The organism is Flavobacterium sp., assembly GCF_035456085.1.
Taxonomy (GTDB): Bacteria; Bacteroidota; Bacteroidia; order Flavobacteriales; family Flavobacteriaceae; genus Flavobacterium.
The window spans coordinates 1-57671 of record NZ_DATIDY010000134.1; the positions used below are offsets into that span (position 1 = coordinate 1).

General features: G+C 31.7%; 44 protein-coding genes, 1 tRNA gene and 1 riboswitch (1 of these 46 running past the window's edge). Of the genes, 7 read left to right on the forward strand and 38 right to left on the reverse strand.

What is annotated here, in order from left to right:
* Positions 1 to 27 precede the first annotated feature (27 nt).
* Complete coding sequence (gene rimK / locus VLC96_RS10330) at positions 28 to 1398, reverse strand: 30S ribosomal protein S6--L-glutamate ligase (protein ID WP_325262701.1); 1371 nt, start codon at positions 1396 to 1398, stop codon at positions 28 to 30.
* 138 nt (positions 1399 to 1536) lie between these two features.
* Positions 1537 to 4083: an ATP-dependent Clp protease ATP-binding subunit gene (locus tag VLC96_RS10335; RefSeq protein ID WP_325262702.1), complete on the reverse strand. Its 2547-nt coding sequence runs from the start codon at positions 4081 to 4083 to the stop codon at positions 1537 to 1539.
* Positions 4084 to 4344: 261 nt separating this feature from the next.
* Between VLC96_RS10335 and gyrA the strand changes: the two genes are divergently transcribed.
* The 3 genes from gyrA (at position 4345) to VLC96_RS10350 (ending at position 9934) form a co-directional block, all read left to right on the forward strand.
* A complete protein-coding gene (gene gyrA / locus VLC96_RS10340; protein WP_325262704.1) occupies positions 4345 to 6999 on the forward strand; it encodes a DNA gyrase subunit A in 2655 nt (884 codons plus the stop codon).
* Positions 7000 to 7096: 97 nt separating this feature from the next.
* Positions 7097 to 8365: a tetratricopeptide repeat protein gene (locus VLC96_RS10345; RefSeq protein ID WP_325262792.1), complete on the forward strand. Its 1269-nt coding sequence runs from the start codon at positions 7097 to 7099 to the stop codon at positions 8363 to 8365.
* Positions 8366 to 8869: 504 nt separating this feature from the next.
* The gene (locus VLC96_RS10350) at positions 8870 to 9934 is read left to right on the forward strand and encodes a tetratricopeptide repeat protein (protein ID WP_325262706.1); all 1065 of its coding nucleotides are present in this window, start codon (positions 8870 to 8872) and stop codon (positions 9932 to 9934) included.
* A gap of 84 nt (positions 9935 to 10018) precedes the next feature.
* Here VLC96_RS10350 and VLC96_RS10355 read toward each other — a convergent pair whose 3' ends face one another.
* From VLC96_RS10355 to VLC96_RS10365, 3 genes are all read right to left on the reverse strand, one after another.
* Entirely contained in the window at positions 10019 to 10780 is a 762-nt protein-coding gene (locus VLC96_RS10355; RefSeq protein ID WP_325262708.1) for a C40 family peptidase, read from the reverse strand.
* Between the two features lie 104 nt (positions 10781 to 10884).
* Positions 10885 to 12066, reverse strand: a complete 1182-nt coding sequence (locus tag VLC96_RS10360) for an acetyl-CoA C-acyltransferase (protein ID WP_325262710.1) — start codon at positions 12064 to 12066, stop codon at positions 10885 to 10887.
* Positions 12067 to 12202: 136 nt separating this feature from the next.
* A tRNA-Ser gene (locus VLC96_RS10365) sits at positions 12203 to 12273 on the reverse strand.
* 120 nt (positions 12274 to 12393) lie between these two features.
* Between VLC96_RS10365 and VLC96_RS10370 the strand changes: the two genes are divergently transcribed.
* Positions 12394 to 13638 carry a site-specific integrase gene (locus VLC96_RS10370; protein WP_325262712.1) on the forward strand — a complete coding sequence of 415 codons (1245 nt, stop codon included), beginning with the start codon at positions 12394 to 12396 and terminating at the stop codon, positions 13636 to 13638.
* Between the two features lie 47 nt (positions 13639 to 13685).
* Here the strand turns inward: VLC96_RS10370 and VLC96_RS10375 are convergent, their stop codons facing one another.
* The 12 genes from VLC96_RS10375 to VLC96_RS10430 all read right to left on the reverse strand — a co-directional run bounded on the left by VLC96_RS10375 (position 13686) and on the right by VLC96_RS10430 (position 29490).
* The gene (locus VLC96_RS10375; RefSeq protein ID WP_325262713.1) at positions 13686 to 14786 is read right to left on the reverse strand and encodes a Fic family protein; all 1101 of its coding nucleotides are present in this window, start codon (positions 14784 to 14786) and stop codon (positions 13686 to 13688) included.
* A 230-nt stretch (positions 14787 to 15016) separates the two neighbouring features.
* Complete coding sequence (locus VLC96_RS10380) at positions 15017 to 16429, reverse strand: McrC family protein (RefSeq protein WP_325262715.1); 1413 nt, start codon at positions 16427 to 16429, stop codon at positions 15017 to 15019.
* Positions 16422 to 19172, reverse strand: a complete 2751-nt coding sequence (locus VLC96_RS10385) for a DUF8426 domain-containing protein (protein WP_325262717.1) — start codon at positions 19170 to 19172, stop codon at positions 16422 to 16424. The genes VLC96_RS10380 and VLC96_RS10385 overlap by 8 nt, the downstream gene beginning before the upstream one ends.
* 559 nt (positions 19173 to 19731) lie before the next feature.
* Positions 19732 to 20457 carry a hypothetical protein gene (locus VLC96_RS10390; RefSeq protein WP_325262719.1) on the reverse strand — a complete coding sequence of 242 codons (726 nt, stop codon included), beginning with the start codon at positions 20455 to 20457 and terminating at the stop codon, positions 19732 to 19734.
* 267 nt (positions 20458 to 20724) lie between these two features.
* Entirely contained in the window at positions 20725 to 21123 is a 399-nt protein-coding gene (locus VLC96_RS10395; protein ID WP_325262720.1) for a hypothetical protein, read from the reverse strand.
* A gap of 474 nt (positions 21124 to 21597) precedes the next feature.
* Positions 21598 to 22176 carry a hypothetical protein gene (locus VLC96_RS10400; RefSeq protein ID WP_325262722.1) on the reverse strand — a complete coding sequence of 193 codons (579 nt, stop codon included), beginning with the start codon at positions 22174 to 22176 and terminating at the stop codon, positions 21598 to 21600.
* 91 nt (positions 22177 to 22267) lie between these two features.
* Entirely contained in the window at positions 22268 to 25147 is a 2880-nt protein-coding gene (locus tag VLC96_RS10405; protein WP_325262724.1) for a type I restriction endonuclease subunit R, read from the reverse strand.
* A gap of 33 nt (positions 25148 to 25180) precedes the next feature.
* Positions 25181 to 25606: a hypothetical protein gene (locus VLC96_RS10410; protein WP_325262726.1), complete on the reverse strand. Its 426-nt coding sequence runs from the start codon at positions 25604 to 25606 to the stop codon at positions 25181 to 25183.
* Between the two features lie 5 nt (positions 25607 to 25611).
* Complete coding sequence (locus VLC96_RS10415) at positions 25612 to 26079, reverse strand: helix-turn-helix transcriptional regulator (protein ID WP_325262728.1); 468 nt, start codon at positions 26077 to 26079, stop codon at positions 25612 to 25614.
* Complete coding sequence (locus VLC96_RS10420) at positions 26076 to 26588, reverse strand: hypothetical protein (protein WP_325262730.1); 513 nt, start codon at positions 26586 to 26588, stop codon at positions 26076 to 26078. The genes VLC96_RS10415 and VLC96_RS10420 overlap by 4 nt, the downstream gene beginning before the upstream one ends.
* Positions 26589 to 26635: 47 nt before the next feature.
* Positions 26636 to 27916: a restriction endonuclease subunit S gene (locus tag VLC96_RS10425; RefSeq protein WP_325262732.1), complete on the reverse strand. Its 1281-nt coding sequence runs from the start codon at positions 27914 to 27916 to the stop codon at positions 26636 to 26638.
* Complete coding sequence (locus VLC96_RS10430; protein ID WP_325262735.1) at positions 27916 to 29490, reverse strand: type I restriction-modification system subunit M; 1575 nt, start codon at positions 29488 to 29490, stop codon at positions 27916 to 27918. The genes VLC96_RS10425 and VLC96_RS10430 overlap by 1 nt, the downstream gene beginning before the upstream one ends.
* A 1246-nt stretch (positions 29491 to 30736) precedes the next feature.
* A riboswitch (SAM-I-IV-variant riboswitch) is annotated at positions 30737 to 30833 on the forward strand.
* Between the two features lie 61 nt (positions 30834 to 30894).
* On the opposite strand from VLC96_RS10430, the gene VLC96_RS10435 reads away from it, so the two are divergent.
* The 3 genes from VLC96_RS10435 (at position 30895) to VLC96_RS10445 (ending at position 32068) form a co-directional block, all read left to right on the forward strand.
* Positions 30895 to 31047 (forward strand): hypothetical protein, encoded by a 153-nt coding sequence (locus VLC96_RS10435; RefSeq protein ID WP_325262737.1) that lies wholly within the window; start codon positions 30895 to 30897, stop codon positions 31045 to 31047.
* Positions 31048 to 31153: 106 nt separating this feature from the next.
* Complete coding sequence (locus VLC96_RS10440; RefSeq protein WP_325262739.1) at positions 31154 to 31609, forward strand: hypothetical protein; 456 nt, start codon at positions 31154 to 31156, stop codon at positions 31607 to 31609.
* Positions 31610 to 31636: 27 nt separating this feature from the next.
* The gene (locus VLC96_RS10445) at positions 31637 to 32068 is read left to right on the forward strand and encodes a hypothetical protein (RefSeq protein WP_325262741.1); all 432 of its coding nucleotides are present in this window, start codon (positions 31637 to 31639) and stop codon (positions 32066 to 32068) included.
* 2 nt (positions 32069 to 32070) lie between these two features.
* Here VLC96_RS10445 and VLC96_RS10450 read toward each other — a convergent pair whose 3' ends face one another.
* From VLC96_RS10450 to VLC96_RS10550, 21 genes are all read right to left on the reverse strand, one after another.
* Positions 32071 to 32394: a hypothetical protein gene (locus tag VLC96_RS10450; protein WP_325262742.1), complete on the reverse strand. Its 324-nt coding sequence runs from the start codon at positions 32392 to 32394 to the stop codon at positions 32071 to 32073.
* 309 nt (positions 32395 to 32703) lie between these two features.
* On the reverse strand, positions 32704 to 33213 hold the full coding sequence (locus VLC96_RS10455; protein WP_325262744.1) for a tellurite resistance TerB family protein: 510 nt from the start codon (positions 33211 to 33213) through the stop codon (positions 32704 to 32706).
* Between the two features lie 5 nt (positions 33214 to 33218).
* Positions 33219 to 35021, reverse strand: a complete 1803-nt coding sequence (locus VLC96_RS10460; protein ID WP_325262745.1) for an AAA family ATPase — start codon at positions 35019 to 35021, stop codon at positions 33219 to 33221.
* A gap of 21 nt (positions 35022 to 35042) precedes the next feature.
* Complete coding sequence (locus VLC96_RS10465; RefSeq protein ID WP_325262746.1) at positions 35043 to 37598, reverse strand: Hsp70 family protein; 2556 nt, start codon at positions 37596 to 37598, stop codon at positions 35043 to 35045.
* Between the two features lie 11 nt (positions 37599 to 37609).
* Entirely contained in the window at positions 37610 to 38509 is a 900-nt protein-coding gene (locus tag VLC96_RS10470; RefSeq protein ID WP_325262748.1) for a coiled-coil domain-containing protein, read from the reverse strand.
* 15 nt (positions 38510 to 38524) lie between these two features.
* On the reverse strand, positions 38525 to 40762 hold the full coding sequence (locus tag VLC96_RS10475) for a hypothetical protein (protein ID WP_325262749.1): 2238 nt from the start codon (positions 40760 to 40762) through the stop codon (positions 38525 to 38527).
* Between the two features lie 522 nt (positions 40763 to 41284).
* The gene (locus VLC96_RS10480) at positions 41285 to 42700 is read right to left on the reverse strand and encodes a hypothetical protein (RefSeq protein WP_325262750.1); all 1416 of its coding nucleotides are present in this window, start codon (positions 42698 to 42700) and stop codon (positions 41285 to 41287) included.
* Between the two features lie 229 nt (positions 42701 to 42929).
* Positions 42930 to 46268 carry a CHAT domain-containing protein gene (locus tag VLC96_RS10485; RefSeq protein WP_325262751.1) on the reverse strand — a complete coding sequence of 1113 codons (3339 nt, stop codon included), beginning with the start codon at positions 46266 to 46268 and terminating at the stop codon, positions 42930 to 42932.
* Between the two features lie 108 nt (positions 46269 to 46376).
* Positions 46377 to 47540 carry a hypothetical protein gene (locus VLC96_RS10490; protein ID WP_325262753.1) on the reverse strand — a complete coding sequence of 388 codons (1164 nt, stop codon included), beginning with the start codon at positions 47538 to 47540 and terminating at the stop codon, positions 46377 to 46379.
* Positions 47533 to 48732 carry a hypothetical protein gene (locus VLC96_RS10495; RefSeq protein WP_325262754.1) on the reverse strand — a complete coding sequence of 400 codons (1200 nt, stop codon included), beginning with the start codon at positions 48730 to 48732 and terminating at the stop codon, positions 47533 to 47535. The genes VLC96_RS10490 and VLC96_RS10495 overlap by 8 nt, the downstream gene beginning before the upstream one ends.
* Entirely contained in the window at positions 48729 to 49361 is a 633-nt protein-coding gene (locus tag VLC96_RS10500; RefSeq protein ID WP_325262756.1) for a sigma-70 RNA polymerase sigma factor region 4 domain-containing protein, read from the reverse strand. The genes VLC96_RS10495 and VLC96_RS10500 overlap by 4 nt, the downstream gene beginning before the upstream one ends.
* Before the next feature lie 159 nt (positions 49362 to 49520).
* Entirely contained in the window at positions 49521 to 49940 is a 420-nt protein-coding gene (locus tag VLC96_RS10505) for a hypothetical protein (protein ID WP_325262757.1), read from the reverse strand.
* A 150-nt stretch (positions 49941 to 50090) separates the two neighbouring features.
* Positions 50091 to 50624, reverse strand: coding sequence for a hypothetical protein (locus VLC96_RS10510; protein ID WP_325262759.1), 534 nt, complete (start codon positions 50622 to 50624; stop codon positions 50091 to 50093).
* A gap of 215 nt (positions 50625 to 50839) precedes the next feature.
* A complete protein-coding gene (locus VLC96_RS10515; RefSeq protein WP_325262761.1) occupies positions 50840 to 51379 on the reverse strand; it encodes a hypothetical protein in 540 nt (179 codons plus the stop codon).
* A gap of 30 nt (positions 51380 to 51409) precedes the next feature.
* A complete protein-coding gene (locus tag VLC96_RS10520) occupies positions 51410 to 52261 on the reverse strand; it encodes a hypothetical protein (RefSeq protein ID WP_325262763.1) in 852 nt (283 codons plus the stop codon).
* A gap of 26 nt (positions 52262 to 52287) precedes the next feature.
* Positions 52288 to 53538, reverse strand: a complete 1251-nt coding sequence (locus VLC96_RS10525; RefSeq protein WP_325262764.1) for a coiled-coil domain-containing protein — start codon at positions 53536 to 53538, stop codon at positions 52288 to 52290.
* A 339-nt stretch (positions 53539 to 53877) separates the two neighbouring features.
* Complete coding sequence (locus tag VLC96_RS10530) at positions 53878 to 54384, reverse strand: hypothetical protein (RefSeq protein ID WP_325262766.1); 507 nt, start codon at positions 54382 to 54384, stop codon at positions 53878 to 53880.
* A gap of 3 nt (positions 54385 to 54387) precedes the next feature.
* Positions 54388 to 55275: a relaxase/mobilization nuclease domain-containing protein gene (locus VLC96_RS10535; protein WP_325262767.1), complete on the reverse strand. Its 888-nt coding sequence runs from the start codon at positions 55273 to 55275 to the stop codon at positions 54388 to 54390.
* Between the two features lies 1 nt (position 55276).
* On the reverse strand, positions 55277 to 55576 hold the full coding sequence (locus VLC96_RS10540; RefSeq protein WP_325262768.1) for a plasmid mobilization protein: 300 nt from the start codon (positions 55574 to 55576) through the stop codon (positions 55277 to 55279).
* A 110-nt stretch (positions 55577 to 55686) separates the two neighbouring features.
* Positions 55687 to 56568 carry a DUF8464 domain-containing protein gene (locus VLC96_RS10545; RefSeq protein WP_325262770.1) on the reverse strand — a complete coding sequence of 294 codons (882 nt, stop codon included), beginning with the start codon at positions 56566 to 56568 and terminating at the stop codon, positions 55687 to 55689.
* 230 nt (positions 56569 to 56798) lie between these two features.
* A protein-coding gene (locus VLC96_RS10550) for a primase-helicase family protein (protein ID WP_325262772.1) crosses the window boundary here: on the reverse strand, positions 56799 to 57671 show its 3' portion. Its footprint extends 324 nt past the window's final position; the window shows 873 of its 1197 coding nt (coding positions 325–1197); the start codon falls outside the window, past its right edge; it ends in the stop codon at positions 56799 to 56801.

A 57671-nucleotide genomic window follows, 5' to 3' on the forward strand; every position in this document is an offset into this window, starting at 1 on the left:
ATTGAAATTGATATTACTATTGCCTCTCTATTTTATTTTAAAATTCTTCTCAATTGCTTTAATCATTTCTCCTGCAACATCTTTGTTGGTTGCTCCTTCAATTCCTTCCAGACCAGGCGAAGAGTTTACTTCGAGCAATAATGGCCCTTTTGAAGAACGGATTATGTCAACACCAGCTACTTTCAAATCCATAGCTTTGGCGGCTTTAATTGCGATTCTTTTTTCTTCTGCAGTAACTTTTATTACTGACGCTGTGCCTCCCAAATGGATATTGGCTCTAAATTCACCTGGCATAGCTTCTCTTTGAATAGCAGCGACTACTTTTCCATCAATTACAAAACAGCGTATGTCTTTTCCATTCGCTTCTTTGATGAATTCCTGTACCAATATGTTTGCATTTAAACTTTTGAAAGCATTGATAACACTTTCTGCTGCTTTTTTGGTTTCGGCTAATACAACACCTTTTCCTTGTGTTCCTTCTAATAATTTTACGATAAGTGGTGTGCCTCCAACCATTTTGATTAAATTATCGGTATCCAAAGGAGAGTTTGCAAATCCCGTTGTCGGAATGTCAACTCCATGATTGAGTAATAATTGTAAAGAGTATAATTTATCTCTTGATTGCGTTATAGCAGTTGATGAGTTTAAAGAAAACACTTTTAAAGCTTCAAATTGCCTAGTTAAAGCACAACCATAAAAGGTTATACTAGGGCGAATTCTCGGAATGATGGCGTCAAATTTATTTAGTATTTTTCCGCCACGATAATGAATTTCAGGAGTTTTGGCATCGAGTTTCATATAACATTCCTTAATATTCAGGAAATGCATTTCATGGCCTCGCATTTCGCCTGCTTCCATAATTCTTTTATTGCTGTATAATTCAGGATTACTGGCTAGAAGTCCAATTCTTAAACCGGAACTGGCCTTTTCTGAGTTTACATACAATTCTTGAAGAATTTCAAGAGTTGGTTGTCCCAAAAGATATTTTTGTTCTGGGTCAACAAGAATTCTTCCGCTCATGGCTTCTCTGCCCAAAAGCATTCTGAAACCCATCGAGTCCCGATTGGTCAATGTCATTTCAATAGGCCATTTAGTTTCCCCAATAGAGATACTAGTTTGAATGACATATCGGTGCTCTCTAAAACCGCTAGAGCTTTTTACGATACGTTTCCCAACCAAAGGAGCTTCACAATGAATGACCGTTTTTGTATTATTTTGAATGGGATTAATGTCAAACTTTACCCAATTTGCATCATTTTTTATAAATGGAGCAATATTGATAGCGTGCAAAGCTGATGTTTTTGCGCCTGAATCAACGCGAGCTTTAATAGTTGGAATTCCTAATTCGGGAAATGAACACCATTCTTCGCTGCCCAGTATGACTTTATTTTGTATCATAAATTAATTTTGGATGAACATTTTTAGATATATCAAAAATAGATATTAGTTTTTAAAAAATACGATATTATCCTATAAAGAATAAACCCGTTATGTTATAAAAACGTAACGGGTTTATTAAATGAGTTGTTATTTAAATTATTGATTTGTAGGTTCTTCCGCTTTATGAACTTTAATCGTTAATTCTTGTGAACCTTCCTCAATATCCATGAATATTTCGTCTCCAGATGAGATCTTTGAAGTGATTATTTCTTCTGCAAGAGCATCTTCAATATACTTTTGAATGGCTCTTTTCAGAGGTCTTGCTCCAAATTGCTTATCAAATCCTTTATCCGCGATAAATGCTTTAGCTTCATCGGACAATTTCAATTTATATCCTAATTCATTAATACGAGAATATAATTTTCTAAGTTCGATTTCGATAATCAAATTGATGTGCTCTTTTTCTAAAGTGTTAAATACAATTACATCATCAATTCTGTTTAAGAACTCAGGAGCAAAAGTTTTCTTCAAAGCATTTTCGATAATGCTTTTAGAATTGTCATCAGCTTGCGCTACTCTAGCTGCAGTACCGAATCCAACACCTTGACCAAAATCTTTTAATTGACGAGCTCCAACATTCGACGTCATAATAATTATCGTATTCTTGAAGTCAATTTTACGACCTAAACTATCAGTCAAAAATCCATCGTCAAGTACTTGGAGCATCATATTGAACACATCTGGATGCGCTTTTTCAATCTCATCCAGTAATACAACACAATACGGTTTTCTTCTAACTTTTTCGGTCAATTGTCCACCTTCTTCGTATCCAACATATCCAGGAGGTGCTCCAACTAATCTCGAAATTGCAAATTTCTCCATGTATTCACTCATGTCAATTCGAACTAATGCATCTTCAGAATCGAATAATTCTTTAGCTAGAACTTTGGCCAATTGTGTTTTACCAACTCCAGTTTGACCTAAGAAAATGAATGAACCAATTGGTTTGTTTGGATCTTTCAGTCCGGCACGATTTCTTTGAATAGATCTTGCAATCTTCAAAACAGCATCATTTTGTCCAATTACTTTGTCTTGAATTAATTCAGGTAATTTGGCTAGTTTGTTGCTTTCTGTTTGTGCAATTCTGTTTACAGGAATTCCGGTCATCATCGATACAACATCTGCTACATTATCTTCGGTAACAACAATTCTGTTGCTTTTAGAATCTTCTTCCCATTGTTCTTGTGCGATAGCTAAATCTTTTTCTATCTTTTTCTCATCATCACGAAGTTTGGCTGCTTCTTCATATTTTTGTTTTTTGACAACCAAATTTTTCAATTCACGAACTTCTTCTAACTGACGTTCCAAATCTAAAATTTGTTTAGGAACATCAATATTTGTGATGTGAACACGTGATCCAGCTTCGTCCAATGCATCGATAGCTTTGTCTGGTAAGAAGCGCTCAGACATATATCTGTTTGTTAATTTTACACAGGCTTCGATTGCTTCAGGAGTGTAAATAACGTTATGATGATCTTCGTATTTGTTTTTGATATTATTCAAAATGGCAACTGTTTCCTCAACAGAAGTTGGCTCTACGATTACCTTTTGGAAACGTCTTTCTAAAGCACCGTCTTTCTCGATGTATTGACGGTATTCATCCAAGGTTGTTGCTCCGATACATTGAATTTCACCTCTTGATAAAGCAGGTTTAAACATGTTTGAAGCATCAAGCGAACCAGTTGCACCTCCAGCACCCACAATAGTGTGAATTTCGTCTATGAAAAGAATGATATCGTCATTTTTTTCTAACTCGTTCATCACTGCTTTCATACGTTCTTCAAACTGTCCTCTATATTTAGTGCCAGCAACTAAGCTAGCCAAATCTAAAGTTACAACACGTTTGTTGAATAGTATACGAGAAACTTTCTTTTGAATAATACGCAAAGCAAGACCTTCTGCAATAGCTGATTTACCTACACCAGGTTCACCTATTAATAAGGGGTTGTTTTTTTTGCGACGGCTCAAAATTTGAGAAACACGTTCGATTTCTTTTTCACGTCCAACAACAGGATCTAGTTTTCCTTCCTCAGCCATTTCAGTCAAATCTCTACCAAAATTATCAAGAACTGGAGTTTTTGATTTTTTGTTTGACTTATTGGCGGGATTATTAAAACTACCTTCTTTGAGACTGTCATCTTGTCCTGAATCATCATTGTATGATTCGTTTTTTGGCAAGTTTTCTAAAAATTCTTCTTCGTTTGGAGTCATATTGATGTATTGTTCTTTAGCTATATCATAATCTATTTTAAGTTTATTCAATAGCTTGGTTGTTGGATCATTTTCATTTCTTAAGATACACAACAGTAAATGAGCTGTGCTAATAGATGAACTCTGGAAAACTTTTGCTTCTAAAAAAGTAGTCTTCAAAGCTCGTTCAGCTTGACGCGTCAGATGTAAATTTTTCTTTTCTACACTGACATCAATGCTAGGGCTAGCCGGGCTTAGTATCTCAACCTTTCTTCTCAAATGATCAAGGTCAATTGATAGGTTGTTCAGGATGTGAATAGCTTTACCATTACCATCCCTCAGAATGCCAAGCATCAAATGTTCAGTACCTATAAAGTCATGTCCAAGACGAAGTGCCTCTTCTTTGCTATAAGTAATAACGTCTTTTACTCTAGGTGAAAAATTATCATCCATAATATTAAATATTGTTAATGTAAATTTAGTAAACATGAAGTTTAAAAGCAAAAATCATACCTATTAAATATATTAATGCTAAGTGACAAAAAAAATGGAGAACAAAGTCTTGAAATCAACTTAATTTATTAACCAAAAGACAAAGTTTATTTGTTAATAAATCGAATAAATTTATGTTAATTCATGAGTGAAAAAATATTGAGAAAGCTTATATTAGCGGGATTTTTTAAAACAAAATAATTTTAATTTAAGAATATATTTATGTCTGAAGGAGAAAAGTTAATTCCTATTAACATTGAAGATGAAATGAAATCAGCTTACATCGATTATTCGATGTCGGTAATTGTGTCAAGAGCACTTCCTGATGTAAGAGATGGTTTGAAACCTGTGCATAGAAGAGTACTTTACGGAATGTATGATTTAGGAGTAACTTCAAGATCTGCCCACAAAAAATCTGCAAGAATAGTCGGGGAAGTTTTAGGAAAGTATCACCCTCACGGAGATACCTCGGTTTATGACGCAATGGTGCGTATGGCTCAGGAATGGAGTATGCGTTATTTATTGGTTGATGGTCAAGGTAACTTTGGATCTGTAGATGGTGATAGTCCAGCAGCAATGCGTTATACAGAGGCCAGAATGAAAAGAATTTCGGAAGAAATCATGGCCGATATTGAAAAAGAAACTGTTGATTTTCAATTAAATTTCGACGATACTTTATATGAACCAAAAGTAATGCCTACCAGGGTTCCTACTTTATTAGTAAATGGAGCAACAGGAATTGCTGTTGGTATGGCTACTAATATGCCTCCTCATAATTTGACGGAAGTTATTAATGGTACTTTAGCGTATCTTGATAATAATGATATTGAAGTTGATGAATTAATGAACTATATCAAAGCTCCTGATTTTCCAACAGGTGGTGTAATATATGGTTATGAAGGAGTTCGTGAAGCTTTTAAAACTGGTAGAGGCCGTATTGTCATGCGTGCCAAAGTTGGTTTTGAAGAAGTTGACGGAAGAGAATCTATTATTGTTACCGAAATTCCATATCAAGTCAATAAAGCTGATATGATCAAGCGTACTGCTGATTTGGTAAACGAGAAAAAAATTGAAGGTATTGCCAATATCCGTGATGAATCGGATAGAACTGGTATGCGAATAGTGTATATTTTAAAACGTGATGCAACACCTAATGTGGTTTTGAATACGCTTTATAAATACACACAATTACAATCTTCTTTTAGTGTAAACAATATTGCATTAGTAAATGGTCGCCCACAAATGTTGAATCTAAAAGATATGATTCACTATTTCATTGAGCACCGTCACGATGTTGTGGTTCGTAGAACTCAGTTTGAATTGCGTAAAGCTGAAGAAAGAGCCCATATATTAGAAGGTTTGATTATTGCGTCTGATAACATTGACGAAGTTATTGCGTTAATAAGAGGATCTAAAAATACAGAAGAGGCTCGTGATAAATTAATTGAAAGATTTAATTTGTCAGATATCCAAGCTAGAGCAATTGTGGAGATGCGTTTACGTCAATTAACAGGTCTGGAACAAGATAAATTAAGAGCTGAGTTCGAAGAGTTAATGAAGTTAATTGATCATTTGAAAGCCTTGTTAGCTGATGTGAATTTAAGAACTGCTTTAATTAAAGAAGAGCTTGAAGAAATTCGTGAAAAATATGGTGATGAGCGTCGTTCACAAATCGAATATTCTGGAGGTGATGTAAGTATCGAAGATTTAATTGCTGACGAAAATGTAGTAATTACTATTTCGCATGCAGGTTATATTAAACGTACTAATTTATCAGAATATAAAACTCAAAATAGAGGTGGAGTTGGTCAAAAAAGTGCAGGAACAAGAGATCAGGATTTCTTAGAACATATGTATGTTGCAACAAATCATCAATATATGATGTTCTTTACTCAGAAAGGTAAATGTTTCTGGATGCGTGTTTATGAAATCCCTGAAGGAAGTAAAACTGCTAAGGGTAGAGCAATCCAAAACTTAGTTAATATCGAAAGTGACGATAAAGTAAAAGCATTTATTTGTACTCAAGATTTAAAAGATAAAGATTATATCAATAGTCATAATCTTGTGATGGTAACTAAACAAGGTCAGGTTAAGAAAACTTCATTAGAGAAATATTCGAAACCAAGGGTTAATGGAGTTGCCGCAATCACAATTAAGGAAGGAGATGAATTATTAGAAGCACAATTAACAAATGGAGAAAGTCAAATTATTTTGGCTGTTAAATCTGGAAAATTGGTTCGTTTTGAGGAAACTAAAACACGTCCAATGGGAAGAACTGCTTCTGGTGTTCGTGGTATTACCTTAAAAGATGAGACTGACGAAGTAATTGGTATGGTCACTGTAGATAAGAATGATATCAATGATTCGCAAATTTTAGTAGTAACTGAAAACGGTTACGGAAAACGTACCAAATTAGTTGATGAGGATGGTGAAGATGTATATAGAATAACAAACCGTGGAGGTAAAGGAGTTAAGACATTAAATATTACCGAAAAGACAGGGAAATTGATTTCTATAAATGCAGTTACAGATGCAGATGATTTGATGATTATTAATAAATCAGGATTAACAATTAGGATGGCTATTGAAGATTTGCGTGTTATGGGACGTGCTACTCAAGGAGTTAAATTAATTAATCTGAAAGGAAAAGATTCAATTGCAGCTGTTACCAAAGTAATGAAAGATGATGTCGAAGAAGTAATTGTTGATGAGGAAGGAAATGTTATTGAAGTGGAAACAATTGAAAGGGTGAAACCTGTAATGGAAGTCCTAGAAGATGAAGGTGTAGATGATAATGAAGAGGAAGATGATTCTGCCGAAGAGGAATTTGAAGACGATGAATCTGATAATGAAGAAGATTCAGATGATGATAAATAAATAAAAACATTAAAAACATTCATTATTTATGACAAAAATCATAAATAATGAATGTTTTTCTTACTATTTTTGTATACGAAAAATTAAATTTAAAATTATGAAAAGTAGATATGTAATAATTGCATCAGCATTATTTTTATCCGTAACGAGTTTTGCTCAAAAAAATGAAATTAAAGCTGCTGAAAAAGCTCTAAAAGGTGGTAATGCAGAGGAAGCAATAACTATCTTAACTGGAGCAGAATATTTAACAACGAATGCACCTGATGCTGAAAAAGCACAGTTTTTATTTGTGAAAGGAAATGCTTATTTGGAGTTGTCTAAAAAAAATGTAGATGCGGATAAAAATTTAATTTTAGCAGCAAAAGCTTATCAAGATTTAATTGCAGCTGAACAAGCGTCTGGAAAAGCTAAATATTCAACACAAGCTTTAGCTTCAGTTGCTGAAATTAAGGGAAAATTAGTTAATGGTGCAATTGAGGATACAAAACAAAAAAGAGATGCATTAGGAGCTGAGAAGCTTTATCAAGCTTATTTGTTAGAGAAAAAAGACACTATCAATCTTTATTATGCGGCTTCAACTTATGTAAACGCTAAAGATTATGATCAGGCGCTTAAGTTATATGAAGAGTTGAAAAATTTAAATTATTCCGGAAAAGCGACTTATTATTATGCTGTTAATAAAGTGAATGGTCAAGAAGATTTTTTTGCTACTGCAGCTGATAGAGACAAAATGGTAAAAATGGGTACCCATGAAAAGCCAAGAAATGAAAAAATTGAATCTAAAAGAGGAGAGATTTATAAAAATATAGCCTTAATTTATATTCAACAAGGGAAAATAGCTGAAGCTAAAAAAGCAGTTTCTGATGCTAGAAAAGCAAATCCTACTGATAGTTCTTTGTTGTTGACAGAAGCTAATTTATATCTTGAAACTAAAGATATGGATATGTATAAGAAGTTAATCACTGAAGCATTGCAGGAGAATCCAAAGGATGTAAATTTAATTTTTAATCTTGGAGTTATAAGTGCTCAGGCAAAAGATTATGTCGAAGCGGAAAAATTTTATAATAAAGTTATAGAACTAGACCCAACGTATATCAATGGTTATATTAATATGGCTGCAATGAAGTTAGAGAATGAGCAAGTTATTATTGATGCTATGAATAAATTAGGAACTTCTGCGGATGATATGAAAAAGTATAATGCTTTGAAAAAGAAAAGAGAAGACTTGTTTAGAAGTACAATACCTTACTTGCAAAAGGCAGTTGAATTAGATCCTAAAAACCAAGATGTGACTAAAACATTATTGAATGTTTACAGTGCACTGGAAATGACTGCTGAATACAAAGCCTTGAAAGCAAAACAGTAGTCTTTTTTTAATAGAATAATTAATCCTGCTTAAAGTTTTTGAGCAGGATTTTTTTTTGCGGTATATTGGAAATAACGTCCAATATGAAAATATAAAAATAACTAAAAAATATTGTAGGTTTATGAAAGATAAGATATTAATAATTTTTTTGGACATTATTTGTCTTATTCTGATTACGAAAACGTTGTAATGATAAAAAATGTTTTGTTTTTTGTTTGCTAAATCAAAATTTAATTTTATTTTAGTTGCATATTTAAAAGTTTTGTTAAAAAAATAGAATTTAAAAATTGTCGTAAATTAAATATTATTAAAAGTTAATATTAATGTTTCACTAATAATTGTATATATATGATGTAAAACTACACTTCTCATTTTAGTTCTTCTGATGAACTATTTAGGATTTAATTGTAAAATGAATATAGCTTTTTTGTCTATATATTTTTTGTATTCATTAAAAGTCCTTCAACAATCAACCCAAAACTGTTAACAACTAAACCTAACCCCATGAAAAGAAAATTTGTAATACTGTCAATAGTGTTATTGATAAATGTTGGATTAAATGCTCAAAAAGCGCAAATAAAAGAAGCTCAATCTGTTTATTCTAGTGGTAAATCTCAAGATGCTTTGGCAATTTTGAAAAAAACCGAATACCTTATTATTAATGCTAACGATGAAGATAAATCGGATTTTTACTATTTGAAAGGAAATATATTAAAAGATTTAGCGAGTAAGGATATTGATTCACCTAATAATTTTTCTTTGGCCTCAGAAGCTTATCAGGAATTGATTAGAGCAGAGAATGAATCAGGGAAGTATAAGTATACTTTACAGGCTAATGCTGCATTAAAACAAATGAAATCTAAATTGGTTAATGGAGCTGTAGATGATTATAAAAATGGTAAATACAAAGAGAGTGCAGAAAAAAGTTATAAAGTTTTTTTCTTTGATAAAAAGGATACTTTGAATTTATTTAATGCAGCTTCGGCATCAATGATGGCAAAAGATTATGATTCTGCAATTAAATATTATGAAGAATTAGTGAAATTAAATTATTCAGGAAAAGGAATGATTTACTATGCTACAAATAAAAAAACAAAAGAAGAGGATGCTTTTATTTCAGCAGGTGCAAGAAATTCTGGAGTTGAAGCAGCACTTTATGAAAAACCTCGCGATGTATTTACTCCTTCTAAAAAAATTGAAATAAATAAAAATTTAGCTTTTGTTTATTTGGAAAAAAACGATCTTGTTAATGCGGAAATTTGTTATAACAGAGTAGTGGAGTTAGATCCTAAATTTGTTGGAGCTTATATTAATTTGGCTTATATCAAATTAGAGCTAAAAAAACCATTGATGGAACAGATGTCAGCATTAGGTAATTCACCAAAAGAAATGCAGCAATACGATCAATTAAAAGTCAAAAAGGATAACTTGGTTAGGACTGCTATCCCGTATCTAAAAAAAGCTTTAGATATTGAACCGAAAAATCAGGATGTAATAAAATCTTTATTAGGTGTATATCGATCACTTGATATGACAAATGAATATAACGCTTTGAAAGCGACTATGTAATTCCAAAAAAAAAAAATGCTAGAATCATATCTAGCATTTTTTTTTTTTTTGAATATTTAAATCGTTTCTAGTAAAAAATATCTTTTAAATTATTTTTTTTATTACTCTCAATTTGTGTGTGTGTTTATTTGTTTCGGCATTGTAAATTCCTAGATGATCTAGTCGATCGATTCTAACTTTGCCACTGGCGTGAATAATATAGTTATTCTCCATTATGATTCCAACATGAATTATTCGTCCTTCATCATTGTCAAAAAAAGCCAAATCTCCTGGTTCGCTTTCTTCTATAAAACTTAGAGCTTCACCTTGTGTGGCTTGTTGTGAAGCATCTCTTAAAAGTTTATATCCATTAAGTTTGTAAACCATTTGAGTGAAACCTGAGCAATCTATGCCGAAAGGTGTTTTTCCTCCCCATAAATAAGGTGCATTTAGATACATAAATGCCGAAGTTATTACGTTGTTTTTGGGTTTAACGCCATTTATTCTTGTTCCTTCAAAATCAAACGAATTAGTATTGATTTCTGGATAATTTAAAAAAGATAATGAGGAACCAAGCGGAATTGGAATTAGTAAATTAGAAGGGGCTAGTATATATTCAATTAAATCAGCATTTAATATTATCGCATCCGATGAAAGTTGTTGGAAATTTGATTCTGAAATTATTTGGTATTGTTTTGTGTCAATCCAACCTTCATATTGATCATATTGGAGTCTGATATGTGACCATTGTTTATATAGTTCCAAAACTTCAAAATGCTCTCCAAATAATACCTGAGAGACAATTTCGCTTTTGTCACTGGCTTCGGCACGAAGTGGAATCATGGCTAGGTTACAAATTCCAAACATTTATATATATTAGATATTAAAAATAATACGAATTAAAAATGACCGTAAAAATAGTAATTTCAATTCGTATTATTTATTTTTTTGCTTTTATTTGAAGATAGTTGTTAAGCGTTTCTTTCAATAATCAAAGCCGATGCTCCACCGCCACCATTGCAAATAGCTGCTGCTCCATATTTGGCATTATTTTGTTCTAAAACATTTATTAATGTCACTATTATTCGAGTACCTGAACATCCCAAAGGATGACCTAATGAAACAGCTCCTCCATTAATATTTACTTTTTGATTGTCTAATCCAAGAATTTTTGAATTAGCTAATCCAACAACAGAAAAAGCTTCGTTAAATTCAAAATAATCAATTTGATCAATTGACAGTCCTGCTTTTGCTAAAGCTTTAGGGAGTGCTTTAGCTGGGCTAGTTGTGAACCATTTCGGTTCTTGGGCAGCGTCAGCATATCCTTTTATATAGGCTAAAGGCTTTAAACCTAAGGCAATTGCTTTTTCTTCACTCATTAATATTACAGCTGCAGCTCCATCATTTATAGTTGAGGCGTTGGCGGCAGTAACTGTTCCTTCTTTTGTGAAAACTGGATTTAATGTAGGTATTTTTTCTAAAGAAACATTGGTGAATTCTTCATCTTTTGAGAAAATAATTGGGTCTCCTTTTCTTTGAGGAACAGCTACAGGAATGATTTCGTTTTCAAATTTACCTTCATTCCAAGCTTTTGCAGAACGTTCGTATGATTGAATTGCAAATTGGTCTTGCTCTTCTCTTGTGATTTTGTATTCAGTAGCACAAAGATCGGCAGAAACACCCATTGCATTGTTGTCGTAAGCATCAATTAGTCCATCTTTCTGTAAACCATCGACCATTGTATTTGGTCCAAATTTAGTTCCGGTTCTTATATTCATATAATGAGGAATCAAGCTCATATTTTCCATTCCTCCAGCGATTACAACTTCTGCATCGCCACATTTTATAGCTTGCGCCCCTAACATAATTGCCTTCATACCTGATGCGCAGACTTTGTTGACAGTTGTGCAAGCCACTTCATTTGAAAGACCTGCATATATAGCAGCCTGGCGGGCAGGTGCCTGACCTATTCCGGCTTGTATTACAGTTCCCATAAACACTTCATCTACTAAATTGGGGTCTAATTGTATTTTATTTAAAGCGCCTTTTATGGCTGCTGAACCTAATTTTGGTGCTGTAATTGTAGATAATCCGCCCATGAAACTACCTATTGGGGTTCTAACAGCAGAAACTATGACTACTTTTTTACTCATTTGTATGTTTTATTGGTTAATGAGGTAAATTTAGACTTTTTTGTTAAATAAAAATTTAGTGAAATAAATAAATATCGCCTGTTTTAACAAAAGGTATAAAAACAAAAAAACCTCCCCGTTAAGGAAGGTTTTACTGTGAACGCAGAAGGATTCGAACCTTCGACCGCCTGCTTAGAAGGCAGGCGATTTATTTTTTCTTTTATTTTCTTTTTGTATACTTTATTGATTTTTAAGCAATTATATTTAATAAAAACTTCTTATAATTGATTATTTTATACTTTTGTAACGCAAATGTTCGTCAAATGTTCGTCAAAAAATATATAAAATATGGCTTCAATAAAATTCACAATAAAGAAAACCCCAAACAAAGATGGCAAACATTCTATTGTGTTAGTTTTAATTAAAAACAGACGTAATACTTCTATGGCTACTAATTATTCATGTGACTATGAAGCATGGAGCTTTGAAACCAATACACTGAAGACCAATAAAAAAGGACAAGAGCTGAAAAGGATTATTGAGATAAATAATTTCATCAGTAAAACAAATCTAAAGATTGAAGATTTCATAAGGGAGAAACGTCGCTTAAATGAAGATTTTACAATTACCGAAATTTCAAATGAAATTAAAGCAGACGATGTGACAAAAGCAGTTACACTGGACTATTTCAAATTCCATCAAGAAATAATTGACGAATTTCAATTGGCTGATCAAATTGGTACGGCAAAAGTTTACAAAGAAACTTTAAGTTCAATAAAAAAATTTTACGGAAAACCACAACTACGATTTCAAGATTTAAATTTTACGTTCTTAGAAAAATACGACTCTTTTCTTAGAAGTAACGGAGGTACAGATAGCGGGATCAGTTTCAAAATGAGAACGATTAAAGCTGTATTCAATAAAGCTATAAAACGTGAAATCATTTCAATAAAAACTTACCCTTTCAAAAACTATAAAACGTCTGCTTTAAAAAAGGAAGCAAAAAAGGAATATCTAACTGATGAAGAATTACAAAAATTAATTGAACAAGATTTTAGTGACAATAAACCGCGCCAATTTGCTAAAGACATGTATCTCTTTAGTTTTTATTGTAGAGGAATCAATTTTATTGATATATTAAAATTAAAAAACAGCAATATATATGACGACCGAATGGCATACACCAGAACTAAAACTGGTGTTCTTTTAGATTTTAAAGTTAAAAATAATCCACGTGAAATATTAGAAGCGTATTCAAACAAATCGCAAAATTCTTATTTATTTCCACTCTTATTACAAGATGAGCCAACTGTTGAACAGATTAAAAATCGAAGCCATAAATTACTAGGGCAAATAAATCCTGCGCTAAAAGAAATAATGGAAGTTTTAAAAATAAACAAGCGTATAACGTTTTATACTGCCCGCCATACTTTTGCCACATTTTTAAAATTTGAAAATATCGCAATAGACGTTATCAGCGAAATGCTGGGTCACAAAGATATTAAAGCAACAATATCCTATTTGAATAAATTACCCAATAAAAAACTAGATCAAATTATTGATGATGTATTTGCTAATTCTAAATATTTTTAGCCTTAAGGCATATGTTTTTAAATAAAAATATCCACTATGTAATTATTCTAAAAGCTGTCTCTTAAAACATAATGAGTGCTTCTTCCTCCTGAATCAGCTTTAACCAAGATCCCCTTATTTACTAAATCGGTTATATCTCTAAGGGCGGTATCAGGAGAAGTTTTAGCTAATTTTGCCCATTTACTAGTGTTTAAATTGCCTTCAAAATTATCCATAAGCATATTAAGTATTTTTTGCTGACGATCATTACTTATTTTGCCTGCATTCTTAACCCAAAAATGATGCTTTTTAACTACTTTATCTACGATTTTACTCGAGTAAAGAATACTGTTTTTTAAGCATTCTAAAAACCAAACTATCCATTCTGTGATGTCTAATTCACCCTTTTGAGTTTGTTCCAGAATAGTATAATAATTTTTCTTTTGTTTATTTATTTCAGTTGACATGCTGTAAAACCTTTGATTTACGCCATCTGCTTTAGAAAGCTGCATATCAGTGATAGCTCTGGCAATTCTTCCATTTCCATCGTCAAATGGATGTATTGTTATAAACCATAAGTGTGCGACAGCTGCTTTTAACAGCGATTCTAGATTTTCTTCACTATTGTACCAGTCTATAAATTGTTTCATTTCTGATGCTAACCTTTCGGCTTTTGGAGCTTCATAATGTACTATTTCCCGACCCATGCCACCGGAAACTACTTGCATAGCCCCTGAACGCCAATTTGCTACTTCAATTTTATGCATACCGCTCCTTCCAGATGGGAATAATGCGGCGTGCCAGCCAAACAAACGCTCATCAGTCAATGTTTTATTATCGTTTTGAGTGGCATCTAACATTAATTCTACGATTCCATCAACGTGTCTATCTGAATGTTCCAAACCAGAATATTCTAATCCAAGTCTTGTTGCAATAGAGGAGCGAACTAGTTCAGGATTTAATATTTCACCTTCTATTTCAGAAGTTTGGAGTACATCTTGTATTAGGGTTTCTAAATTGGCTTCGCCTTTTAATTCGAAACCTAGCAATTCAACTTTGCCCATAAGCTTTCCTTGCAAGTTTCTTACTTCGCTTAATAACGAAATTAATTCTTGCTCTTTCCAATGCAAATGAGGCCAATTTTTAAGTTGATGAATATAGATTGCCATTTGTTTTTAATTTATGCGGTAAATATAGTGATTATTCTCCGCAAAAAATGCGGTGATTAGGTTGTTTATTCACCGCATAGTTAAATACTTTTGATTAATTCTGTTTTGATGAAGGTTATACTCAACTTTGTTTTTTAAACCATTGTCAATATCATAGCTATTCATCTTTATTAGACTTTTGTATGTTGAATTGTGAATGTTTTTCTTGCCTGACAGATGACGGACAGTGGCTAGGCAAGGTTTTGCTGTGTTGCGCCTACAACAGAAAAATTTTGCTTAACTTCTGTTGGCGCCAGTACTTTTTCAATTTTTTGTTTCAATTCAATTTTTGTCGTTTCGAACAAGTCTTTTAAGTCAGCTTTTGTTTTTAGTTCTTGTTTTAAAAGCTCTTTGTTTAAAATAGGTAATTGAAATGCTTTGATTGAGATAACTTTATCATTAGCTAAAGTGTCTTTAATAAATACTTCAGCTGAATTCTCTTGATTGTTTTTAATTGTATCGGGATAAAACAAAATTATCTCGTCAACTTCAAAACGTACTGCATAAGCTAGCATTTGATATAGATCGTTCTGAGAAATACCTTTTTTGGGATCTTGCTCATCTGAATAAACAATTTTGTATTTAGTGTCTGCAACCAGTGATTTATGATCTGTTTTTAGCCATAAGTCAGGCTTCAGGTTGAAGGCTTTTCCTTCGTCCAAATAAGTGTCGCTTCGCTGTGCTTTAGCGGAAATGTTTTCTAGTTCTTTATCAATGAAGCCAAAAATGAAGTCTTCAAAAACGTATTCCATCGGTAGTAGAAAAGCGAAAAGCTTTAAGTCATTTTTATAGTCAAATGAAATACAATTAGTAAGGAATAATTTGCAGTAATCACGAACTGTTTCAAACTCGCCAAACATAGGATTAAACGAAATTCTAGAACATTGTTCGGCAGTTGCTCTTTTGTCTGATACCTCATCTAAAATGAAAAGGATTTCTCTTAAATTCTTTTTATTGTCCTGAGTTGAAGTAACATTAAATAAGAGAGTAGTAACATATTTTATGATACGATTGAATTTATTATCAAAAACGAAAGCATCATAAGTGCAATTAAGTTTATGCCATTTCCCTTTACTTAAATTCTCGTTAATATATTCATTTGTATTTAGACGCCCTTTTATGAATGATAATTCACTATTTACTTCCTCATACTGCTGATAAATAGATGAGTTTAAAAGCTCCCTTGTGTATTTTGAAAAGAGATAAATTAAAACTTCAAAAAAGTCACTTTTTGCACTACCCAATGAAGCCTGGTAGTTTGGAAATTTGATTTTGCGACAATAACTTAACCACCAAAGAATATGGTTTTGAATTTGATTCACTTCTACTATTGAATAATCCTTTTCGGAATCGAAAAATATCTTTGGTAATAGGTTTATCTTTTTCCCTTCATAATGAATTACCCCAACATACTTATTAGACTTTATTTCGTTTGATTTATGAATAAATTGGAGGAATCTTTGTGATTCTATTTTACCGTTATCATTCTCTGAATAAAAAGAATTTTTTTCGCGACTATTCCAGATTTCATCAAGAAACCCTTCCAAACCATCAAGTGAATCTTCAATAGCTGCCTTATTTTGATATTCAAAAAGATTAATCATTCTTACCAGTTATTCTTATTGGCCAAGAATCTTCTTCAATTATTAAGCCTGCAGATTTTAGAATTCCTTTAACTTCCTTTTCATCGTTCATGTAATACTCTAAAAGAAGAGGAATTACTTTTTTGTTCATGCGCTGAACTAGATCTGTGTTTTCTCCCATGAAATAAGCATGACCAATCTGAAAATCATGTCCCTTTGATTTAATTATTTGTTCATTGATCTTTCTCAGGATATCTACATCATAGATTTCGTGATCTTTTATTTCATATTTTGGATACATAGAATCAAATTCGAATCTTCTTCTAAGGGCAATATCTAATAATGCAATAGACTTGTCCGCTGTGTTCATTGTTCCTATAATATATAAATTAGAAGGAACAATAAATGGGTCACCAGAAGGTAATCGAGCTTCTAAAGGAATTGCACCACCAGAACGCTTGTCTGGTTCGATAAGTGTTATAAGTTCCCCAAAAACTCTTGAAATGTTTGCACGGTTTATTTCGTCAATAATGATAACATAATTTTTCTTTTGAACAATTTCCTTTTTGCCAGAAGAGTCTTTGCCAATCTTGAGAAGTTCATCCAAAAGGGGGGCATAGTAAGATGAAAGACCTTGAATATCTAAAACTGATTCAGCATCATACATCTTTCTTAAAGTTGAAATACTCAACGTGTGTGCGGTACCACCGCTTGCTTTTCTGAATTCAATTGATTTGTTCGTTATTGCAGTTATGAAATAAGATACTTTTTTCATTTGAACTGCAATCTCTTCAACTTCTCCTTCGACTAGTGGAGTGGCAAATTCATTAAATGTTTCTTCGAATGTTTTTCTTGCAACTGGAGGTTCTTCTGAAGCTATACTATTTTTTAACGCCTTATCTGCTATGATTTTAAAAACCCCATCTTTTCTTTCAAACGTTAATTGTTGATCATTTTCAGTATCTGGCCTTAAACCTTGGATGAAATCCTCGTAACTGTAATTCTGATGAAAAGTGATGAATTCAATTTGATTATGAAGATTTGCCTTAAATATTTTTAAAGCTTCAGCATAAGAGTCAATCTTTCTATTTTCTATAATTTCCACAGCTCTTAAAACTGTGTTGAATGTTTTTCCGGTACCTGGAGGACCGTAAAGAATTGTATTAAGAGGATATTGCATATGGTCTTTAGTATTATTTTCAACTCCCATTATACTCATTAATCTTTCATAATAAGTTTTAAAATCGGGGTGTTCAGAGGGATATTTCGTAATGTCTGTAAGAGTTTTAAGAGCGAGACTATGCTCGGTTTTCCAATTACCTTTCTTTTTCCATTCTACTTTTCTACATTTTTGATAGCTAGATCTTTCTTTATCATAAAAATAATTAGATGAAACAACTCCATATCCTAATAATTCTCCTCTGCCTTTCTTTACGATAATTATATCCCCTATAGAAATAACGTCTTTGAACTGGTAGTTGGCTGTTGAATCATTTTTCTTTGATCCATTTGTTTTTCCTAATTCTTGAAGTTTTGTTGTTATCTCCTCTTTTGAGGAATAATTATTAAGATCACCTAAGTCGTTCCAACCAAGTCCCATAATACCTTTGTCGAAGAATTCGTCCCAAAGCTCTGCGTTTTCACCAGGTGCGTAAAGCCAATATTTTTTAGAATTATGTTTTTTTGCTAATTCAAGTAATGTTTCATATTCTTCTTCCGTTGCAGAAAAATTTGTTCCTTGATTTCCAACTTTTAATTCTTTCAACTCAGAAATATTTTCAATTTGATCTTTCTTAATTGGATTATTTGAAAGGTTATTTGTTATCTTAATTTTTACGCGTTTCGCAGTTTCATTTTTACTTAGTTCCGTATAGTATTTGAATTGATCCTCCTCATCAAGTCCTTCATAAACATCAGATGTTACTTCGCCTAAAGCATAGCAACCTTGGTCTTTGCCAGTAACCCAAAGAATAATTTTATCCCCTACTTTTATTTTGTCCTCATGAGCTTTAACACTCCAAGTAGTTAACATATTGTCGTTTAGAGAATCTACTACATTGTAGATTTTAGGATTGCCCTGAAACACCCAATAATTCACCTTACTCCGCCCATCATTCCATTTCCAAGCCTCATAAGACAATTCATAAAAAGGAATGCTTATTTTAGTCTTAATGTTTTCTAATAATTTAATATAATCGCTATAAGTTTCAAAGGCTGGTTCAATTTCCAAGACATTTTTTAAATACGGTTTGGTCGGTCCGTTAATTGGAAAATATTCCTCCGGATTAATACTGAATAACGCTTCAGTAATTTTAGCTTTCGCAACATTTCTTATTGAAAGAACATCTGCGAAATCCACGTTTGTAATATTATTGTTAATTGCTTTTTTAAAGAAATTCCAGAGTTGTTGAATTTCATTATTTACCCTTTCGTATTTGAAAGGGAATAACCATACTCTTTGAGCGTTTGCAGAAGGAATTCCTGAGTCATCATTTGGAGAATTGATGTTTAATTTTTCTGCGATTTTTTGTAAATACTTTAACCTTCTTTCAGGTCCATATTTATAAATGTAGCAAAAAAATGTAAAGGGGTCAATTTCGTCTAACTCTATGTCATGATCGCCTACTTTAGATTTATCATTAAATGGGCTTATACCAACGGATTTTAATAATTCAATTAATTCTTTTTGAGAATTTTCTTTTTTAACCAAAAACTCGGTCAGCTTTTTATGAGTTTCAACCCAGGTAAATCTATTTTCTATCATTTAGATTGTTTTTTAATATTGGTGCTAACATGTGTGATAAATCAAACAAAGCTAGACTAATAGAGGTTTATTGGTTTGATAAACAATTAGTACAACACAACTATTTCTTTTCAAAATCGATGAAAACAAAAACAATGCCAATTTATAATAAGTAACTGGATTAGTAAGAAAGCTAAGTCCTAGGACCTGACTTTTCGTGTTTTTAATGCAACTGATTTTGAAGTAATGCCCATTTGAGCTTTTCTATCTGCTCCACTTTTTTTTTGCATACTTATTTTGATATGTTTCCAGTTGCTGAATTCGGCTGACAAAAATTAAGGTTTTATTGATGATGCTTGGAGGCTTCGAGCACGTCTTCATGAAAGTAGCTTTTGAAGTGATAATTCGAATAAAGCCAATTACGGAGTCTATTTAATATTGGTACCAAAAGTCGGTGTCTATCAAATAATGCAAAAAGTTATTAATGGAAAGATGCAAATTGTATCATAGCTTCGAGGTTAGGTGACCGGGTTGGCCATTGCAAGAGTATGAGTTACAAAATTTGCGATATATTTGCGATTTACTTATTTTTTATATACTCAAGATAGCTTTCTGTTGAATCTATATATTTTCTCAGATGCCCTGACGTCATATAACGTAAATCACTAATTGATTTTATTAAATAATCATGCGTTTTAACATGTTCAGGTTCAGTATTACTTTTTGGATCTGCAAACATTGGGAAAATTGTCAAATGCTTACTCATCCCATTTTTCAAAGGACAAAAATAATGGGTACTAAACGGAACTGGATCGCCATTTAGCTCATAGACTTTTAATTCTGCGGTGGCATGCACTATTATTCCATAATAATTCAACTCTTCTTGCAAAAGATACGCATCAATCAAAGGTTGCCCAAAAAATATGGAATTTTCAATATCCAAGGTCATCATACCGAAAGACATTGCTCCTTTAAATGGAATACCTTCAGTAAATAAACCAAATGACAAATTGGCTACAGTGTATATTATTGATTTAAGAGAGTTTAATGTGTCATCTTTAGAATAAATCATAATACTATCGGAATAAGTTGTTGTCCGAACTAGTTTTTCATTAACAAATTCCCAATCAATATTTTCGCTAGTCTTCTTTTTTTGATTTATTTTTAACATCATGTCATATATCTCATTATGACTTTTTTTCAAAACCATATCCTTAAATCCCATAATATCAATAAACGCGACATATCTTTCTCCAGTTACTAACCAATCATCGGCAACAATTTCTTTTTGTGTATTTTCTTCCATTTCTATATTTTAATTGAATCCAAAATAGTTATAAAGCTATGAAAATATATACTTTTTTTACAATACGTAAATAAAATAAAGGCGGGAGACTTTTATCAAGTTTACAGCTTTCAATAACTTTTGAAGCAACGGAAAGTCATGTGACTTTTGGGAGCAGGAACAATTAAATAGTATTTCTTTAAAACAGGAATCTTTTCTGGATTAACTGAAAAAGGCATTTCGTGTTCAATGCCCCATAAAGGTAGACACTATTTGGGTATTTTTTTGTTAAAAATCAACATCGTAAATGTTGATTTTGATGTATTGCAGTAAATTATTCCTATATTCTTCTTTTGAAATATTTAATTCCTTATCAAAAGTATTTGCGTAAAAATGGAGTAAATCTAAGACGTCGTCCTTTGTTGTTGCCAAAACATCGATGTACTTTAAATATCGCCAATAATCGAAATAATCCTCATCATAATATTCATCTGTTTCTGCCAAAATTCTTTTTTGAAAAGGAAATCCTTCTACTTCATATTTTTTACTTTCACAATAAGTAACAATTAAATTTTGTACCGCACTTTCGTAAATTTCTGCCGTTGTAAAATCTTCAATGTCTCCTGGAACTTTTTTCCATTCTTGATAGTACTTTTCGATTTCTAATTTAATTTCAGGTATTTCCATTTGAATTTAATTTAACTTAACTTTCATTTACATAGTATCTCTATCTACTGTGACTACCAAAAAGAGGTTCAATTTTATTGCAAGCATTTTTCCTAAATGTTCTAATATTCTGCTGTATCAAGAGGCAATTTTTAAACATTTATAGTTATGTTTTTTTTATACCAATAGTATAGTTGTAATCCTTGAATTCTTTCTTCTTTGTGATAACCAAATGTGTCGCTATTATACCCGCAACATTAGTCAAATCATCAGATTAATTCAATTACTTCTTTAAATTTTGAATTATAGATTACAGTATTCATTTTTCTAAAACTTACTTTTTTTCGTGCAGGGCTCTACTCAAAACCGTTACAATCGCTATTAATTATTTTTATTAAGGACATGAGGTCATGAGACCTCGAAGAGAAGGAAGAACGTTATTTTTATGAATTCTTCACCATTTTTTAAATTGTGGTTTGCTGCTATATTGGATGTTTAATTCTTATGCGAACCTACTATAGGTTTTAATTCTTTTGCTAACTCAATTTCAAGAACTCCAAGTAAGGTTTTCATCTCTTCTGAAAATACTATGTAATTTAATTTCAAATTGCCAAAATCTTCAGGTTTGTACCAATAAGCCAGTTGTAAACTTCCGGTTTTGTCATTTACAGAATGCCCCAAATGATTAACAAACCTATAGTGAAATTTATCTTTTACTTTACCAACATATAGTGTTCCATTCGATTCTCTTAGAATTTTTGGTATTTCTGAAAATTTTCTTCCATTTGTTTTGTGTCTTGCATCTGCAAATACTTGTTCTAAAGAATCACTTTTTAATTTTTCAACATCATAAGTAAACCAATATAAAACAGGTTCTTTTTTAGGCAAACTCTCGTATAAATCTTTAAAAATTTCACACTTAGAAAATGTCTTTGACTTTATGTAATTCTCAGCTAGAAAACTACTATCGATTTCTATAGTTTTAATTTTTAAATCACTATCCTTGAGTGTGTCAATACACTTATTTAATTTATTAATTTGATCACCAACAATATCATGTATTTTTTTCTTCATTGTATAATTTCGTTATTCATTTTGATATTAACTGTAGAAACCGGCCATTCCCAATTCTTCTCCAAAAAAAGTCGTCTTATCATTCATCTCCCTAAGCCATCATCCCCTTAACAAAAACCTCCACAAACTCTTTCATCTTCGCAATGATACGATCTCCGATTGTTCTGGCTTGGAGGATGCTTGGCCTATTATCTAGGCATTGGAAAACCTCATCTTTTATGGGTTCTCTACCGCTGTAGATGTAGGCATCGATTAAGGCTTTGAATTGGGCTTTGTCCAGATGTTCGTCTTCGCAAAGTTTGCCTAATGCTAGTACCTTTTGGTCTTGCCAGTATTTTTCAAATTCATCTTCAATATTGTCTCCATCTTTGATGTGAGGCAAGTTTTCATCTATAAATTTCTGAATCAACTCTCGCTTGCTTCTTAACTGAATATCGCCACCCAATAAATCAATGATGGCTTTGCGTTGTGTTGCTGCTGCCGATGGTGTTTTTGCTCCTTTTAATTGTGCCAGTAATTTCAAGATATAAGCAACGTTGATTCGGTCTCTGTGGATTAATTCTAGTTCAAAATCTATGTCGTCGAGAATTGATGTCTTTTGTTTTTCATTATCTCGCTTCACCTTTTGATATAAGTCCAGGTATTTGGCTTTGTAGTCTTCAAATTCCTGTTCGTCAATTCCTAAGTCCTCCCAATCAAAATCGGTGTAGGATTGCAGGACATTCATCGCTCGCAATACTTTTCGAAAAGCTTGCACAAATTGAGCTTCGTCTTCTTCGCTCTCCAAATCATTTACGCTTTGGTAAGTTGGTGTAATTTCACGTAACAGTTTTAATGCTTCATCAAACTTCTCGGCTATATTTTCATAATCAGGCATCGTTACCACTTCTACAGCTTCTTTATTCGAAAACAAAGTAATGGCATCGTCTGTGGCTTTTTTGAGGTTTCTAAAAGATAAAATATTTCCTTGCGACTTCTGTTCGCCTAAAATTCTATTGGTTCTTGAGAAAGCCTGGATTAAGCCGTGTTGTTTTAAGTTTTTATCCACATAAAGTGTATTCACTTTTTTGGCATCAAAACCAGTAAGCATCATATTCACAACAATCACAATATCCAAACGGTCTTTCTCGTGATTGAAACTTTCCTTTTCACGATCTTTTAAACGTTGGCTTATGTTTTTGAAGTAATTCTCAAATTGTTGACTGTCTTTGGTCGAAAAACTGGTGCCATACATTTTGTTATAATCGCCAATGTAAGTTTCTAATTTATCTCTGCTACGTTTCGATTGATATGGCGTTCGTGGTTCTGCCAAAACATCAAAATCTATTTCATCACCAGGCAAATAATCCTGAGCTTCGTCTGAATCTTCATTGGTGCCGTAGGTAAAAATAGTCGCTATTCGCAAATCGTGCTCGCCGGCTTCTTTCTTTTGCTGGAAAAGGTCGTAATACTGAATCACATTATCGATACTGCTTACTGCCAAAAGTGCCGAGTAATCTCTGCTAAAGGTTTTTTGGTTGTGATAAGCAATAATATAATCAACGATTTTGTTGATTCGCTTTTCAGAATCCAACACTTCCTGTTTGTCAATGTCTTCGACTTCAATATCGATAAAGGCGTTGCTTTTGTTTTTGTATTTCCCCACGTATTCAATTCCAAAACGCAATACATTTTGATCGCGAATGGCGTCGGTAATTACGTATTTGTGCAGACAGTTGCCAAATAAATCTTTAGTAGTTCGTTTTCCTAAATCGTTTTTAGATGCGTTTTCCGCAAATATGGGTGTTCCGGTAAAACCGATTAATTGGCTTTTATCAAAGAATTTTGTAATTCTATCGTGTGTTTCTCCAAACTGAGAACGGTGGCATTCGTCAAAAATAAAAACGATTTTCTTATGGCGCAAAGCTTCTATTTTACCTGAAAAGCGCTGAGAAATCGCGTTATTTAATTTTTGAATTGTAGTTAAGACTAATTTCGAATTATCGGTTAATTGCTTGATTAAAGATTGTGTATCGTCGGTAGTACTAACGCTGTCTTTTTTGAAAGCGTTGAATTCTTTCATCGTTTGGTAATCCAAATCTTTTCGGTCTACAACAAAAACCACTTTGTACACCTCTGGCAATTCCATCAAAATTTGACTTGCTTTAAAGGAAGTAAGTGTTTTACCCGAACCTGTGGTGTGCCAAATGTAAGCGTTGTCATTTGAGTTTTTGACTTGATGAATTATTGCTTCCGTGGCAAAATATTGATACGGTCGCAAGACCATCATTACTTTGTGGGTTTCGTTAATCACTATATAATGTGCCACCATTTTCCCCAAATGTTCCGGAGTTAAAAAAGCATTTGCAAACTCGGTTAATTCGGTAATGTTTTTATTGTTTCTATCCGCCCAAAAGAAAGTTTGCTTGACGGATTGCAATTTGTTATTTGCCAAATATTTGGTGTTCACACCGTTGCTGATAACAAACAATTGCACGTATTGAAACAAACCGTGATAGCTCCAAAAAGAGTGCATTTGGTAGCGGTTGATTTGATTGAAAGCTTCCTTGATTTCGATGCCGGAACGTTTTAGTTCTATTTGCACTAATGGCAAACCGTTGACCAAAAGCGTGACATCAAAGCGATTTTTATAGCTTCCCTCTAAGGATATTTGATTGGTAACTTGATATACATTTTGGCTTGTATCTTCCGTATTAAAGAAACGAACATAAAATGAAGTGCCATCTTCTTTATCCAACTGAAAACGATCCCGAAGCGTTTTGGCTTTTTCAAAAACATTGCCTTTGGCCAAATGATTTAAAACAGCACCAAACTCTTTGACTGTAAAAGTGGTTTCATTGAAAGCTTCTAATTGACTTTTGAGGTTAGTAACCAAAGCATCACCATCTTGTATTTTTACAGATTTATATTTTAAACCAACCAATTGCTTGATTAGGTTGTTTTCCAGTATGGCTTCGGATTGGTGGCTCATGTTTTTATATAAATAATTGCAAGAACGCCATTTCTAAATACTTATATTAAATTCAGCATCTTTATCAACTAGCTGATTTACATTGATAGTCGGAAGAATAAATTTATTAAATTCTGTACCTTCTGTTCTAGAATGTAAAATTCCTCGGGAAGTTCCGATGGTTAACATTGTTAAATGGCTAATGAAATTTTTTGGAAAAATAACATTACTATCTTTAAGAAATGAAGTCCAAGCCTCTGGTTCAATTTTAAAATGACAGCTTACCTGTATTTTAATAAATGTTTTCTTTGCCTGTTCAAAAGTAAAAGTAGCAAAAACCCCAATTAATTTTTGATCTGTATTAATTTTGAATTCCAACGAAGTTGTGATGTTTGCCTCTTTTTTTGAGGAAAAATTTTCTTCAAACAAAGCAAATTGTTCTGTTTTGATAGCTGCCAAAGCAAAGCCTATTGATTCCATTTTAATTATGCTGTTTGTTCGAAATAGTTATACTTTTCAGAAATTGGATTATACTCCATTTTAAATTCTTTTTTAGCTAATAAAATTTCATCTCCGCTATTGTACTGCATTTTTGGAGCAACATACTTTTCAGTTGTAGTGATTGCAACTTTCGATGTGCTTTTGCCCTTATTTTTTTCAAAGTAGGATGCTAATATTGGAATATCTAAAATGTCTTGAAGTTTTATTTGAGTTTCCAAAGTGAGGTTTTCTTGGCCTTTTATTATTTTAGAAACTTGTTGGGGACTCACGTCTAATTCTATAGCTAATTTTTTTTGAGTCCAATGTAATTCATCCAAACGATCAAGAACTTTTAGGGCAATATTTTGAGATTCTCTCAACATTGCTCTATTTTTTATTCTTTCTCTATTTTTGGCTATTGTATTGGTTTTTTCTGAAGAAACCAAAGCGGTGAATTTTTCTATATTACTCATTGTAATTCGTTTATAAGTTCGTAAAAAGAATCTGTATCAAAAATGGAGTTCTCTTGTAAATATTCTTTTGCTGCCTTGATTTTTGTTAGTTCATTATTTGAATCGGGATGATCCTGCATAGCTTGACTCATTTTTATAGCGCCACCTGTAATAACGAAACAATTGGCATCAATTTTAATAGCATAGATTCTAATTCCATTGTTATCAATTTTTCCTTTTTGTAAAGAAAGTATTTTAATCCCCGATTCTGTATCAAAAAGTGTTCTAAAATAAAATTCTAAAGGTTGATTATTTGTCGTAATTTCTTCTAATACATCTTGTATTTGTTCAGCATCTTTTAGTCTGTCCTTTACAAATTGATTTATATTTTCTATAGCATTGCTTTTTGCATATTTTCTAAGATAACTAACATCTGTCCAATTATCCATTAGTCGATCATACTCATTATCTACTTCTCCAGGGTAGTGGAAAGCAAATAATGATGGTGCAAATATAGCATCTATTTTCATTTAATCAACTTATAGGTTTATTTTATTGTGTTCTTTTTAACAATTATTTACACAAACATTTGCTGCAACAAGCCTTTTTTAAAGCTTTGCGTTTTGGTGATTTGTTGGTTCGTACTTTCTATTTTAACATCGATACTCGATAAGAAATTAGCGATTTTTTGTTGCTCTGGTAGTGATGGAAGGTTTACAATAAAAGTTCGAAAATCTTTAGTTGTAAAACTTGCTTGATTAACTGCAGGTTTAGTTATAGACTGAATAAAATCTTCATACTGCTTCAAGTGAAAATAATTTATCATAAAATGACTAGTTACTTTTTCATTAAAGCGTAAACGCAACAAATTTGTAGTGAAAATTGTTTTCCGTTTCATTAAATCTGAAAACATAGCAACTTTACCAATTTGAGCAATACTATTTATAAAATTTACTAGTAAATCTCCTTCTGATAATACATAATTTTCCAAATTAGCACCTTGATTATCAATTTTAAACCAATATTTAATATCTGTTACATCTATTCGGCCATTTTGTAAATTATTAGAACGAATTATAGGTAATCCAATATCTGTGTCACTTAACATTCTAGAAATACCACTTTGCATTAATGTTACTAGTTCTCCCAACTTTTTCTCTTCCCAATCCGGATAATCCTCTCCATTCTCATCTTTAAAGCGCAATTTGCCAGAGAACATTTGTTGCATTACGCCTTTTTTGTATTGTTCTAATAGTTCTTTTTTGCGGGATAGTTGCTGTATTTTTTCATCGACCGCACTTAAAAAAGAAGCTATTTTTTGTTGTTCTGGGAGGGTTGGGATTGAAATCTCTATTGAATTTATTTCGTTTGGAGATAAATTTGGAGGGTCTGAACCTGCAATGTTATTTTCAATAGATTTAATTAAATCTGTCTTTTGTAATAGTGAATAAATAAAATAATGTGAATTCTTAGAAATTATTTTACCAACCCGTTGATTTAATAAAGCTCCGTCGAAAAACCTATTTATTTCGGCAATCTTTAATTTTCCATTTAGGATGGGTCTAGTTAATGCAACAACAAAATCACCTTTTTTTAAAATAAATTTTTTGTGTTTTTCTTTTAATGAAATAGGAAGATATGAGAGGTTATTGCTCTTCATTTCTTGAATCCCAACATCAGCAATTTTAACCCATAAAACTCCTTCATCTACTGATGATTTACTTGCAAAAGCATATCCATTAAAAATTGTAAAAGCTTCTCCTAATTTAATTTTATTCCATTCTCCCCCAAACTCCTTAAATCTCAATTTAGGAACAAGAGTTTTTTTCTTTTCGATATCTAAAATTGCTGTACTCATTAGAATGGGGTTTCAATTCCTAATTCCGTACAAAATTCTTCAATGGTAGCATCGGTTGTTTTACCAAGGTTTGCCAATTCCCTCAATTCGGTCGTTATGGCATTTAAATCTATGGCATCTTCTTCTTCAAAGGTATCCACATAACGAGGAATGTTCAGGTTGTAATCGTTGGTTTCTACTTCGCTCAAAGGCGCAAGATGGCTGTATTTAACTTCTGCAGTCCTGCTTTTGTAAGTGTTAATGATTTTGTCAATATCCTCGGTTCGCAACACGTTTTGGGTCTTAACCTTTTCGTAATGTTGGCTGGCGTCTATAAACAAAATGCTTCGACTGCGCTCAGCATCCTTGTTTCGGTCTTTCTTCAAAACCAAAATGCAAGTCGGTATACTGGTTCCGTAAAAAATATTGGCAGGCAAACCTATTACGGCATCGAGATAATTTTTTTCTTTTATCAAATATTCACGAATGTGTCCTTCGGCACCACCACGAAATAAAACGCCATGAGGGAGAACAATAGCCATGGTTCCATTATCATCCAACTGGTGCACCATGTGCTGTACAAAAGCAAAATCAGCTTTACTGCTTGGTGCGAGTTTTCCATAGGCAGAGAAACGGTCGTCGTTCATAAACAAAGGACTCGCGCTCCAATTTGCCGAGAATGGGGGATTGGCCACAATGGCTTCAAAACGCATGTCATAATGTTGTGGGCGTTCCAACGTATCTTCGTTCTTTATGTCAAAACGTTTGTAATGTACATCGTGCATAATCATGTTCATACGGCATAAGTTGTATGTCGTAGGATTCATTTCCTGTCCGTAAAATTCACTTACACTTTTTACTTCTTTGGCCACACGCAACAACAATGAACCCGATCCACAAGTTGGGTCATAAACACTCTTGAGTTTATCTTTGCCCACCGTTACCAGTTGTGCCAAAATGCTACTCACTTGTTGCGGGGTATAGAATTCTCCCGCTTTTTTTCCTGCGCCACTGGCAAACTGCCCAATCAAATATTCGTAGGCATCGCCCAGTACATCGCTATCGGTGTTTTCTAAATCAAAATCAATTTCGTCCAGATGCACGAGGACTTTTACAATCAATTCGTTTTTGTTGGCTTCGGATTTTCCTAGTTTGTGTGAAGTTAAATCCAAGTCGGAAAACAGGTTGCCAAAATCTTCCTCACTTTCTGATCCCATCGTGCTTTGCTCAATGTGCGTGAGTACTTTGGCTAAATCGCCCAAGATAAAATTGTTTTTTCCGCCAGCATTACCTCTTCGAGCCAATTCCGAAAACAATTCGGATGGCAACAAAAAGTAACCTAATTTATCTAACGCTAATTGTTTGATTTCTTCCAGCAAGGCCGCTTCATCAGCATGTCCTTCGACGTCTTGAAAAGTCAAGCCGTCTGGTTCAAGTATTGTGTTGGCATACAAGTCCATTTTGGTACTTAGGTACTTGTAGAAAATAAAACCTAATATGTAATCTCTAAAATCATCGGCATCCATTTTCCCGCGCAGGGTGTTTGCAATATTCCAGAGTTGTTGTTCTAATTTTTGTTTTTGTTCGGCTGCCATTAAGCAATTATTGTTTTGAATTAAAATAGGAAATATAGGTTTGCTAAAGTATCGAATTTATACTAAAACGGGTAGAAGAAAATTGTAAAATGAATGAGTATCACGTATAATTTAATTCTTTTTAACGTTGTTTTATATTTTTAAATTGATTTAAAGCTCATTAGCAATATTAACAAATACCATGTCTCTTATAATTCGTGTTCTGATCAAAAGTGAAGGTCAAATATTTAGGCATAAGTATTCCCTGTCGGAAATACTTATGCCTAAATATTCGATTACTATAGTATTAATTTTTAATATGCTTGATTTTTGTGTAGTGTTTAAATTAATTGAAACCTTTAAATAAAATCTTTTAAAGCTAAAAGGAATTTAAAATAACTTTCCAATCCATTATATTAGAGATAGGTAAACTGCTACTTTGGGAATAAATAAATATCAAAATCGAGTTTTTGTACCATACACAAAACAGCGTCATCCCTTTAATTTTTAGGCTTCTAGCGGTTTTGTAAAATATCCTTAAAAAATTAAAAAAGATTTCTTTTTCTTTTAAAAATTAATAAAAAGTCATTTTACAGAAAAGTCCGAAAAAAAATTGCTTTTAAAATCAATTATATCATTTGTTAGATTTAGATTTTGAGCCTTTAAGCAAACCTTGTATCTAATTTTTATTTTAAAAAATTGGATATCATCAGCTCATTTTTTTTGTTTTTCGAAAAGACTAAAATTTTTGAATTACATCTTCCGTTGAGCTTGAGTTTTTCGCCTTTAAAACTGAACCCTAAATTTAAAAATGATTTTAGAAAGCAATCAGGACAAGTTTAAATCTAGTGTTCTTGGCTTGTTTGAGGAAACGAAAAGAAGCCTTAGAACTCTTTTTAAGACTTGGCCAGTAATTGTGTCTAAAAACATTTTTACCAACTTTGTTTGGTTTTTATGGCAAAAAATTTAAACTGAATAAAATAAGTACATTAAAACGTTGTAAAAACTATAAAATGAACTTTGATTAATGGACTTCAAAAATGCACTTAAATATCTATCTAAAGCCACAAAAAGGGAAACAAAATGAGTAATTTTTTTGTTCATCAAAACGAAGGTTTTTGTGTATCGTTATGTCAGGATAGGACATAATTACAAAATAAAACCACACATATGTTCTCTTTTTGAATATTAAACATTTATAAAACAAAACAAAACAAATAAAAAAGAAAAAGTATTTGCGTGTCCCAATTATTATTTACAATATTTGCCAAAGCATCAAGAATCCGCCAAGGCGGATGCCAACCGATTAACTCATGACACGGTGGCTTAGTATGCGGGACAGTCGTTCAAATGTATTGAGAAGCCACTTTCTTTATCGCATTATTTCGACTTAACAAAAAAGTTTAATTTTTAATTTGTTACGTTATGAATACTCATGCAATTACTTTAAAGTTTGAAAACAGCTTTCAAGCATTTCCTGCTACAGCATTGGAAATCGATTTCACATCCGCAATTGTTCACAATTACGGTATAATCAGCAATCAGACCTATCTTTTATCGTCACACACCAGCAGTTAAATACTATTTTGACTTTACGGGAATTATCCCTTTCAATATGGGTTACCTTTAATGAAATTCGATATTAATTGAAAAAGTTACATCTGAAATCAATAAAAAATAAATCATGAGCAACACAACAATTATTTTAGACAGAGAATATTTTACGGCGGAAATCACCAAAGCATTTTTACGAGATTTAGAAATCGCATGCAAAACTATGGAGCCAGTTTTGTTTGCAAAGCTTTTCATTACTTATGATTTATCCTTTGTGGAAGATTATAAAGAAGTTTTAAGCACTATTTTAAACCGTATGGAAAGTTGGAACAACCTGTATAAAGAAACAGAACTGCTCGATGTGAAACAATTCGATTCAAAATGCATGTTTTGTAAAATTGGGAAAACGGTAAAAGCGTATCGTTGGACTTACAAATACACAAAGGACCTAAAAAATAAGAATATAATTTTTGGCCAGTCCATAGCATTTTATTTTGACTTTGATAAAGACCGATTAATAGAGTTTGGTGTTTGTAATGGTTTTTTAGACAAAGAAGAAATGAATAATCTAAATTCGCTTGGATAATCACATTTAAAATTACCAACAAATTATATGAAAACATCTTTTAACTATCCCGAAGAAGATAAAAACAGTAGCGTTCTAATTACAGCTCCAACCTTTAATGCTCAAGCAACAATTGGGTTGATAAAAGGTTATTCCAATGAATTAATCTCATTTAGTGATTTCAAAATGGTATTATTGACAGCTCAGAAACAAATAAAAAAGGAGTTCGAACTTGTTTTGAGTACTAAAATAACGTTATGCGAAATTGTTTGTTTAGGACAAGAAGAGCCCTCCGTTTCGTTGGACTTTATTCAATATCCAAAATTCCAAATTGAAGAAGCAGTGCTGAGAAAAGCGATTATCCGTTTGATAGAAATTTTGATGGAATTACTCCAGCAAAACAGAGTGGTTATCGTCTTTCCAGACAATACCATAATGCTAGAACAATCTGAAACTATTGATCCAAATATTACACTCTAATCTTATAATTCAAGATGTTCCTTACTTGTCGGGGCATAAGTAGGAGATGAATAAGTACTAGTATTGCTATAAGTTGGAGTACTATAATTGCTAGAAGTAGTTCTTCTGGAGCTATAACCGTCTCTCGGATGAGTTCCTGCTTGCCCTTTGTATGGATTCACATTGCCAACTGTACTGTAATTGTCATTTCGAGTGTAATTTGGTGCCGTTCTTTGATGTGGTTGAACGTAAGTTCCGTTGCTTCTGTAATACCCGCTTACAGAAACTTGGGCAAATGATAAAGCTGTAGTAAATAAAAATGCGATAAGGAAAAGTAAATTTTTCATAATAAGTAAATTTAAAATTGTTAATGTTTATTTGTTTATACTCATTAATACAGAAATAATAAAAAGGTAACCCTATGAAATAAAAAAAATCCAAATTCTTTTTAAAATGAATTTGGATTTAACACAGGTAAGTTGTGAAAAACTTAACGTTATAATAATTGCGATAAAAAAAGATATATCCATTATAAATGAGTCTCCTCATATAAAATTTTTTACATTGCATTATGTAGAATTAAAAAAAATTGTCAAATGCCTTTATTTAAAAGTACTTTTAAAAAAAAGAAGAGTGTCTGAATTAAAAATGAATTATTAATTTTCTAAATTCTCTAAATTGATCTTTTCAAATTTCGGTAATTCAATGGAAATTAAATAGTTATTGACTAATTTATCTAATTCACTTTCTGTATTAATATCTTCTTCTAAATAATATTCTAAATCTGGATATACAACTAAAATATTTTCATTAGTAATATTTAGACATTTACGCATTGCTTTAAAAAATTTTATCTCAGAATATTCAACTTTTTCATCAGCATTAATAGTATTAATTGCAAAGTCTATTATGGTTAACTCTTCTTCTTTTGTTAAGACAGTCTTGTGTAGTAAATTAAAATAATATTGAATAAATTCTGAGCCGAGTTCATTAATTTTTGCTAACAAAACATTGATTTCTTTACCGTAATCAAAGTCTATAAATAATGGAGATTGTTGGCACATTTTTTTTATTAAAGTAACTTCTCTGTTATCAATATGTCCATCAGAAGCCATACAACAAAATGCAGTTTTTAATAGTAATTTGTCAAAAGTGATTGTTTCCATTTTTTTTATTTTTTAAAACCTATCATTGGACGTTCAATAGTTTTGTTAATTATTGGGGTGTTATCACCTTCCATTTTTTTTCTAAGTTCTTCGTATTTATTTAATTCTGAAATTGAAACTGATGGTTTTGTATTATTTATCACATTTTCAAGTATTTCCATCGTAATCCGACCTTTAACTTTTAATGCATTTCTGGAAGCATCATTTACTAAAAGCTCAATATCGGCAGCTACAAAATTATCGCTTAGATTTGCTAATTTTTCGTAATCTATTCCAAAATCAGTCGGTCTAGAATTTAGATACATTTCAAACATAGCTTTTCTAGCTTCAAAATCAGGTGGAGATAAATAGAATTTTTTATCTAATCTACCCGCCCTCAAAATAGCAGGATCAATCATATGAGGATAATTAGTAGCTCCGATTATGAATATTCCTTTTTCACCTGTTCTGTCCATTTGGGCTAGCATTTCATTCACAGCACTTTTGGACATTTCGTGAGCATCACTGTCTCTGCTTGGAACTAATTCATTCATTTCATCAATGAAAATAATAGTTGGTACGTTTTCTTCTGCTTCTTCAAACATTTTTGCAATGTTTTCTTGAGTTGCATTTACATAACGACTTTTTAACGATGATGGTTTTATTAACATAAAATTAAAACCCACTTCTTCTGCAAAATGTTTGGCAAAAAATGTTTTACCACAGCCTGGAGGTCCAAATAATAACATTCCATTAGGAATAGTTACTCCATATTTTTCATACTCTTCCGGATTACGAAGAGCATCAATAACATCAACTTGAAGTTGGTTTTTCAAATCCTGCATTCCTGCTATGGCATTAAAACCTTTCCCTTTTGCTACTGAACTGAATGTTTTCTTCTTTTTAGTAGGTTCTTTATTGGATTTTTGAATTTGGATTGTATCAATATCCTCTACAATTAATTCGCCTTTTAGTGCTTTTATAAATTCATCCACAGAACTAAATCTTACTTCTGTATCAGTATGCAATGCTTTTTTAATAATATTAGTTATAACATCATCGAAATCAATAATATCATCAGAAACATTTGGAAATTTTATTTTTTTCTTTCTTTCCTCTACAATTTTATCTTCCAATTCAGACTGTTTACCTTTAAATTTAGAAACATCAATAATCCAAGGTAATGAATTGTAAATCAATTGGTATAAAACTATACCTACCGAAAACACATCAGATTGTGGCGAATAAATATTATGAAAACATTCAGTGGCAAGAAAATTAGGATTTAATCCTTCTTTATTAAAAACCTTTGATGATTGATGAAACTCTCTAGCGTAACCAAAATCAATGATTTTTGGTTTTGGATTACCCTGTGCTAAATCTAACATTACATTTTGCAATGTAATTTCGTTGTGAATTATAGGGTTGGCTTGTTGATGCAAGTATTTTAAACCTTCAAGTATTTCAATAATTATGCTTTTAATATCATAAAGCGATTTATATTTTTCACGAATTATCTTTTCAGATAACGTTTCCCCAGCTATAAAATTCAGGACCAAATAGGCATATTTCTTATTTTCAATAACAACTTCACCACTGTCTTTGTAAGTAACCAAATTTGGGTGCTGAATTGACTTTACTAATTCTATTTCAAGAATATTATTGTCTTCATCAAAAGCTGATTTATGCAATTGAGAATAATTAAATAGCTTTAAGAAGTAAAGTTTCCCATCATTCCCTTTAACTCTATAAGTTTCTGCATAGAAGCCCTGTTTTACGAACAGTAAAACTTTGTAATCATCATTTATAGAAAAGTTTTTCGACAGCATCCTATTTATGTTAATTTCTAATTATCTAGTCAATTTACCCGTTAGTTTTTCAGCGTCATCTCTATCCATAACATCAATTATTTGAATTAATATTGGTCTCAAATTTGAAACATTACCATTATTAATTGATTGCATAGCTTGGTTTAATAAGACTCTGGCTTTGTTACTGTCTTTCCAATTTGTATTTGAAAAATTAGAATTAATGCTATTAATCATTGAAACATCCATTTGTGGCCCCGTCAAAATATCTCTAATATTAAAATCTAAACTATCTATTTCATCCATAAGTTCTTTGGCGTGAATAACATTTTTTGCTTTTATAATTTGTTCAATCTTTACCTTGAACTCCTCCATATGTGCATCGATAGCTTCCATTTTTAAATTTCCTTCTTCACCATTAATTTTCACCTTATTTAGCAAATCTTCTAAGTCATAAAAGTTTTCTTTTAATTCTTTTTCCACTTTTGGCCATTCAGTTTCACTATCTAGCTTATCTAATGCTCTTAGTTCTTTTAATAAATTATCCTGAACTTCGAGTTTACCGCTGTCTCCACCGCCTTTGTGTTCTAATTGCTCAGCAATTCCATTAATGTTGGTAATGATTTTTTCAACTTCTTTGGAATTATTTTCTTCTTGTAATCTTTTGGCTGTTTTTCTAGCTTTTCTGATTTCATTTCCCAACCATTCTTTGCTAACTGACTTACCTTGGATTATTTCTACTGTTTGTTGTTCTGTATGGTTTAAATAAGGGAAGAAAATAGATACTGTCATTTGCTCGGAACGATCCACTTTTAAAGTAATTTCAACATCACTACCAGCTGGAAGTAATGAAGGTAAATCTTCTCCGTTAATTTTTACGTCGTTTATATGAGTGCTATGGATAGCTGTTGTCCCTTCAGCGTAATAATCCCCTTGATAGATAGGAATGATAATTTCATCCGAACTTATTCCTGGGCGAATATCTTTTTGTGTTTTTAATCCTTTAGTTACAGCAGTTGCAGGTAAAGTAAGATTTTTATCTAATCCTTTTATTGCTGTTAACAAGTCCTTTCCTTGAATACGGTCTGTGATTTCAATTGAAATATGATAAGGTAATGTAGCTTGTGCGGGATTGATACCTTGTAATATGTTAAACGTATTAGGTTGGCATTCTAGTTTGTTTCCTTGTTCATCATATAGTATAACTTCAAAAGTATTTGATGCGCCTGAATTTAACTGGACATCAACTAAAGTAGCTTTTTCACTAATTTGTTTTTTTCCACTTGACCAAGCTTTGTCACCACGCACCACATCTGCAAAAACTTTATCTGGAATAGTGCCTTCTGTTTTTTCTTTAAGGATTTTGATGTTTACCATTTCCTCCTCTTCAACCGTAGTTGCCTCGTGCTTAATTTCTAATTGTAACTTGGTAGTGTCTCTGCTTTGTTCCATAACTTCTTCTGAAACAGAAATAGTCGAAGCAAACAATGCAGCACCAGAAGCTACAGATGTCATTGGGTCAATACTTGTATTAATTTTATCTGTGATTTGCTCTTTTAACATTTTTCTCAAAATTGGAGAATAAGTTGGACCACCCACCAATAATAAGGTTGTTAATTGAGCCCCTTTTAGATTATTTCTTTTTAATAAATCATTACAGATATCAATTGATTTTTGAAATATTGAACCAACAGCTTGAGCCATTAAAGTCTGATCAATAGTAAAATCAATTTCAATTTCATCACCATTATCGTCATTTAATGGAAATTCCCCCAAGTCATAATAAAAATTCGTACTGTCCTTAAATGACATATCGATTTTACATTCTTCGGCTTTTGATTTTATTGCGTTTCTTAATATTTCTTTTTTAGTGTCGTCTTCAAAAAAAGTTTCTAATTCAAAATTTTCTTTTAAGTATGGAATTATTAAATTATCTACAATTGCTTCATCAAGATTTTTACCTCCTAGCCAGTTATCACCTTCTGTATCGATAACTTTCATAATCCCATCTTCGACTTTAATTATTGCAGCGTCAAAAGTTCCACCTCCAAAGTCAAAAACTAACCATATCCCATCTTTATTATTAGCATCAAGTCCATAAGCCATAGATGCTGCAATAGGTTCTTGCAACAATTCAATATGCTCAAAACCTGCTAGTTTACCCGCTTTTACAGTGGCGTCCTTTTGAACCATAGTGAACTTTGCAGGTACAGTAATAACAATCGATTTCACTAATTCATCCGTAATAAATGATTTCAATTTCATTAATATTTCAGCAGACAATTCTTCCGATGTAAAATCTTTACCCATATGAGAACTTGGAAATGTAGCATCATTACCCATTGTTCTTTTAAATTCAATGTAAGCATTTGAGTTTTCTTGCTTCAAAGTTTTAAGCGCTCTAATCTTATCACCTTTTAATACATTAAAAGCTGGGTCGCCAACTAGAATATCCTTTTTCTTATTAATACTAACACAAGAAGGAATAGTATCTTTTAAGGTGTCCGATTTTTTAATAACTGGTTTGCCATTTTCAATTCTTGCAATTGCTGAATTAGTAGTTCCTAAATCAATACCAAAGTCTATTTTTGTTCTCATTTATTAATTATTTATTGACCTACAGAAACTTCTACTTGAGCCGATTGTATCATCACTCCTTTAAAGTTTACTTGTGGTTTGATTATTTTAGTTATTACTTCAGATCCTTTTTCTAAATTTTCATCTTCAACCATATTCGCAACCATTTTCATTCTTGGATCGAATGGTTTGTTTAGTATTTCTGGCATATCATAACCATTAGCTGCAAAGTTATCTTCAATACGTTTTACAGATGCTGATAGTTGCTTTAAACCTTTGGTATTGGCATCCATATTGGATAGGTTTTTATTTATACGCACAATTTCATCGGCTACTTTTAAAGCAAGTGAATGGTCTATTTCTTCTGATTTATTAGCCGGTATTTTCGTTCTTTCTTCTTGTACTAATTTCAATTGTGTTTCTAGAACTTCTGTTAATTTAGTGTCCAATTTCACACCTTCTTCTTCGAGTGTTTTCTTAGTTTTGCTAATTTGTGCTTCAACATCAGTTTTGTCGGTAGTTTGGCGTTTGCTCACTAACCAATATACTAGTCCTGAAACAATAATTGCTCCTAAAATTCCAATGATCGACCACAAAGAATTTTTACTCAAAGAATTATCAACCCGTGTGAATTTTTGATTTGTTGTTGTTTCTGAATTTGCTATTTTTCCGTTTAACTCTGAACTTGTCTTTTGAATATCTGAAGTATTAGATTGGGTTTTTTGGTCAAGAGCATCGAGCTTAGAGTTTACTTCAGAAAGTTTTGAATTAAGATTATCAACTTCTGTTTTAAGTTTTTTGTTTTCAGATTGAAGCGATTTTACCTTTTCTGTCAAAGGCTTAATTTCTTGGTTCAAATCTTCTTTGGTTACTTGAGCAAGTGAACTAAAATAATTGAAAAGGATAAGAGCTATTACAAGTTGTTTTTTCATTGCTAAAAGATTTTATTATTTATTAAAGAAAGTAGATTGATCTATTGTGGAAGATGACGCATTACCATTAGCAACCGTATAAAGTGTAACTGTTGCATTTGTAAATCCTCTTGAACTATCTTCAAAATATTCCTCTCCATCAAATTCTGAAAAATTCACGTCGGATTCAAAATTTCCTTTAGAGCCACAATTGTTTACTAAATTCGGATTCCAGTCATTACCATAAAAGATCCGAATCTTATAATAACCTTGAGCAATGTTTGACATCTTAAAAGTTGAATTTTTCTGTATATATTCATTTCTAATAGTTCTATCATTAGAGACACTATATAGGCATACTATTGCATCTGCATTACCACCATTTTTAATTGTTAAAGTTGCGTTACCTTGATAAGACCCCGAACCAAAGCAATCATCTAGTGGTGATTCTCCATTTTGTAATTGGTTTCCAATATATGGACTTGAATAATTTACTTTAGGAGGAATTGTAGCTGAAGTATCTATCGGATATGCAGTTGTGTCTGTTGCGACTGCAATTGTATCAGCTACGACTGCAGCTGTATCCACTGCTATATCATAATTTGTACTATTGCTATTATGATTTTCGTTAGCACCACTACAAGACTTAATTATAATTATAAAAAGAATTATACCAAAAATCCATCCTCCCCAATTTGTATCATTTGAACTAGATTTTGGAGGAGTATATGTAGAGCTTGGTCTTGAGGACGTGGATGATCTTGAGGAACTACTTGGAGAAGATGTACTATAACTTGTTGTGCTAATGTCTAATTGATTACAAAGACCTCTTAAAGTTTCTTTGTAAGGATTAAATCTACTTGTTTTGTACTCATGCTCCATATCCAAAGTGCCAATTAAATTGGTTACTTCCCATCCGTTTCTAAATGCTGTTTTTATTTTATTTAATGTTCCGTATCTATCTACAGATAATTTATACTCAAGATTTTCCTGAACATTGTTCACTTCTTCAATAATATAACTTTGAGCTTGACCCGCAACACGAGTTGAAAGTCTTAAATATAATTCATCTGCATTGCCTAAAACATTTTTTATATTAATTAAATGCGGTTTTGCTGAATTTACTAATATTTTGGCATTGGCAATATTTTCGATTTTATTTTCAAATTCATCAAACAATTGAAGCAATGTGTTAAGATGAATTTGAATTGAATTCATTTTGTCACGTTCCGGTTTTTCATCAATCCATTCCTGAAGGTTTTCTGTATTTTCCTTACATCTTTGAATTGCAATACTGCCAACAGCCATTTTTTTTGCTTTCTTGAACAAATACATTGCTTTAGTACTTGGATCAGTGTCAGTATCTCTGTACTTTTTAAAGTAATCAATACCGCATTGTAATATTTCATCGGAAAGTTTATCAGATATAGAAGTGAATTGAATACTGTTTTTACCCAGAATATTTTGTATTGTATTTATTTTACCGTTTTCGCTATCAAATAAACTTAACCCTAAAGCATATGCTTTACTTGGCTTATCTTTCCTTTTTACTTTTGTTTCTTCAATTCTCGTTTTAATATGGTCAATTGGTTTTGAAACGAAATCGCGTAAATAATTTTGTCTAGCCGTAAATGAAATTTTTGAAATACAACCAAGATACCAATCCACAAGTGTTGTGTCTACTTTTTCAATTTCAGAATATACCTGGGTCAAGAAGTTGATTTGTAAAGCTTCTTTCGATACTTTATAGGTTTCATCTGAGGAAAGCTTAATAAAATCATATATAAAATCACTTTCTAAAAACTTCAATTTTAGAGTGATTCCTTTTTCAAGTTTAGTTTTAGAAATTGTAGCTTTCTTAATAGCACTATTCAGATATAAAGTGGAAAGGTTTTGAAAAGCTGATGCATTTCTTTTTGTGACTTCCTCTGCAGCTACCAATTTTATCCAAACAGCTATAGCTTCTTTAGCTTCTTCTTCTGATGCTTTTAAAGCATCAAACATCGGTTCATCTGTTATTGCATTACCATTGTAAAACCAAAATAATGAGGCGTTAACACGATCATTATTTAGATTTAACTTAGAAATGGCATCGTTTACATTATCGATATTTCTATCCAAATGACCAATAATAGGAAAGCTAAAATCTTCTGGAACTTCCTGTCCCGCCCCAATATACATTTTGAGTTTTTTAGTTTTAGAATGTTCTTCCTTTGTTGAAGTACCAACCAATATTCCTATTATCCTGTATGGGTTATTTTTAATTATATCCATTTCTAAATCATTTGATAACTCTCTGTTAAATATCCTTTAAACTGTAAATTTTGAATCTTGTAAAAGTTGAGAATTTTCTCAATTTATCATTCCACAATTGAAAAGTTGACAATACCTCATTTAATAAAAGGTGATCTATTATTTTTTTATTTCTAATCCCTAATTAGATTTTCCTTGTCTCTAATATGTTATTATATAATTGACTGATTATCATATGCAAAAGTAGTGATGTAAACTTAGTCTATATTTAAAAAAATAGTTAAAAAGTATTTTTTTATCGATAAAACTAACTTATTTTAATATTGAGTAAGTTTTTTCTTTATTTTAAATAGTTTCTCACTTTCACTCAAAATGATTAATTGTGTCCTTAAATGAGTTTTTTCATTTGATGCGTGTTTTGTCGTAATTAAATAAGTTATTATGCTCTTATAATATATTAATATCAAATAACATAAAAGGTAACCCTGTGAATTAAAAAAAGTCCCAATTTTATATTTTTACAAAAAATTGAGACTTACTCCATCACTTAAAAATGATGTTCTTGGGGTAATTATTTTTATCAAAACATACTTTCATTATATCTTCCTGCGATTCTAATTTTCCATTGTAAGTATGCATTTTAATTTTTTGTTTAGAGGCCATGTCAACAATTAATTTAAAATCTGGTGCCTTTAAATAAGCTAATTTGCCTTCACTCGTGATTCCCCACAACATGTTCTTTTTATTATGATTATACTTAACTATATTTTCATATCTGAATAAAGCATTTGTATCCAATTCTACGAGTACTACATTTTTAATTGTAATAATATTTCCTTCTTCGTCCGTATAGATGGGCTCAATTTCATTTCCTTGGGGATATGATGTTGGTCGATCAATATTAGTAAAACCAAAATTGTTTATTTCTAATGTTCGGGTTACTCTATCTATAGCATCTAACTTTTTTAAATCATTTTTTCTGTGGATACTTACAATGTCATTGTATATTTTCCACTTTTTATCAATTTCTTTCTTCATTTTTTCTCTCTTCTTAATCATTGCACCGTACTTCTTTTTATATTGTTTCAAAGCGTTATTGTAATCCTTACCTTCTTTAAAAGCTAAATAGCAAATACATTTTCTTTGGTGAATGACCGCCTCGTCAAATTTCACAATAAACGTAAGTTCATATGTGCCATTTTTTAGCGATTTTATTTTTATGTCTGTTGCATCAGTCGCGCCACATTGGTCATCAACAGGTTGAAACATTACGTTTTCGTATTCATTTATTTCTGGATGATTTTTTGTGTCATCTTTGATTTCAAATGAAGCACTCGATTGTTTTCTAGGCATCTCCGGAATAATAGGCAATGAATCCAATTCTTTCTTTATATTATCGATTTTTACGATATCTTTATTTCTTTCTATCCATTTTCCTGATTTTGGATCCAAATCATATAAATTGAAATTTGTTTCGTCTGTCCAACTATTTAAATCCATTACAATTTTGTTTTTTGGATTTACAAAAACAGGCTTTCCATTCGATTCGGCATTTAATTCTACCATACCTCCAGATTCAAAGGCTTTTACAACTCCATCTTCTTCATAATTCATAGGTATTCCAGCCAAGAAAAAATCTAGTGGATTATAAAATTCTCTGAAGGTAAGATCTACTTCATTTTTTATGACATTGCCATTCTCATCCAGAAAAGCGCCTGATGGAATTTTTATTTCTGTTCCCATTTTTGAATGCAAAACAACTGAAGAATCAGGGTTGATTTTGAATTTTTGATAAGGGATATCTAATTCCGGCACTGGGGGATTCGTTAGCACAATTTGATTTTGGGAACTTTCTTTTTGTGAAACTGTTTTATTGCTTTTATTGTTGCAACTTGTAAAACTCAAAGCAAGCATTACTGAAATGATCGCAATACTGATAATCTTGGATGTCTTTTTCATAGATTTTATTTTTCTATTAGTTAGTAATATTTGCCTTGAATTTTATCCAGATAATTTTCTTTTACTTTATTTCAAAGCTTTTATATTCATTAATAATAGAAATCCCAAAAGGTAACCCTCTGAAATAAAAAAGAATCCCTATTCTTTATGTTTATAAAGAATAGGGATTCTTAAATGCTTGAAAATCAATTTTTATTTGGTGAAATATTTTTTTATTTATTCATGAAAATTATTCCAACAATACAAACCCAGCCCAATAATAAGGCGAATATTTTGATTTCATTTTGGATTGAGCAATTTGAAAAGCTTCATGAATTGTTTTACCTGCAAAACACTCACTGTAAAAAATGTCAAAAAGCTCAGCAGTTTGGGCATCTGGAACTTTCCACAAGCTCATAATGATGTTTTTTACGCCGGCCATTTTAAAGGCGCGCTGTAAACCAAAAACACCTTCACTCCCTTGAATTTCACCCAATCCTGTTTTGCAGGCACTCAGTACAACCAATTGACAGGCATTAAAATCCATGTTGGATATATCATTGGCTGTCAAAACACCATCATCGGTAGCTATATTTTCGGTTGGTTTGTCCCAATACTTATTGGCTCCGGCAAATACCAATCCAGAACGCATCATCGGATCGTCAGCCGTTTTGTAAATCGTAGACTTACTGCCTGACGATAAATCCTCTTTCAGAAGTTCTTGCTTTGAATGCGAATAGAAAAATCCGTGTGTGGCTAAGTGCAAAACAAAAGGGATTGTTCTTCCATCTAATAATTTAATGCTTTCTTCTGTGGCTTTTTTGTCCTCAATTATTGCTGATTCAAAATTGTTCTGTTTTGCATCAGCATTGATTTTGTTAATTTCTATCTTACTTCCACCTAAATATTCAAACTTAGTAGTAGTTGCAGTTCTACTGGCCAATGCAGTAAATTTAGGACTACTATTCGTTACAGTATCCGATACAACTTTGTTTGAAACCTCACTTTTATCGTAATCAATATTGCCATACAAGAACAACTTTAGTTTACTTTTTTTATCAAAACTGGATACTTTATAATTTACTATTTCTGCTGTTGAACCTAAAATGTGGACTTGGTATTTTTCTCCTAGTGTTTGTGTTTCTGTAACAGGCAAAGCTGAAAAATTAATTTGATTGCCCAAACCCGTTGGTGATAAATAAATGCTTTTAATACCCTTTAGTTCATTTTGAACTGGTTTTAAGAACAAATCGCTAATCGCTTTATCTGAATATTGTCTATCTATCTGAATGTTATCTTTTTCATTCTTGCTCTTTGCAAGCAACAATTCCAACTGTTTTTGCTCAAATAATGGAATGTACTTTGGTGCTATATATCCTTTTTTAACCACAAAAGCAGCATATACAAGATTCCCTGTCCATTTTTTGTCGTAATAGTTATAAGATACTAACTCAATGGCAACTTCATTTGGTTTTAATTTTTCCTGAACTTTCTTCCAATCAACAGATAAAGTATTTTTTACATGCACAAAAACTGTCGACTGCCGTAACAATTCTTTCTCTAAAGTTTTAGTGTCTGCGGTTAGCTGTTCGTATTGAGCTGGCCTTTTTTCAATTGGTAATTCATTCAGTTTGTTAAGTAACCTTTTATTATTTACAAACTGTTCGTACTTTTTCTTTAGAGCTGTATCAGTGCTTTTCTGGATGCTTTTGATAATATTTTGCTGATTGCGCAATGAAATATTTTTGACCAATAGCTCGTTTTCATAACAGCCAATGTTCATGTTTTCATACTTGTTTTGGTTGCGTTGTAGAAAGGAAAGCGAGTAAAATCTGTTTGAAAAATAATTCTTTACTATAGGATTTAACTCATCAGATGACAAATAAGAAAATGAATCGTTTATTTTATCCCTAAAACCAATAGAAAGTTTATTATAATAGTTTGATGCTAATTTTTGATTACTTAACAAATCTTCAATTATGGCCAACATTTGAATTGCGCCATAATCATAATTATTTTTACTTAGTGCTATTATCTTAATGTAATATCCTTTTGCTTCAATGTATCTTTTTTGATAAAACTTGACGGTTGCTAAATTAAAAAGTGATGAAATGTGATATGGATGTGTGCTTTCAAATGTTTTTGATACTATATTTTCTGATTCCAGATATAGTTTTTCTGCTTGAAAATAGTTTCCTTTTTTTAAATAGATGTTTGCTAGATTGTTCAGCACACTAGAATATTCAGGATGCTCTTTCGAATATATATTTTCAAATAATTTTTTGGAAATTAAAGCATTCTGTTCTGCTTTATCATATAATCCTATATTCAAATACAAGCTGGAAATATTTTGCAGCGAAACCAGATAATCAGGATGATTTTCACCCACAACAGATTTTCTTATTTTTAATGCTTGGAGATAGAATTTTTCTGCTTTATCAAAAATTAAAATGTCTTGATAAAATGAAGCTAAATTATCAATAGAAGTGGCATAATCTCTACTATATTCTCCAAAATATTTTTTAGAGAAAGCAATACTCCTTATATACAAATCTTCTGCTTCTTTATTTTTGTTTTGAGCATGATATAATATAGCAAGATTATTAATTGCAACTGAATAATTTTTACTATTATTTGTTGGATTTTTACCTATATTCTCCAATGCTTTTTTATATAATTTTTCGGCATATTCATACTCTCCAAGATCTTGATGAACAGAAGCCAAATTATTTATTGATACTACAAATTCGGAATCATTTTGATCATAAATAATTTTCTTTCTTTTTAGTACATCTGTTAAAATGGATTTAGCCCTACCGTAGTTTCCCATCCTATGTAGACATTCAGCTAAATTATTTGAAGCCTTTATAGATGTTCGATCATTTTCGCCTAATAAACTTATATATATTTGTCTAGATTGCGTAAAATACTTTTCAGCTAGAGTATATTTGGTTTCGTGGTAGCATATTTCTCCAATACTGCTTAAAGTATTAGCTACTTCATAATGAGTATCTCCAAAAAAATTTCTTTGCAATTCAAGACCTTTAAAATAAAGAGATTTGGCCTTTTCAAAATATCCCAAATTTTGTGCAGTAAATGCTAAATTGAAAAGTGAATGAATATAATCTGTATCATCTTTCCTGAGATGTTTTTCTCTTATATCATGAACTCTTTGAAATAGGGGATAAGCATTTGCAAACTGCCCTTGATCTTTATAAAAAACTGCCAAATTATCTAAAAATGTTGCCTTAGTCAATTCGTTACTTTCATTATGTTTTTTTAAAACATTAATCGCTTGAATATAATATTTCTCAGATTTTTTAATATCCTTAATAGATTTGTTCAATTTTCCTAACAAGGTTAACAGATTAGCGTAATTAATATTTAAGGTGTCTTTTTCTTTTATATGTTTATACTTTAATTCTTCTGCAAAACTTATGGCTTTTTTGGTATTTCCCTTTTCAGAATAAAAAGAAATACTATCTATCTTAGATTGGCCATGCAAACTTGAGACAAACAGTATCAACATAAAATAAACAAATACTCTAATTTTATTTTTTTTATTATTTAAAACTTTATTAGTTTTCATTAATTATTTCCTTAAACATTCAAAAACAACACTTTAACTTATTTTTGAGCTTGCTCTAAAAGTGTGGCAACTTTGCGGTAAAATGGGCTTTCTAAATCGTTCACCATTTTATATTTTCATTTCTTTCCAAATCTTTTTTGCTTCTTTTTCATTATCAATGTGATAATATGCAATTGCCAAAATTCGTTTGGCATTAATACTTGTTTGCTCGTTCAAAGACAATTCTTTTATTTTTCCAATAGCAGCTTCTGGATTTTCTAATAAGTCGAAAACACAAGCCAGGTTAATATAAGCTACAGTATAATTTACATCTAAACTAATTGCCTTTTCAAAATCTTTTTGAGCACTTTTTAGCAAAACAATCATTTGCTGTTGTTTTTGATCATCTCTGCCTCCACGAGTGACACTTTGCTTTAATCGGCTGGTATTGTCTATTTCTAATGGATACAAAAAACGTTTCGGATTGTCCGCTTCATCTTTGGATAAAACTTTTAAATTTAATGCTTTAAGTGTTTTTAGTACGCCAATATTATTGAAGTTTTCTCTTGAGGGAAAATCCTGATTTACGGTTTCAAATAATGACAAAGCTTTGTCATATTCATTATTTTCTTTGGCTTCTAAAGCCTGTTGAAAAACAGCAAATAATTTTTGGGATTTAATCAATGCGTTTTGAGCTATTGCTTTACGCTCCTTTTTCGAGGGATAGCCTTCGTTTACTTCTTTTAATTGGTAGTATTTATAAATGGCATCCAATATCTTGGGTTGTATCTCAAAGGGATTATAGCCCGCTGTTGCAGCATAGAATAACCCCTTATCATCGGCTTGGGTTTCGTAGATTACTTTTTGGTTTTTGCTGACCAACTTTATTGTCTTTGAAAATTCCTGACTTTTATTTCGAATGGCAAAAGCAAAATCTGTACAAAAACTATGATCATAGTAATAATGTGCTAATTCATGGCTGATTACAACAGATAAAGCATTCAAGCTGTCTTTTCCAAAAGTTTTACATATACCATACAACTGTAGGTCTATTTTGACTATAGGCTTTGAGTACAATGCAGGTGTCGTCGGCTTAGGACTCGATTTCATAAATTGCAATTCCGGTGCTGCTTTTGAACTTCCATAAGCCATTACCAATTGATTGAAAACTGCTTTGATTTGAATTTCGGCATTGTTTTGCGCATGGACAAAAAAAACAGGACTTATTATAAACATCAAAAGAAAAGCTAGGCTTTTCTTTTGATGTTTATAATTGGATATTAGATTAGTCATTTTCGAAATTTATTTTATTAAGGGTATCAATTATTGTGCCATCAGTTTCTTTTATCAAAGACAAAGGAGTACTTGTTTCATTTAACCTATAATATGTTTCTCCGTTTTGAAAGTAGTATTGTTTTTCTTCAGTCAATAAGACTTTACAATCTTTTGTGGTTTTTTGGAACAGTGTTACTGTTTTTCCATCGAATAGATATTTGCCAGTTTGTGTCTTTAATAAGACTAATTCATTTTGGTATGCTTCTTTGGTTTTAGAATCAATATTGTGTTTCTTACTTTCATTTCCAATGATTTTTTCCAATGATTGAATTCGGTTTGTCACATCTTTGAAATTGACCGTTATTTTTAGCTTTTTATTATTTGCAGTATAACCATATAAATCAAGCTCCAAAACCGGAATTGTTTTTGAGGTTGTTTCAATTTCGGCTAAAGCTATGACTTCTTTCGTAGGGGAAATTATTTCAGGTTTTTCTATGACCTTTTCGTTTTCCTTTTTATCGGGAGCTGTTACCACACTATTCTGTTCGGGTACAAGGCCTGATTCACTACTTTTAAAATAGAATAATCCGGCAGCAATAATCACGCAAGCAGCAACGGCATACTTCATCCACGATAATGAAATGATTGCACTTGCCCAATATGTCGTTTCCTCTGACATCTGAATAACAGGAACCTCATCGGTAACTAACTCTGCATCCCATTGCTTGAATTTAGCTTTTAAATCCTCTCGGCCTTTTTTTTTAGTAACGTTAGCAAGATCGTTTTCAGAAAGTTCAAAAGTTAAGCGTTCATAGCTGTTGGGTAAATCTCTTTTGATGCGTTTGCGTTCAACGCTCTTTATGGCTTTTTGCATTGTTTGCAAAAAATCAACTTCTTTAAGAAAAGTTTCGTTATTCGATTCTAATAAATAATCCGTTGCTTTTGAAGTTTGTTTCAAAACATAATTCTCGGCCAACTCTTTAATATAGGTCGAATATACTACCGGTAATTTGGTAATTACTTTTTCGGAATCAGCCAATTCTAAGCTGAAAATAATAGAATAAACAGGTTTCGTATCCTTTTCAAAATCAAGTAGCTCCGTAGCCAAAGATTCCCAAAAAGCGATATTGGTTTTGTCTGCATCAAAACTGGCATCTTTCTCCAATTTTGGAAGCAATACACTTTGTACTATGTCAATAGCTGTTTTCATTTCAAGTTGTTCAATTCGTTATAGGCTAATTTTCTTAATCGCTCTTGGCATTTATATTTTTGGGTTATTGCGCTTCTATCATTTTTATGGCCAAATATCTCTACTAAATCATCCATCGATTTTTTATGATACCAAAACAAACTTAGCAATTCGTAGCAATGCCCGCCTGCATCTTTCATTTTATTTAAGGCAATTTCAATCGCTGAAAACTGGCTTTCTTTTACGTCTTCAATCTCATCCAAGGAATCAGTGATTGTGGATTTATATGACATTGGATTTTCATCATCATCAGAATCGGAATAATCGTCATAATCTGAATTTAGTTTTTCTTTTCCCAATTTATTTAGCAATTGAAAACGGCAAACCGAATTCAAATACGTTTGCAGGCAAGCCGTTAATTCGAAATTACCACCAACAATTTTTTCATATAAAACTAAAATAGAATCGTGAAACACATCATCTAGTTCATAATCGTTTATGGCTCCGTTAGTCATTTTCCGCATAAACTGAACACTATAGGATTTGCATCTTTTGTAAACTTCGCCCAAATATTCTTGGTCTTCCTTGATGAGTTGCACCAGTTCTTGATCGCTTAAATGTCCAAACTTTGTTGATATAATCTTTGGCATCTCTGTATATTTTGTAGTTATTTTTAAAGTTTTACAAAATAGCGATAAAATTTCAAATTACAGTATGCTTTTCAGATGAATAGTGATAAAGAATATTGCTTAATCGACATGCTTATTACTTCAAGGGTCGAAGATGACTAGATGAATGCTCATTTAAATTTATTTACTTCTTATATACGTTTTATTCCCATTACTGTTGATGTAATATTGACCTCCACGCGAGCCGGTATATATAGTATTACTAGAACTATAACTTGATGATGAATAGGTTGTTGAAGGTACAGTATATGTTGGTGTTGAATATGTACTTGTACTGGTATAAGTTGGTTCACTGTAAGTGCTAGAAGAAGTTCTTGTAGTTGTGTAACCGTCTCTCTGTTTTGTTCCTGCTTCCCCCGTATATGGATTCACATTACCAACGGTACTATAATTGTCATTTCTTGTAGAATTGGGTTCAGTACGATAATAACCTTGTACATAAGTTCCGTTGCTTCTGGTGTAACCTTGAACGTAAACATCTTGAGCAAAAGTGAAAGCAGTTGTGAATAAAAAAGCGATAAGGAAAAGTACATTTTTCATAAAAAGTGATTTTAAAATTGTTATTGATTATTTGTTTATACTTGTTAATAGTGAAATTGTAAAAAGGTAACCCTTAGTGAATAAATTATTTTAAAAGAAAGAAGCTTTTATTACAACCGGTCTTCTTCTTTAAAAAAAAAACAAGAGAATCTACTTTTTAATATTGCTGTCTAATTCGGACAAATCTCCAGTCATTAATCCTTTATAGACCAAAACATTCAGATTCTCTGGTAAAATTGTTAACTCATAATAAACACCTTGAGGTTTATAAGTAACAAATATTTCAACCTTGGCTGTACCCTCTTTTTTATCATAGGTATTGATGTAACTCCATCTAAACTGGTATAATTGACATTTGTAAAAATTTTCGTCTTCCGGTGTCTCTTCTTTAGTGACTGAATAAATTCGACCATAGCTTTTAGAATCCGATTTTTCCGAAGTGTTGAAAAGATAAATCTCATTAATTTCAGGATACTCACACAATACTAAGTGCATATTATTTTCTAGTATTTTCGGTGTAATATCGGTTCCGTTACTCCTGCCGTCTCTTATTTCAAAATTAGCTACTTCTTTCAATTTCAATTTAGGCTCTTTCTCCTGTGCATTGATAATTGTATAGATAAGACATAGCAATACTGTAAAAGCGGTTTTTAATTTTTTGATGGTATAAATTTTATGGTACATTAAATTTTAATTATTTGAATTGGGTTAATAAAATTGAATTTGTTTATACTCATTAATACAGGATTAGTAAAAAGGTAACCCTATTATTTTAAAAAAAATCAATAAAAAATGCAATTATCACTACAATAGTAATTCGTGATTTCAAAAAACAGAAAGACCGCCCTGTAAAGACGGCCTTTCAAAAAAAAAACAAATAAACTTAAAATGGATTTTTATTATTGATTTTCATTTTGCTTTTTGATATTGTAGTCCAATGGCAACAAGTCACCATACATTTCACCTTTATAAATAAGTTCATCCAAATTCTCCGGCAGAATAGTAATCTCAAAATAAGTTCCGCGAGGTTTATAAACAAGCAATAATGTTACCTCTGCTGTACCTTTTTTGTTATCGTAGCTATTGCAATAACTCCATTGAAATTTATACAATTCGCTCTTGTTTTCTTCCTCCTTATCTGGATTCTCCTCTTTGACAATGGAATATATATAACCATAACTCTGTGAATTAGTTTTTTTCCAAAAGTTTGAAAACAAAATCTCATCTGAATCAGAAGATTTATAAAACTGAAGTGATTGGTTTGCTTTTAGTATTTCTGGGGTAATATCTTCCCCGTTCGATTTTGCGTCCCTTGTTTTAAAAAGAGCGACCAAATATTGCTTAGTATCATTTTCGTTCTCTAAACTCTTTTCTTGAGCATTAATCACAGTATATAAAAGAGAAAATAGGATAGTATAGATTATTTTTAAATTTTTCATTGTAATTCGTTTTGTTAAATTAAAATCAGATTATTTTATTTGTTGAAGTAAGGAAGAACTCATTTCCGATTTGGCACCGTTCAGGATGATTTTAGCCGAAGCAACCCCTGACTGCATTAACCATTTTTTCCAGAAATAAGTAATTTTTTCGGTTTGTAATATGTCACTGGCTTGCTTTCCTGAAATACCGGCAACAATCCATTTGGTATTTTTGTCAAGTGTAATGGGCAACAAACCCATTTGTTTGGTTTCGGCTTCCTTTTTCCAATCATTGGTAGTGAGCTCTTTCAGAAATTGGGTACTGGTATATTGGTTTTTCTCCTTGATTACGTGAGACTGACTTTCAAAATCAAAATAGCCATCTGTAAGAACCAAAACTGTATTGTCATAACCGCACTTACTCAATGCCTTTCCATTGTCGTGTAAATAAGCCCAAATATCTACTCCAAAATAATCTGTTGTGGTTTTGCCATAAAGTGCCTCTTTTTTGAGAGCGTTTAAGGTTTTGTGCAAAGATTGCGACAAAGCCAACAACGATTTATTTTTATTCTTTACTTCGGTTTCATCAAGATACAATTGCAGTAAATCCTCATAACAGTCTATATTAAGTGGACTATTTTTTTGAGGAATGATTTTAACGGAAAATCGATTTTTGGATGTTAAAACCAAATTACGTCTTGAGTTTTCTTCAAAAGATTTAAAATATTTTTCAATCAAATAAAAGTCTTTATCCAATTGTTCAGGTAAAAGGATTCGGTCGCTCAAATCAAGAATAACGGTATAGTTCTTTGGTTTTTGGATTTCTTCAGCTTTCTCTTTACCACAAGAAATGAATAATAGGGAAATCAATATTAGACTTAAGATATATTGTGAATTTTTCATAACTAGTTTTTTAAATTGTTCTAGGATTAATTAAGGGGAGCAACTTCTATGTTAAATTGAGACTGCATAAATTCATTAAAAGCATCTTCACATCTCACTTTTTCTAAACTCAAATCTGTACCGTTTAAGTATTGGCGCCATCCCATATAGAAGCTTGTCAAGTTTTGTGATAAAGTATCAGGATTGAGCATTCTGCTTTCCAAGTCTTTTTTCAATTTTTCCAATTGGGAAAGAATACTTTTTATTTGTGTTTCTAATTCAATGATTTTTGTCTCCAATGCTTGTAGTTCACTTTTCAAGGTCTTAATTTCCTCTTTTAGCCCTTTAATGATTATTGCAGCTCTTACGTCTCCTGTTTTTTTATTCTTTTCTTTTAGCATCAATTCAAACATATATCCCCAAACTAAATAAGCTAGGAATCCAAAGATCAGTACCATATAGAAGTTAATACTGCTATAGAATACCCAATCCTCATCTGCTATACCCGCCATTACTTTTAAATTATGTATTCCCGAATCAATTTTGTATGCCATAAACGAATCGACAATAAAAGCTCCAAATATGGTAGCTATTATAGACCATTTTTTATGTTTTCCTTCAAAAGTGTGTGGGAGCAGTCCGATTGCGAAAAAAACAAAAGCGCCAAGATAAGCGATGATCAAGGAAGAAGACCAAGTGAAAATTCCATTCACATCAAAAATGCTGTCTAGTTGCAAAGCAATGTCGCCACCCTCTCTGTTTAATAGATCCGCAGCATTTCTAAAAAAGGAAGCGTAAATAGCCGATGCATAGAAAAACAGAAGGTAAAATGACAGTATTATTGTTAAACCTGCGTATATAAAATACTTTTCAGGTTGATAGCCTGTTTGGATTTTATTCTCCGCTAAGTCAATTTTAGTTTGTTGAATTTCATCATTTAATTCTTTAATTTTTTTCTCAATAGCCGGTTTGTAAACTTCAACAGCAGTTCTTTTATCACCATCTACTTTTTCCTTTTCTTCGTCTTTTGCAGTGATTTTGCTTTTAACCTGCTGTTTCAGTAGATGTTGTTCGTTTTCATTATACGTCTCATCAACTAAATGACCATCTTTAATCCATTGTAAGTTAGTTTTCAAGGAAACATAATCACCTCTATTCAAACCTGCTTTCTCAAAAGCATATTCTCTAAAACTTTTTACACGTTCTACTTTTTTTGTAGCAACTTCATCTATTTGTGATTGAAGATTGTCATTTGCAGTTACAACTGCTTGTTCTGTTTTGTTTTTTAAAAATTCCATAGTATTTGTTTTTTCTTATTGATATAGAAAGAACAAAAAGGTAACCTTAGGGATGAAAAATATTTTTTCAGTTGTCAATAAAAAATGGAAAACATTTTGTATTAATAAAATATATCAATTAGAAAATAAACAATCATGCAGTCTCATTCTGATCGTCCGCTAGGGGATACTACGTCGACAACTATTCGATATCACAATACCTCCACTTTAGTCCTCGTTCTCAAATAAAGCTCCTTCTCTTCTTCAAAATACTAGACCGCCTTTTTTTTCTCCATGCGGTTCAAGGGTTTAGTAATTGGAGTAGCGTTCATGAATGGATTATTTACTCAATTGAATGGCTTATTTTTCGTGTTTGTTTAACTTCTTTTTATTCCATTTCAAAAACTCCTTCTTCTCTTTTGGATTGGCTTCAAAATAATCTACTACTAAATAAAATTTGTTCCTAAATGAATCTCGTTCTTGCAGTGCTTCCTCATACTTAGACTTGTAATCTCTATTGTTTATAGCTATGTACAATGAAATCCCGAAGCCTAGTAATAAAATAAAATTTAAGATTAAAATGTAGCGGATCGTTTTGAGTTTTATTGAATTATTTATTTTTATGAAATTTTCAGTGCCTTTGTTTATCTCTCGAAAAAATTGGTGGAATTGCTGTTGAAATTTTATGCTGTATTGTTTTTGAATAGATTCTAATTCAGTTACATCAACTTTTACGGATATATCATTTATTTTCTTACTCAAAGTATATTGATAATTACCATTTTGAGCGATTTGACTTTTTAATTTTTCGATTTCTAATAGTAAAATTTCTAATAGATCTCCTACTTTTGGTTGTGCTTTTGCCATAATCTATCTTTTAAAAATTTTTCTTTTTTTCTTTATAACTTCAGGTATTTCTTCTGAAGTATTAGGTGAATATAACTGTAAGATCCCAGATAATATGTTGATGCTAACATTGTAGTTGCTGTAATCATTTATAATCTGATTTGATTCGCCAGTTTTCATAATCTGATCTCTAAACAATTCATTTAACTTTAAATTTCTATCAACTTCACTAGCCTTCAAATCTACTCCTGTGGGTTCATGCAAAAATCTATACCCTTGAATAATGCCTTGCTTATTTATGGTTGGAGTTACTCCAATTTTCTCTCTTGCCATTAAACTTATATATTCTTTTAAATTTTTTGGATAGCTTTCTAACGACTTGTAATGAGCATCCTTAATTAGTTTTTTAACTTCCTTAAATTGGTTTTTATTAACCGCCTCCTTAGATTCCTTCAATATTTTAGCTGATGTCCAACCTTGCTTTAGAGCGACTTCATGTGCAACCCTCTGCGCTTTTTTGCTAATAAAATTGTCTTGTATCAGTTTCCCATCAGGTTTCACACGATTCATCAAAATATGTATATGTTTGTGATCTTTCTCTGTATGCACAAAAGCGATAAATTGATTTTTATCAGCGTCTAATTCCAGATTTTTCAGAAAGTCTATGGTCAGATTTGTAAGCTGTGAATCGTTCATAATTCTGCTATCATTAATTGTAGGTGAAAGGACAATTGAAATAGTATTGTTTACACAGCGATGGTTTTGCTGCTGCATGATTGCCATATCTTGAAACAGCTCTTGTGCTGTAGTCCCTGATAGGCCATTTCGTGCTAATTCATATCCTTTTTTTTCATTGACAACGTAATTAAAAAGGGCTGATCCTCCCGGGCAAGATTTTGCTTTACTAATCATTTTATCTTAATTTATTAAGATGAAATCTGATCTCTTGAACCGTTTCGACACAAAGTTCCTTAACGCCTGTTGTGTCTCCTAATTTAAATAGATTTGATAAATTCTTGAAGTTATTAGCATATGTTGTCAAGATATTAAATACAGCAATTTCGTCTGGAGTCAACTTATTTTTTGGTTCGTATCCTAATGAAGTTTCTCTCACAAATTCAGAGATTGAATACCCGCATTTTGAAGCTTTATTTTGGATGATTTTTAGCTCGGTTAGGGTTAATCTAAATTCTATTTTTTTTGTCTTTTTCATAATTGCATCTTCTTTTTAAAATTTGCGACCTTCGGGAGAAAATCGGGAGGTCTAATGTCAGTCAAATTTTTAATTTGTCCTGACATAGACACCTCTCGATGAATTTTGGGTCAGTAGAGTTCGTGAAAACTATTCAGGTAATCATTTAAGTCTTTACTGTTTTTATAGCGGATTCGTCCATCTTTAAAGATTTCTGGAAACTTTTCTTTTGCCTTTTTGGTTGCTTTATCACCCGCTTCATCATTATCAAAACAGCATATCAGAAATATATATTTATATAATTCTACATTTATACATTTATATATTTGTATAAGGGATTTTTCAAGCATCGTAACTGAGTTTAGAATTATATAATCATGTTTGAATTCTTCCGCTGGATATAATGTTAGAAATGAAATAAAATCACTCCAACTCTCAAAAAACATCATACTATTTTGATGATTATTTAAGGTTGTTATTTCTTTTTTTCCCAACACCATTTTTACATATTTATTTCTAATTTCAAACCCTCCAGCATCATTCTGAAATCCGATTCCGTAATACTTTTTATCATTAATACTATAGTGAACTTCTTTACAGTATTTTTGGATTATTTCTCCTCCTAAGTTTCTTGATTTTGCATACTCAAGGAGATTTTTATTTTGTAAGTTTTGTACTTTTCTTATTTCATAATTATTTTTAATTTGATCGGACTTTATAAAGTTTGTTTGCTGGTGAAAAGAAAAAACATGAGCATCCTGTTCCAGTCGAGCTAATGCCTCTTTTATGCTACAATTGTAATAGCGCATCGCAAAATCTATCACATTCCCTCCAAAACCTTCACCGAAATCATAAAATACATTTTTCTTAATGTTGACCTTGAAAGATGGCGTCTTTTCAATTCTAAATGGACTTAAATACCAGTTTTCGATTTGGTTTGATCGTATAGGGGTAAATCCTATTTTTTTGAGTAAATCATTCAGTGAAATCTCTTTTGCTTGTGTAATATTCATGATATTTTTTTTTTAGGGTAAAAAAACTCTTGAAAAGTGATGAATTGATGACAAACCCTTCTTAAGTCAATACAGTAAAGGAATGACGTTGTCATCACTTTGTCATCATGTCATCACTTTTGGTTTGTTTTTTTTGTTTGTCATCACTTTTTTGTCATCACTTTTAATTTTGATGACAAAATGATGACAAGATTAAGCCTTGGTATCAAAGAGCTAACAGTATGTTGTCATCAATTCATCACTTTTTCGGCTAAAAAAATACTAGAAACGGAATAATGCCTGCCTTTGGATTGATTTTGATAGAAATCCAAGTCTGTTGTCACTGTAATTTTTTGATACTGATTTGAGTTTTTTGCTTGTTCTAGTTTCCAAATATCACGAACTATCTTTTTTATTTCACCAGCATCATATTTCAACCTGAATTTATTAAGAATGTTTAAAAGGTCTGAAAAACAAAATTCCAAGATTTCAACATCTAAACTTTCCATTGTATTGAGTAGAATATTGGCTACTTCATTTTCAATTATACTAGAGTTAAATTTCACTAGCTTTTGCAAAGCTTTGGTATTTATCTGCTGTGGTGTAAACCACATTCTACTTTTATTCTCTGTAGAAAGTTTTCTGTGAATTAAAAAATGTAAAAATGCAGGGATTTCAGAAATCAGCTTATTTAAAATATGTACGTCTTCCTCTTGAAATTTATTAATTTTCAACACCCAGAACCGGATTTCATCTGGATCTATCTTAATGAACGATGTCTCATTGTTGCTCGCCAAGATGAATTTGCCAAAAAAGGTGGCTTCTTTTTTATCTTTTCCTTTAGCTTCAGTTTTATGAGTATTGGTTGTTGAAAGATATTTTATACGCTCTGTAAGTTCCTCTGTCTTAAATAAAACTTCGTCTATACAAATCAGTAATTTTGAGCTCCAATCTGAGTTAAAGTTTGATATAAAGTCATTATTAGTCAAAAATGTAAGATTGTATTCAAATATTTCTTTTAGCCATTTTAGAAACGTTGATTTACCCGTTGAACGTTCTTTACTTACTAAACACAATATTGGTAAAATTTGAGCTGGTTTCAAATAAAGTAATTGTAAATAGTC

Bases quoted from the DNA above. Each gene is read 5' to 3' on its own strand.
- rimK (WP_325262701.1), bottom strand. From the start codon at position 1,398: ATGATACAAAATAAAGTCATACTGGGCAGCGAAGAATGGTGTTCATTT.
- VLC96_RS10335 (WP_325262702.1), bottom strand. From the start codon at position 4,083: ATGGATGATAATTTTTCACCTAGAGTAAAAGACGTTATTACTTATAGC.
- gyrA (WP_325262704.1), top strand. From the start codon at position 4,345: ATGTCTGAAGGAGAAAAGTTAATTCCTATTAACATTGAAGATGAAATG.
- VLC96_RS10345 (WP_325262792.1), top strand. From the start codon at position 7,097: ATGAAAAGTAGATATGTAATAATTGCATCAGCATTATTTTTATCCGTA.
- VLC96_RS10350 (WP_325262706.1), top strand. From the start codon at position 8,870: ATGAAAAGAAAATTTGTAATACTGTCAATAGTGTTATTGATAAATGTT.
- VLC96_RS10355 (WP_325262708.1), bottom strand. From the start codon at position 10,780: ATGTTTGGAATTTGTAACCTAGCCATGATTCCACTTCGTGCCGAAGCC.
- VLC96_RS10360 (WP_325262710.1), bottom strand. From the start codon at position 12,066: ATGAGTAAAAAAGTAGTCATAGTTTCTGCTGTTAGAACCCCAATAGGT.
- VLC96_RS10370 (WP_325262712.1), top strand. From the start codon at position 12,394: ATGGCTTCAATAAAATTCACAATAAAGAAAACCCCAAACAAAGATGGC.
- VLC96_RS10375 (WP_325262713.1), bottom strand. From the start codon at position 14,786: ATGGCAATCTATATTCATCAACTTAAAAATTGGCCTCATTTGCATTGG.
- VLC96_RS10380 (WP_325262715.1), bottom strand. From the start codon at position 16,429: ATGATTAATCTTTTTGAATATCAAAATAAGGCAGCTATTGAAGATTCA.
- VLC96_RS10385 (WP_325262717.1), bottom strand. From the start codon at position 19,172: ATGATAGAAAATAGATTTACCTGGGTTGAAACTCATAAAAAGCTGACC.
- VLC96_RS10390 (WP_325262719.1), bottom strand. From the start codon at position 20,457: ATGGAAGAAAATACACAAAAAGAAATTGTTGCCGATGATTGGTTAGTA.
- VLC96_RS10395 (WP_325262720.1), bottom strand. From the start codon at position 21,123: ATGGAAATACCTGAAATTAAATTAGAAATCGAAAAGTACTATCAAGAA.
- VLC96_RS10400 (WP_325262722.1), bottom strand. From the start codon at position 22,176: ATGAAGAAAAAAATACATGATATTGTTGGTGATCAAATTAATAAATTA.
- VLC96_RS10405 (WP_325262724.1), bottom strand. From the start codon at position 25,147: ATGAGCCACCAATCCGAAGCCATACTGGAAAACAACCTAATCAAGCAA.
- VLC96_RS10410 (WP_325262726.1), bottom strand. From the start codon at position 25,606: ATGGAATCAATAGGCTTTGCTTTGGCAGCTATCAAAACAGAACAATTT.
- VLC96_RS10415 (WP_325262728.1), bottom strand. From the start codon at position 26,079: ATGAGTAATATAGAAAAATTCACCGCTTTGGTTTCTTCAGAAAAAACC.
- VLC96_RS10420 (WP_325262730.1), bottom strand. From the start codon at position 26,588: ATGAAAATAGATGCTATATTTGCACCATCATTATTTGCTTTCCACTAC.
- VLC96_RS10425 (WP_325262732.1), bottom strand. From the start codon at position 27,916: ATGAGTACAGCAATTTTAGATATCGAAAAGAAAAAAACTCTTGTTCCT.
- VLC96_RS10430 (WP_325262735.1), bottom strand. From the start codon at position 29,490: ATGGCAGCCGAACAAAAACAAAAATTAGAACAACAACTCTGGAATATT.
- VLC96_RS10435 (WP_325262737.1), top strand. From the start codon at position 30,895: ATGAATACTCATGCAATTACTTTAAAGTTTGAAAACAGCTTTCAAGCA.
- VLC96_RS10440 (WP_325262739.1), top strand. From the start codon at position 31,154: ATGAGCAACACAACAATTATTTTAGACAGAGAATATTTTACGGCGGAA.
- VLC96_RS10445 (WP_325262741.1), top strand. From the start codon at position 31,637: ATGAAAACATCTTTTAACTATCCCGAAGAAGATAAAAACAGTAGCGTT.
- VLC96_RS10450 (WP_325262742.1), bottom strand. From the start codon at position 32,394: ATGAAAAATTTACTTTTCCTTATCGCATTTTTATTTACTACAGCTTTA.
- VLC96_RS10455 (WP_325262744.1), bottom strand. From the start codon at position 33,213: ATGGAAACAATCACTTTTGACAAATTACTATTAAAAACTGCATTTTGT.
- VLC96_RS10460 (WP_325262745.1), bottom strand. From the start codon at position 35,021: ATGCTGTCGAAAAACTTTTCTATAAATGATGATTACAAAGTTTTACTG.
- VLC96_RS10465 (WP_325262746.1), bottom strand. From the start codon at position 37,598: ATGAGAACAAAAATAGACTTTGGTATTGATTTAGGAACTACTAATTCA.
- VLC96_RS10470 (WP_325262748.1), bottom strand. From the start codon at position 38,509: ATGAAAAAACAACTTGTAATAGCTCTTATCCTTTTCAATTATTTTAGT.
- VLC96_RS10475 (WP_325262749.1), bottom strand. From the start codon at position 40,762: ATGGATATAATTAAAAATAACCCATACAGGATAATAGGAATATTGGTT.
- VLC96_RS10480 (WP_325262750.1), bottom strand. From the start codon at position 42,700: ATGAAAAAGACATCCAAGATTATCAGTATTGCGATCATTTCAGTAATG.
- VLC96_RS10485 (WP_325262751.1), bottom strand. From the start codon at position 46,268: ATGAAAACTAATAAAGTTTTAAATAATAAAAAAAATAAAATTAGAGTA.
- VLC96_RS10490 (WP_325262753.1), bottom strand. From the start codon at position 47,540: ATGACTAATCTAATATCCAATTATAAACATCAAAAGAAAAGCCTAGCT.
- VLC96_RS10495 (WP_325262754.1), bottom strand. From the start codon at position 48,732: ATGAAAACAGCTATTGACATAGTACAAAGTGTATTGCTTCCAAAATTG.
- VLC96_RS10500 (WP_325262756.1), bottom strand. From the start codon at position 49,361: ATGCCAAAGATTATATCAACAAAGTTTGGACATTTAAGCGATCAAGAA.
- VLC96_RS10505 (WP_325262757.1), bottom strand. From the start codon at position 49,940: ATGAAAAATGTACTTTTCCTTATCGCTTTTTTATTCACAACTGCTTTC.
- VLC96_RS10510 (WP_325262759.1), bottom strand. From the start codon at position 50,624: ATGTACCATAAAATTTATACCATCAAAAAATTAAAAACCGCTTTTACA.
- VLC96_RS10515 (WP_325262761.1), bottom strand. From the start codon at position 51,379: ATGAAAAATTTAAAAATAATCTATACTATCCTATTTTCTCTTTTATAT.
- VLC96_RS10520 (WP_325262763.1), bottom strand. From the start codon at position 52,261: ATGAAAAATTCACAATATATCTTAAGTCTAATATTGATTTCCCTATTA.
- VLC96_RS10525 (WP_325262764.1), bottom strand. From the start codon at position 53,538: ATGGAATTTTTAAAAAACAAAACAGAACAAGCAGTTGTAACTGCAAAT.
- VLC96_RS10530 (WP_325262766.1), bottom strand. From the start codon at position 54,384: ATGGCAAAAGCACAACCAAAAGTAGGAGATCTATTAGAAATTTTACTA.
- VLC96_RS10535 (WP_325262767.1), bottom strand. From the start codon at position 55,275: ATGATTAGTAAAGCAAAATCTTGCCCGGGAGGATCAGCCCTTTTTAAT.
- VLC96_RS10540 (WP_325262768.1), bottom strand. From the start codon at position 55,576: ATGAAAAAGACAAAAAAAATAGAATTTAGATTAACCCTAACCGAGCTA.
- VLC96_RS10545 (WP_325262770.1), bottom strand. From the start codon at position 56,568: ATGAATATTACACAAGCAAAAGAGATTTCACTGAATGATTTACTCAAA.